At 68.4% G+C, this 55,492-nt stretch carries 55 protein-coding genes (2 of these 55 cut by a window edge); 35 read left to right on the top strand and 20 right to left on the bottom strand.

Features of this window, described 5'->3' with window-relative positions:
• Nucleotides 1-766 carry the 5' portion of an LLM class flavin-dependent oxidoreductase gene (locus tag NA8_RS04870; RefSeq protein ID WP_063049139.1) on the bottom strand. It extends 41 nt beyond the left edge of the window, so the window shows 766 of its 807 coding nt (coding positions 1-766); it begins with the start codon at nt 764-766; the stop codon falls past the left edge of the window.
• Nucleotides 767-971: 205 nt separating this feature from the next.
• Here NA8_RS04870 and NA8_RS04865 point away from each other — a divergent pair, with 205 nt between their 5' ends.
• The 3 genes from NA8_RS04865 to NA8_RS04855 all read left to right on the top strand — a co-directional run bounded on the left by NA8_RS04865 (nt 972) and on the right by NA8_RS04855 (nt 3,424).
• Nucleotides 972-1,916, top strand: a complete 945-nt coding sequence (locus NA8_RS04865; RefSeq protein WP_063049138.1) for an ATP-binding cassette domain-containing protein — start codon at nt 972-974, stop codon at nt 1,914-1,916.
• Entirely contained in the window at nt 1,913-2,674 is a 762-nt protein-coding gene (locus NA8_RS04860; protein WP_063049137.1) for an ABC transporter permease, read from the top strand. Before NA8_RS04865 ends, NA8_RS04860 begins: the two co-directional genes overlap by 4 nt.
• 105 nt (nt 2,675-2,779) lie before the next feature.
• Nucleotides 2,780-3,424, top strand: a complete 645-nt coding sequence (locus tag NA8_RS04855) for a DUF4097 family beta strand repeat-containing protein (protein ID WP_063049136.1) — start codon at nt 2,780-2,782, stop codon at nt 3,422-3,424.
• Nucleotides 3,425-3,501: 77 nt separating this feature from the next.
• On the opposite strand, the gene NA8_RS04850 is transcribed toward NA8_RS04855, so the two are convergent.
• Nucleotides 3,502-6,675 carry an ATP-binding protein gene (locus NA8_RS04850; RefSeq protein ID WP_063049135.1) on the bottom strand — a complete coding sequence of 1,058 codons (3,174 nt, stop codon included), beginning with the start codon at nt 6,673-6,675 and terminating at the stop codon, nt 3,502-3,504.
• 240 nt (nt 6,676-6,915) lie between these two features.
• On the opposite strand from NA8_RS04850, the gene NA8_RS04845 reads away from it, so the two are divergent.
• Nucleotides 6,916-7,158, top strand: coding sequence for a ferredoxin (locus NA8_RS04845; RefSeq protein WP_063049134.1), 243 nt, complete (start codon nt 6,916-6,918; stop codon nt 7,156-7,158).
• Complete coding sequence (locus NA8_RS04840) at nt 7,158-8,384, top strand: cytochrome P450 (RefSeq protein ID WP_063049133.1); 1,227 nt, start codon at nt 7,158-7,160, stop codon at nt 8,382-8,384. Before NA8_RS04845 ends, NA8_RS04840 begins: the two co-directional genes overlap by 1 nt.
• Nucleotides 8,385-8,434: 50 nt before the next feature.
• Here NA8_RS04840 and NA8_RS04835 read toward each other — a convergent pair whose 3' ends face one another.
• Nucleotides 8,435-9,034, bottom strand: coding sequence for a TetR/AcrR family transcriptional regulator (locus NA8_RS04835; protein ID WP_063049132.1), 600 nt, complete (start codon nt 9,032-9,034; stop codon nt 8,435-8,437).
• Between the two features lie 75 nt (nt 9,035-9,109).
• Here NA8_RS04835 and NA8_RS04830 point away from each other — a divergent pair, with 75 nt between their 5' ends.
• Entirely contained in the window at nt 9,110-10,015 is a 906-nt protein-coding gene (locus tag NA8_RS04830; protein ID WP_063049131.1) for a DAPG hydrolase family protein, read from the top strand.
• 178 nt (nt 10,016-10,193) lie between these two features.
• Nucleotides 10,194-10,706, top strand: a complete 513-nt coding sequence (locus NA8_RS04825) for an SRPBCC family protein (protein ID WP_369690244.1) — start codon at nt 10,194-10,196, stop codon at nt 10,704-10,706.
• Nucleotides 10,707-10,792: 86 nt separating this feature from the next.
• Here NA8_RS04825 and NA8_RS04820 read toward each other — a convergent pair whose 3' ends face one another.
• Together NA8_RS04820 and NA8_RS04815 are read right to left on the bottom strand one after the other, a co-directional pair.
• The gene (locus NA8_RS04820; RefSeq protein ID WP_174550042.1) at nt 10,793-11,251 is read right to left on the bottom strand and encodes a DUF5994 family protein; all 459 of its coding nucleotides are present in this window, start codon (nt 11,249-11,251) and stop codon (nt 10,793-10,795) included.
• A 15-nt stretch (nt 11,252-11,266) separates the two neighbouring features.
• The gene (locus NA8_RS04815) at nt 11,267-11,719 is read right to left on the bottom strand and encodes a DUF5994 family protein (protein WP_063049129.1); all 453 of its coding nucleotides are present in this window, start codon (nt 11,717-11,719) and stop codon (nt 11,267-11,269) included.
• Between the two features lie 274 nt (nt 11,720-11,993).
• Between NA8_RS04815 and NA8_RS35470 the strand changes: the two genes are divergently transcribed.
• Nucleotides 11,994-12,119 carry a hypothetical protein gene (locus NA8_RS35470; RefSeq protein WP_281198950.1) on the top strand — a complete coding sequence of 42 codons (126 nt, stop codon included), beginning with the start codon at nt 11,994-11,996 and terminating at the stop codon, nt 12,117-12,119.
• A 379-nt stretch (nt 12,120-12,498) separates the two neighbouring features.
• Nucleotides 12,499-13,704: a fatty acid desaturase family protein gene (locus NA8_RS04810; protein WP_063049128.1), complete on the top strand. Its 1,206-nt coding sequence runs from the start codon at nt 12,499-12,501 to the stop codon at nt 13,702-13,704.
• 42 nt (nt 13,705-13,746) lie between these two features.
• On the opposite strand, the gene NA8_RS04805 is transcribed toward NA8_RS04810, so the two are convergent.
• Both NA8_RS04805 and NA8_RS04800 read right to left on the bottom strand, forming a co-directional pair.
• Entirely contained in the window at nt 13,747-15,621 is a 1,875-nt protein-coding gene (locus NA8_RS04805) for a potassium transporter Kup (protein WP_439957364.1), read from the bottom strand.
• Between the two features lie 136 nt (nt 15,622-15,757).
• Nucleotides 15,758-16,762: a GlxA family transcriptional regulator gene (locus tag NA8_RS04800; protein WP_245663673.1), complete on the bottom strand. Its 1,005-nt coding sequence runs from the start codon at nt 16,760-16,762 to the stop codon at nt 15,758-15,760.
• 105 nt (nt 16,763-16,867) lie between these two features.
• On the opposite strand from NA8_RS04800, the gene NA8_RS04795 reads away from it, so the two are divergent.
• From NA8_RS04795 to NA8_RS04780, 4 genes are all read left to right on the top strand, one after another.
• On the top strand, nt 16,868-17,293 hold the full coding sequence (locus NA8_RS04795; RefSeq protein WP_063049252.1) for a VOC family protein: 426 nt from the start codon (nt 16,868-16,870) through the stop codon (nt 17,291-17,293).
• 109 nt (nt 17,294-17,402) lie between these two features.
• Nucleotides 17,403-17,891, top strand: coding sequence for a DUF4254 domain-containing protein (locus NA8_RS04790; RefSeq protein WP_063049126.1), 489 nt, complete (start codon nt 17,403-17,405; stop codon nt 17,889-17,891).
• Nucleotides 17,892-18,131: 240 nt separating this feature from the next.
• A complete protein-coding gene (locus NA8_RS04785) occupies nt 18,132-18,569 on the top strand; it encodes an ATP-binding protein (RefSeq protein ID WP_063049125.1) in 438 nt (145 codons plus the stop codon).
• On the top strand, nt 18,562-19,371 hold the full coding sequence (locus NA8_RS04780; protein ID WP_063049124.1) for an RNA polymerase sigma factor SigF: 810 nt from the start codon (nt 18,562-18,564) through the stop codon (nt 19,369-19,371). Before NA8_RS04785 ends, NA8_RS04780 begins: the two co-directional genes overlap by 8 nt.
• Nucleotides 19,372-19,383: 12 nt before the next feature.
• Here NA8_RS04780 and NA8_RS04775 read toward each other — a convergent pair whose 3' ends face one another.
• Nucleotides 19,384-19,878, bottom strand: coding sequence for a MarR family winged helix-turn-helix transcriptional regulator (locus NA8_RS04775; protein ID WP_063049251.1), 495 nt, complete (start codon nt 19,876-19,878; stop codon nt 19,384-19,386).
• Between the two features lie 86 nt (nt 19,879-19,964).
• Between NA8_RS04775 and NA8_RS04770 the strand changes: the two genes are divergently transcribed.
• Complete coding sequence (locus NA8_RS04770; RefSeq protein WP_157106531.1) at nt 19,965-22,070, top strand: MMPL family transporter; 2,106 nt, start codon at nt 19,965-19,967, stop codon at nt 22,068-22,070.
• Nucleotides 22,071-22,170: 100 nt separating this feature from the next.
• On the opposite strand, the gene NA8_RS04765 is transcribed toward NA8_RS04770, so the two are convergent.
• Both NA8_RS04765 and NA8_RS04760 read right to left on the bottom strand, forming a co-directional pair.
• Nucleotides 22,171-22,344: a CsbD family protein gene (locus NA8_RS04765; RefSeq protein ID WP_040865702.1), complete on the bottom strand. Its 174-nt coding sequence runs from the start codon at nt 22,342-22,344 to the stop codon at nt 22,171-22,173.
• A gap of 203 nt (nt 22,345-22,547) precedes the next feature.
• Entirely contained in the window at nt 22,548-23,366 is an 819-nt protein-coding gene (locus NA8_RS04760) for a hypothetical protein (RefSeq protein WP_157106530.1), read from the bottom strand.
• Nucleotides 23,367-23,731: 365 nt separating this feature from the next.
• Here NA8_RS04760 and cutA point away from each other — a divergent pair, with 365 nt between their 5' ends.
• The 4 genes from cutA to NA8_RS04740 all read left to right on the top strand — a co-directional run bounded on the left by cutA (nt 23,732) and on the right by NA8_RS04740 (nt 26,002).
• A complete protein-coding gene (cutA, locus tag NA8_RS04755; RefSeq protein WP_063049122.1) occupies nt 23,732-24,058 on the top strand; it encodes a divalent-cation tolerance protein CutA in 327 nt (108 codons plus the stop codon).
• A gap of 72 nt (nt 24,059-24,130) precedes the next feature.
• Complete coding sequence (locus tag NA8_RS04750; RefSeq protein WP_063049121.1) at nt 24,131-24,445, top strand: putative quinol monooxygenase; 315 nt, start codon at nt 24,131-24,133, stop codon at nt 24,443-24,445.
• 592 nt (nt 24,446-25,037) lie between these two features.
• Nucleotides 25,038-25,478, top strand: a complete 441-nt coding sequence (locus NA8_RS04745; protein WP_063049120.1) for a hypothetical protein — start codon at nt 25,038-25,040, stop codon at nt 25,476-25,478.
• A 23-nt stretch (nt 25,479-25,501) separates the two neighbouring features.
• Nucleotides 25,502-26,002 (top strand): hypothetical protein, encoded by a 501-nt coding sequence (locus NA8_RS04740; RefSeq protein ID WP_063049119.1) that lies wholly within the window; start codon nt 25,502-25,504, stop codon nt 26,000-26,002.
• A gap of 49 nt (nt 26,003-26,051) precedes the next feature.
• Here the strand turns inward: NA8_RS04740 and NA8_RS04735 are convergent, their stop codons facing one another.
• From NA8_RS04735 to NA8_RS04725, 3 genes are all read right to left on the bottom strand, one after another.
• Nucleotides 26,052-27,347, bottom strand: coding sequence for a bifunctional o-acetylhomoserine/o-acetylserine sulfhydrylase (locus NA8_RS04735; protein ID WP_063049118.1), 1,296 nt, complete (start codon nt 27,345-27,347; stop codon nt 26,052-26,054).
• 48 nt (nt 27,348-27,395) lie between these two features.
• Nucleotides 27,396-27,911 (bottom strand): OsmC family protein, encoded by a 516-nt coding sequence (locus NA8_RS04730; protein WP_063049117.1) that lies wholly within the window; start codon nt 27,909-27,911, stop codon nt 27,396-27,398.
• An 82-nt stretch (nt 27,912-27,993) separates the two neighbouring features.
• Entirely contained in the window at nt 27,994-29,127 is a 1,134-nt protein-coding gene (locus tag NA8_RS04725; RefSeq protein ID WP_063049116.1) for an AI-2E family transporter, read from the bottom strand.
• 137 nt (nt 29,128-29,264) lie between these two features.
• Between NA8_RS04725 and NA8_RS04720 the strand changes: the two genes are divergently transcribed.
• A complete protein-coding gene (locus tag NA8_RS04720; RefSeq protein ID WP_063049115.1) occupies nt 29,265-30,722 on the top strand; it encodes an SDR family oxidoreductase in 1,458 nt (485 codons plus the stop codon).
• Nucleotides 30,723-30,729: 7 nt separating this feature from the next.
• Here the strand turns inward: NA8_RS04720 and NA8_RS04715 are convergent, their stop codons facing one another.
• Nucleotides 30,730-31,794: an alpha/beta hydrolase gene (locus NA8_RS04715; RefSeq protein ID WP_439957361.1), complete on the bottom strand. Its 1,065-nt coding sequence runs from the start codon at nt 31,792-31,794 to the stop codon at nt 30,730-30,732.
• A 233-nt stretch (nt 31,795-32,027) separates the two neighbouring features.
• On the opposite strand from NA8_RS04715, the gene NA8_RS04710 reads away from it, so the two are divergent.
• The 4 genes from NA8_RS04710 (at nt 32,028) to NA8_RS04695 (ending at nt 37,450) form a co-directional block, all read left to right on the top strand.
• Nucleotides 32,028-33,449, top strand: coding sequence for a condensation domain-containing protein (locus tag NA8_RS04710; RefSeq protein WP_063049114.1), 1,422 nt, complete (start codon nt 32,028-32,030; stop codon nt 33,447-33,449).
• On the top strand, nt 33,446-35,086 hold the full coding sequence (locus NA8_RS04705) for an MFS transporter (protein WP_063049113.1): 1,641 nt from the start codon (nt 33,446-33,448) through the stop codon (nt 35,084-35,086). Before NA8_RS04710 ends, NA8_RS04705 begins: the two co-directional genes overlap by 4 nt.
• Before the next feature lie 77 nt (nt 35,087-35,163).
• Nucleotides 35,164-36,069, top strand: a complete 906-nt coding sequence (locus NA8_RS04700; RefSeq protein ID WP_063049112.1) for a glucosyl-3-phosphoglycerate synthase — start codon at nt 35,164-35,166, stop codon at nt 36,067-36,069.
• Nucleotides 36,070-36,154: 85 nt separating this feature from the next.
• Nucleotides 36,155-37,450 carry a vWA domain-containing protein gene (locus NA8_RS04695; protein ID WP_063049111.1) on the top strand — a complete coding sequence of 432 codons (1,296 nt, stop codon included), beginning with the start codon at nt 36,155-36,157 and terminating at the stop codon, nt 37,448-37,450.
• 110 nt (nt 37,451-37,560) lie between these two features.
• Here NA8_RS04695 and NA8_RS04690 read toward each other — a convergent pair whose 3' ends face one another.
• Nucleotides 37,561-37,836 (bottom strand): hypothetical protein, encoded by a 276-nt coding sequence (locus tag NA8_RS04690; protein ID WP_040865712.1) that lies wholly within the window; start codon nt 37,834-37,836, stop codon nt 37,561-37,563.
• Nucleotides 37,837-38,130: 294 nt separating this feature from the next.
• Between NA8_RS04690 and NA8_RS04685 the strand changes: the two genes are divergently transcribed.
• From NA8_RS04685 to NA8_RS04665, 5 genes are all read left to right on the top strand, one after another.
• The gene (locus NA8_RS04685) at nt 38,131-38,424 is read left to right on the top strand and encodes a hypothetical protein (protein WP_063049110.1); all 294 of its coding nucleotides are present in this window, start codon (nt 38,131-38,133) and stop codon (nt 38,422-38,424) included.
• Nucleotides 38,425-38,642: 218 nt separating this feature from the next.
• On the top strand, nt 38,643-40,052 hold the full coding sequence (locus NA8_RS04680; RefSeq protein ID WP_063049109.1) for a DUF1254 domain-containing protein: 1,410 nt from the start codon (nt 38,643-38,645) through the stop codon (nt 40,050-40,052).
• A 168-nt stretch (nt 40,053-40,220) separates the two neighbouring features.
• Nucleotides 40,221-41,627 carry a DUF1254 domain-containing protein gene (locus tag NA8_RS04675; protein WP_063049108.1) on the top strand — a complete coding sequence of 469 codons (1,407 nt, stop codon included), beginning with the start codon at nt 40,221-40,223 and terminating at the stop codon, nt 41,625-41,627.
• Between the two features lie 202 nt (nt 41,628-41,829).
• Nucleotides 41,830-43,059 (top strand): cytochrome P450, encoded by a 1,230-nt coding sequence (locus NA8_RS04670; RefSeq protein WP_063049248.1) that lies wholly within the window; start codon nt 41,830-41,832, stop codon nt 43,057-43,059.
• 8 nt (nt 43,060-43,067) lie between these two features.
• Entirely contained in the window at nt 43,068-43,793 is a 726-nt protein-coding gene (locus NA8_RS04665) for a TetR/AcrR family transcriptional regulator (protein WP_063049107.1), read from the top strand.
• A gap of 7 nt (nt 43,794-43,800) precedes the next feature.
• Here the strand turns inward: NA8_RS04665 and NA8_RS04660 are convergent, their stop codons facing one another.
• On the bottom strand, nt 43,801-45,828 hold the full coding sequence (locus NA8_RS04660) for a TerD family protein (protein ID WP_063049106.1): 2,028 nt from the start codon (nt 45,826-45,828) through the stop codon (nt 43,801-43,803).
• An 85-nt stretch (nt 45,829-45,913) separates the two neighbouring features.
• On the opposite strand from NA8_RS04660, the gene NA8_RS04655 reads away from it, so the two are divergent.
• The gene (locus NA8_RS04655) at nt 45,914-46,414 is read left to right on the top strand and encodes a hypothetical protein (protein ID WP_174550041.1); all 501 of its coding nucleotides are present in this window, start codon (nt 45,914-45,916) and stop codon (nt 46,412-46,414) included.
• Nucleotides 46,415-46,434: 20 nt separating this feature from the next.
• Here the strand turns inward: NA8_RS04655 and pabB are convergent, their stop codons facing one another.
• Nucleotides 46,435-48,651 (bottom strand): aminodeoxychorismate synthase component I, encoded by a 2,217-nt coding sequence (gene pabB / locus NA8_RS04650; RefSeq protein WP_063049105.1) that lies wholly within the window; start codon nt 48,649-48,651, stop codon nt 46,435-46,437.
• Between the two features lie 89 nt (nt 48,652-48,740).
• On the opposite strand from pabB, the gene NA8_RS04645 reads away from it, so the two are divergent.
• The 3 genes from NA8_RS04645 to NA8_RS04635 all read left to right on the top strand — a co-directional run bounded on the left by NA8_RS04645 (nt 48,741) and on the right by NA8_RS04635 (nt 51,674).
• Nucleotides 48,741-49,796, top strand: coding sequence for a phosphotransferase family protein (locus NA8_RS04645; protein WP_063049246.1), 1,056 nt, complete (start codon nt 48,741-48,743; stop codon nt 49,794-49,796).
• A 72-nt stretch (nt 49,797-49,868) separates the two neighbouring features.
• Nucleotides 49,869-50,399, top strand: coding sequence for a DinB family protein (locus tag NA8_RS04640; RefSeq protein ID WP_063049104.1), 531 nt, complete (start codon nt 49,869-49,871; stop codon nt 50,397-50,399).
• Between the two features lie 144 nt (nt 50,400-50,543).
• Nucleotides 50,544-51,674 (top strand): NDMA-dependent alcohol dehydrogenase, encoded by a 1,131-nt coding sequence (locus NA8_RS04635; RefSeq protein ID WP_063049103.1) that lies wholly within the window; start codon nt 50,544-50,546, stop codon nt 51,672-51,674.
• A 6-nt stretch (nt 51,675-51,680) separates the two neighbouring features.
• Here the strand turns inward: NA8_RS04635 and NA8_RS04630 are convergent, their stop codons facing one another.
• Together NA8_RS04630 and NA8_RS04625 are read right to left on the bottom strand one after the other, a co-directional pair.
• A complete protein-coding gene (locus NA8_RS04630; protein WP_063049245.1) occupies nt 51,681-52,028 on the bottom strand; it encodes an iron chaperone in 348 nt (115 codons plus the stop codon).
• 102 nt (nt 52,029-52,130) lie between these two features.
• Nucleotides 52,131-53,324 carry a serine hydrolase domain-containing protein gene (locus NA8_RS04625; RefSeq protein ID WP_063049102.1) on the bottom strand — a complete coding sequence of 398 codons (1,194 nt, stop codon included), beginning with the start codon at nt 53,322-53,324 and terminating at the stop codon, nt 52,131-52,133.
• A gap of 42 nt (nt 53,325-53,366) precedes the next feature.
• On the opposite strand from NA8_RS04625, the gene NA8_RS04620 reads away from it, so the two are divergent.
• The 3 genes from NA8_RS04620 (at nt 53,367) to NA8_RS04610 (ending at nt 55,151) form a co-directional block, all read left to right on the top strand.
• Entirely contained in the window at nt 53,367-54,200 is an 834-nt protein-coding gene (locus NA8_RS04620) for a serine hydrolase domain-containing protein (protein WP_063049101.1), read from the top strand.
• Between the two features lie 95 nt (nt 54,201-54,295).
• On the top strand, nt 54,296-54,829 hold the full coding sequence (locus NA8_RS04615) for a DUF3145 domain-containing protein (RefSeq protein ID WP_040865831.1): 534 nt from the start codon (nt 54,296-54,298) through the stop codon (nt 54,827-54,829).
• Nucleotides 54,830-54,941: 112 nt separating this feature from the next.
• Entirely contained in the window at nt 54,942-55,151 is a 210-nt protein-coding gene (locus NA8_RS04610) for a hypothetical protein (protein WP_157106529.1), read from the top strand.
• 47 nt (nt 55,152-55,198) lie between these two features.
• Here the strand turns inward: NA8_RS04610 and NA8_RS04605 are convergent, their stop codons facing one another.
• A protein-coding gene (locus tag NA8_RS04605) for a helix-turn-helix domain-containing protein (protein ID WP_245663672.1) crosses the window boundary here: on the bottom strand, nt 55,199-55,492 show its 3' end. It continues 909 nt past the right edge of the window; 294 of the gene's 1,203 nt are visible here — the last part of the coding sequence; the start codon falls outside the window, past its right edge; the stop codon is at nt 55,199-55,201.

The following is a 55,492-nucleotide window of genomic DNA, read 5'->3' as shown; positions in this document are numbered from 1 at the left end:
CGGCGAAGTCGGCGCCGAAGACGAAATAGGAGAAGCCGATTTCCTCCCGTCGCCGCTGGATTTCCTCGGCGGCTGCCGCCGGATCGTCCGGAAGTACGGTCAGCGCGTCCGCCGCGCGAAGTGCGGCGGGGTCGGTGTCGGGGGGCGCCATGTGCGGCGCGACAGTGTCACCGATAACCGGCACGGCGAGCGCGAGCTCGACGTCCCCGCTGGTGCGGAAGTCGCGTGCCAGCCGCTCGACTTCGCTCCGAGGCTGATCCCCCAGCGCGAAGGTGACCGTGTCCGCGACCTCGGCCGCCAACGCCCGGGCCTTAGGACCGTATACGGCCATCGCCACGGGCGTGTGACGGTTGGGCCCGTCGAGATCTCGCAGCCTCGTGACGGTCTCACGTACCTGTGCCAGCCGCTCGTTCGGCGGCGGTACGGCGGGCAGTCCCTTGTCGCGGAGCTCGTCCTCGATTCCAGGTCTGCCGGTGCCGATGCCCATCTCGAAGCGACCGTCGGTCAGTAGCGACAGCGAGTGCGCTTCCCACGCCGTCAACCAGGCCGGGCGTAGCGGAGAGGCGTACACCCACGTGCCCACGCGCAGGTCGGTCAGGGCCGCGACGGTGGCCAGCATGGGAGCGGGCGCCGGTTGCATCTGCGGGAAGTCGGGCACCAGCAGCGTCGAGTAGCCGCTGTCGGCGATGCGGCGCACGCGATCTCGCCACGTCGGCAGGTCGGTTCTGAGTGGGGCAACGACCCCGAATCTGAACGGTCTCGTCATGTCCGGACTCCTGTCCTTCGGTCTATCCAGAGGAATCGACGACGGATCCACCCGAAATTCATCGGTGCGGCCGAGCTTTTGCACCCGTACCTGCGAACGCCCTGAAGTCGGCATGTCCGAGCGTTGACCAGGGATAACACCGTGTCAGTGGACGTGTCAGGCCGGTATCAGGCGGGTGTCAGCCATCCTGGCGACAGTTGTCCACATGAACAGCACAGCGATCGCGGCTTCCGGGCTGCGGAAGGCATACGGGGACAAGACGATCCTCGATGGCATCGATTTGCATATCGGTGCAGGGACGATTTTCTCGCTGCTCGGTCCGAACGGTGCGGGTAAGACGACGGCGGTGAACGTGCTGACCACGCTGCTGAAGGCCGATGGCGGCACGGCGCGGGTGGCCGGGCACGATATCGCGACCGAGCCCAAAGCGGTGCGCGCGGCGATCGGGGTCACCGGTCAGTTCGCGGCGGTGGACGATCTGCTGACGGGGGAGGAGAACCTCTTGCTGATGGCGGATCTGCATCATCTGCGGGCCGCTGAGGGTAAGCGGGTGGTCGCCGAATTGCTGGAACGGTTCGATCTGGTGGAGTCGGCGCGAAAGCCGGCCTCGACCTATTCGGGGGGTATGCGCCGGAAATTGGACCTGGCGATGACGCTGGTCACCAAGCCGGACATCGTCTTCCTGGACGAGCCGACGACCGGACTGGATCCGCGCAGCCGTCGCATCATGTGGGAAATCGTCCGGGAGTTGACGGCCGGCGGTGTGACGATCTTCCTCACCACCCAGTACCTCGAGGAAGCCGATCAGCTGGCCGACCGGATCGCGGTGCTCGACCAGGGCCGCATCGTCGGCGAAGGCACTCCCGAGGAACTCAAGCGCCGCGTGCCCGGCAGCCACATCCGGCTCCGGTTCGCCGACGTCACCGCCCTCGACGCGGCGGCGCGGATCCTGCCCGGCGCCATCCGCGACGACGAGGCTCTGACCTTGCGGGTCCCGGGCGACGGCGGCACGAGATCACTGCGAGACCTGCTGGACCGGCTCGCCGAACATTCGATCGACGCCGACGAGGTCTCCGTCCACACCCCCGACCTCGACGACGTTTTCCTTTCCCTGACCGGTCACGCCACCACGGAGGCTGTCGCACAATGAGCACCATTTCCGCACCGCTGGCCGATTCGTCGATCATGTTGCGCCGCAACTTCAAGCACATCGCCCGGACTCCGGTCACCATATTCAACGCGGCTTTCATGCCGGTCGTGATGATGCTGATCTTCGTGTACGTGTTCGGCAACGCTTTCGACGTCGGCGAACAGTACATCAACTACGCGACACCGGGCATGATCCTGCTGGCCATCAGTTACGGGTTGTCGGGCACCGCGGTATCGGTGAGTTCCGATATGGCGAAGGGCATCATCAACCGTTTCAAGGTCATGGACGTCTCCCGAAGCGCCGTACTGACCGGCCACGTCGCGGCGACCATTCTGACCAATGTGGTAGCCATCGCGGCCGTCCTCGGTGTGGCATTCCTGCTGGGCTTCCGGTCGTCGGCGACCGCACTCCACTGGCTCGGCGCGATCGGCATCATGGCCGCCACATCATTCGCGGCCTCCTGGCTCACGGTCGCATTGGGCATGGCCGCGAAGACTCCGGAATCCGCGGGCATGACCGTGGTGCCGCTGATCATGCTGCCGTTCGTGAGCAGCGCGATCGTGCCCGCCGACCAGATGGGACAGGGCATCCGGCAGTTCGCGCAGTATCAGCCCTTCACACCGATCATCGAAGCATTGCGCGGGTTTCTCGCCGGCCATCCTTCCGGCGGCTACACGGCGGCGGCGCTCGCCTGGTGCGCCGGGTTCGCCCTGGTCGGATACCTGTGGTCGCGGGCCACGTTCAACAAGCGCGCATAGGTGCCCGGCTGACGGCGCTGATCGGGCGCGTCCGCGATGCGCCGCCATCGGCATACCGGCCGGTTCTGCCCATTTCACACACCTGACAATTCTGAGGAGACAGCCATGCCCACGTTCGAGACACCGAAGCCGATCGTCGTCACCGTCGACGTGCTCTCCGGCAACATCACCGTGATCGCCTCCGACCGTGCCGACACCGTCGTCGAGGTCCGGCCGGCCGATGGGTCCAAAAAGGGTGACGTGCGCGCCGCCGAGCAAACCCGGGTCGCTTTCGCCGCAGGCACCCTGACCGTGAAAACGCCGAAAGACTGGCGGACCTACACCCCGTTCGGCGGCAACCCATCGATCGAGGTGACCATCGAGGTGCCGACCGGCTCCCGGCTGAAGGGCACCGCCGCCGTGGGCCGACTACTGGGCACCGGCGATCTCGGTGAGTGCGATCTGGAGATATCCGCCGGCGACATCACCGTCGAGCGCCCGCGCGGTTCGGTGACCGCGAAAACCGCCAAGGGAGACATTCGCATCGGCGAAGCGGCGCGCGGCGTGCTCCGGCTGGAGACATCCATGGGCGAGCTGGAGGTGGGTATCCGCCCGGGCAGCGCGGCGCGGCTGGAAGCCAACGCCCGACACGGCGCCGTGCAGAACCTGATGCAACCGGTGAACCGGTCGCGGGGCAACGAGGACACCGTGGAGGTGTACGCGCGTAACTCCTACGGCAACATCATCGTCCGGCACGCCACCGCCGCCTAGCTCCCTCAACGCGAACAGCACCCTCGGTGCACGACGCCCCTGTCGTGCACCGAGGGTGCTGTCGGTTTCTGCCGCGTTCAAACAGCGAGTGTCGTCGCGACCAGCTCACGCCAGTTCGCCTGCGCACCCGCCCTCGTCGCCTCGGTGAACCGTGCTTCGCCGAGACGACGTCGTGCTGTCTGCTCGATCCGAGCCGCATCCGGTTGAGAACGATCGCGCAGTCCGCGTACTCCGGAACTCGCGGCGAGCAGCCGCACGGCCTGTTCGTTCTGGTCGTCGCGCAGCGCCAGATCCGCGATGCCGACGAGTATTTGGGCGATGAGGGGCGCGTAGCCCGCCGCGGACGCCGCCTGGAAGGCCGCGGCATGTTGTGCGCGGGCTTCGTCGAGATCGTCTGCGAGGTAACCGAGTAGGTCGTGGGTCACCGCCTTGACGTAAACCTGCTCCGCATCGCTGCCCAGCAAGGTCGTCGCGATGTCGATCTCCCGGTGCGCCCGCGCGGCGTCGCCGTTCCAACGGGCCAGTTGCGCCTTCGCGAAGGCGAGTTCGGCCAGTGCGTTCGGCCAGGCGGACCGGTCGGCGTACCGCTGGCCCTCGGCGATGGCGGCCGCGCTCGCCTCCGCATCACCCAGCAGCCAGTACAGCTGAGCCTGCCGGGCCCGCATCAGGAAAACGTCCTCGATCGCGCCGACCTCGGTGACCACCGCGATCGCCTGGTCGAGGTGTTCGCACGCAGGGGCGAACTCGCCGCGCATGGCGATTCGATTCGCCAGCTCGGTCAGCGCGAACGAAATTCCCCAGCGCTCGCCGATGGCCCGGAACTCGGCGAGCGCCGTCTCGAGATACGTGTCCGCTTCCCGGCCCTCCTGGCCGAGCGCGATCCGCGCCTTGCCCAGCTGGAGCCGGGCCAGCGCCCGCACCCAGGGATCGTCGTCTGCGAGCAGCGGTTCGAACGCGGGCAGCAACGCGTCGGGCCCCTGCACCATGCGTTCCATCGCGGCGACGAACCCCAGCAAGGGGTATCGGCTCTTGCTGCGCCGGCTGAATCGGTATGCCTGGTGGATCCATTCCTCCACTCGGTGTTCGTCGGTCGGCCCGGAATTCATGAAATGCACGACCAGTCCGTACACCCTGGCCCGGGTCTCGTCGTCCACCTCGCCGGGCAGCTCGGCGGCCGCGGTGATCAGCTCCATGCCTTCGGCCTTGTGCCCGCTGAGCCACCAGTACCAGCCCGCGGCCGCCGCAAGCCGCATCGCCTCGGCCGCGTCGCCCGCCGCGAGCGCGCCACGCATCGCGACGGCGATGTTGTCGTGCTCGGCTTCCAGCGTGGCGAGCCACTCCAACTGCTCGGCGCGGCGCAGGTGCGGCTCCGCGCTGTCGGCGAGTCCGGTGAAGTACGCGAGATGCGCCCGGCGCACCACCTCCGATTCCCCCGCCTCCACGAGCCGGTCGAGGGCGTACTGCTTGATCGTGTCGAGCATCCGATAGCGCGGTCCGCCATCCCCGGCGGTGAGCAGCGATTTCTCGGTCAACGCGGTCAGCAGCTCGAGCACCTCCCATTGCTCGACCACCACGTTCTTCGCGCCCCCCAGCCCTTCGGACCCGCCCTCCGTGCCCGCGCAAACCTGCTCGGCCGCTTGCAGGCTGGCGCCGCCGGAGAACACCGCGAGCCTGCGCAGGACCATCCGTTCGGCGTCGGTGAGCAACTCCCAGCTCCAGTCGACCACCGCGCGCAATGTCCGATGCTGCGGCAGCGCGGTACGGCTGCCGCCGGTCAGCAGGCGGAACCGATCGTCGAGGCGGTTGGCGAGCTGATCGAGGGACATGGTGCGCAGCCTGGCCGCGGCCAGTTCGATCGCCAGCGGTATTCCGTCGAGCGCCCGGCAGACGCGCGCCATGGTCGACAATGTGCGGGCATCGGCGGCGAGATCCTTGCGCACCGCGCCGGCCCGGTCTCGCAACAGCTGAACGGCAGGGGAGGACTCGATCTCGCCGGGGCCCGCGTTCTCGGTGGGCAACGCCAGCGGCTCGACCTGCCATAGCGCCTCACCCGTGATGCCCAGTGGTTCCCTGCTCGTCGCAAGAATCCGCAGCCGGTGACACTCGCCGAGCACCCGGTGCGCGAACACCGCCGCGGACTCGATCACGTGCTCACAGTTGTCCAGGATCAACAGCGTTTCGCGCTCGCGGATCGCCGCGACGAGCCGGTCCATCGGTTCCGCGTTCGGAGCGCCGCCCAGCAGTGCGTCGCGGAGCCCGAGCGCGGCGAGCGCCGACTGCGACACCTCACCATTCGCACCGACCGACGCCAGCTCCACCAGCCACGCCCCGTCCGGTAGGTCGTCGAGCATGGTCCGCGCGGTTTCCAGGGCCAGCCTGGTCTTGCCCGAACCGCCGGGCCCGGTCAACGTGGTGAGCCGATGGTCGGCGATGAGTTCGCGCACGACGGCGACGTCGGCGTATGTGCCGACGAACTTGGTCAATTCGGCCCGCAGGTTCGTCTTGCGGTCGTTTTCCCTCGCGCCCACTTCGCCGCGCAGCAGCGCGACGTGCAAAGCGGAGAGTTCCGGTGAGGGGTCCACGCCCAACTCGTCGGCGAGTGCCTCCCGTGCCCGCTGGTACACGACCAGTGCCTCGTTGCCACGGCCCGCGGCGCCGAGCGCACGCATCAGCGCGGCAGCGAGCCGTTCCCGCACCGGGTGCCGGGCCACCAGTTCGGTCAGTTCGGCGACCAGTTCCGGGGCCCGGCCGAGGCGGATCTCCGCTTCGTACAGATCCTCCATGGCGGCCAGGCGCAGTCCCTCGAGCCGGGTGATCACCGCGTCGAAAGCTTCACTGTCCTGTACACCGATGTCCTGCATCAGCGCCCCGCGCCACAGGTCGAGGGCCTCGCGCAGCAGCCGGGCCTGCCGCGCGTCGTCACCGCCGCGTGCCTGATCGAGAAGTTGTTCGAACCGCACGGCGTCGACAGCGCCGGGTTCCACCGTCAGCCGGTAGCCGCCCGCCTGCCCGTCGACCAACCCGTCCGGCAGCACCCGGCGCAGCCGGGAAGCCAGTGCCTGCAAGGCGTTCGCCGCGTCGGAGGGCGGCTGCGCACCCCAGATCCAGTCGACCAGCGTCGTTTTGGCGACGACGCGACCGGGTTCGAGCGCGAGGGCGATCAGCAGCGCCCGCAACCGAGCGCCCGGTACCTCGATCGATCCGCCGTCGTCTAGTCGGATCTCGAGCGGTCCAAGCATCCCGATCTGCACCGGCCCATTCTGCCGTGGACGATCGGCAGTCGGCGGGCCGCCCGTCCCCGGGGTGACAACCGCTCCGATGGCGTCGACCGACAACGACCATCCCAGCTTCCCGACCGTCGACACCGTGTCAGCGGACGTGTCAGGCCGGTGTCAGGGCGATATCAGCCCGGCTGGCGACAGTATCCCTGTGAATAGTTCAGCGATTGCAGGTGGCGGCATGCGCTCCCTGCCCCGCACCCGGGGTGACCAGTGGAACTGAGGGTCGACCGAGAGCGCTGCATCGGCGCAGGCATGTGCGTTCTGATCGCCCCCGGCGTGTTCGACCAGGACACCGAGGACGGCCGGGTGGTGCTGCTGAACCGCGCACCCGCGTCCGACCAGGGGTCTGTCGTGCGCGAGGCCGCGCAGATGTGCCCGTCCGGCGCGATCACCCTCGTCTCCGGCGACTGGTCCAAGGCTCCGGCACAACAACCGCAACGAAGGAAAACCTGATGACTCGAGCAGTTCCCATCCCGAACGGCCTCCCCATGGAGCGCGACGCGAGCCCTTTCGACCCGCCCCGTGAAATCGCTCGGCTGCGCGAGACCCGCCCGGTCTGCCCCTTGATCTTCCCCGACGGTCACGAGGGCTGGCTCGTCACCGGCTACGATGCGGTCCGCCGACTCATGGCCGACACCCGGTTCAGCTCCCGCCAGGACATCGGCATTCTCCACGTGCCGTACCAGACCCCTGGCATGCCCGCCGCTACCGAACCGTCCCCACAGGTGCCGGGCTTGTTCGTCGCCATGGACCCGCCGGACCACACCCGGCTGCGGCGCAAGCTGATCGGCGCCTTCACCGTCAAACGCATGAAGCAGCTCGAAGAGCGCATCATCGAGATCACCGAACGGCAACTGGACGAGATGGCGCGATCGACCCCGCCGGTCGACCTGGTCGAGGCGTTCGCGCTGCCGGTGCCCTCGCTGGTGATCTGCGAGCTGCTCGGTGTCCCCTACGCCGATCGGGAGACCTTCCAGGTCAACTCCGCCAAATTCCTGATCAAGGAACAGCCGCTCGAAGAGAAGATGGCCGCCTACGGCGCGATGACCACGTACCTGGCCGAACTGGTCACCCGCAAACGCGTCGAACCCGGCGAGGACATACTGTCCGATCTGGCCCGCCACGACGACCTCACCATCGAGGAGCTGACCGGCGTCGCTTTCCTGCTGCTGCTCGCGGGCCACGAGACCACCGCCAACATGCTGGCACTGGGGACTTTCGCGCTGCTGGAGCACCCCGAACAGCTGGCGCAACTGCGCGCCGACCCTGATCTGGTGCCCGGCGCCGTCGAGGAACTCCTGCGCTACCTGTCCGTCGCCGACATCTTCTACCGCTACGCCACCGACGACATCGAACTCGGCGGCGAGACGATCGGCAAGGGATCGACCGTCGTCGTCTCGTTGCTGGCCGCCAACCACGACCCCCAGCGCTTCGACAACCCCGACACCTTGGACATCCACCGCACGGCCCGCGGGCACCTGTCCTTCGGCCACGGCATCCATCAATGCCTCGGCCAGCAATTGGCCCGCATCGAGATGCGCGCCGGTTTCGCCGGACTGCTGCGCCGCTTCCCGACCCTCGAACTGGCCATCCCCGCCGGCGAGGTGAAACTCAGGACCGACATGAATATCTACGGCGTCCACGAATTGCCGGTCACCTGGACGGAAACGGCCCGGTAGAACGGAAGAACCTCGGGGCGGGATTCGGTGGATCCCGCCCCGAGGGCCGGTCAAGACAGTCGCGCCTCGATGGTGTGCGCGATGGCTTCGATGAGGGTGCGGAGGCGGGACTCGGACAGGGCGGAGTCGGGGAAGAAGACTTGCCGGTTGACCAGTCCATCTATCACGGTGACGCAGAGCTCGGCGGCGGTGTCCACGGTGTGGCCGGCTTCGGCGTAGCGGTCGCGGATCACCTGGACGAATGCGGCTCGTGCCGTCTCGAAGTGGCGGTGCAGCTCGGCGTCGACGCGCGCTTCCGCGAGCAGATGATGTCTGGCGAGCACCCGGTGCCGGGCGTGTGGCGCGGTCATGTCGAGGATGAACTTCACGGCGATGTCGGACAGGCTCGGTGCGGGGGAGTCCGGCGTATCGAAGTGGCGGGCGGCGACAGCCATGTCCTGGGCGAACAGTTCTTCGGAAGCCATTTGCAGCAGTCGTTGCCTGGTCGGAGCGTGGTAGTTGACCGAGCCGGGCGGTAGTCGCGCGGCCGCGTCGACCGCGCGATGGGTGAGGCCGCGCGGACCGTGTTCGCCGAGCACGCGAAGCGCGGCCTCGGCGATGACGGCGCGCCGCTGTGCTGAGTCCTGCCGCTGCCGCCTCGGTTGTGTCATGTCACGAAACCTACCCATCCCCGGCCGGGGCGCCGCGACCTCCACTAGTCTCAACATGTGTTGAGATTATCGAGGATGACCCGCCGTCGCGCGCTGTCGATCGCGGCGGCTGCCACGGGCGCGTTGGCTGTCGTGACGCCCACAGCTTTCGCTCGCGCCGAGAACCGCCAGGACAACAGTCGTTATGCCGGATACTCGCCCGGAGATCGGGCCGAGCCGTACGCGCGGTTCATGGCCGAGCGCACGGCTCCACCGCAACCTGAGGTCACCGCCGCCTATACGGCGCCGGCAACCCCGAGCGAGCGGATCCCGGCCTTCTCGTCCTTGGTGGCCGATCTCGCGCCCACGGGATATTCGCCGATCGAAACCGGTTACGGGCAGACCGATTCGGGGACAGTGTGGGTCGCGGTACGCACCGAGATGCCGCGCGTGACGGCGGCGATGTGGGATTGGTGGTTCGGCTGGCACACGGTCGAGTCCGCGCGGTACAAGCTGTGGCACCCGGATGCGCATCTGTACAGCGAGGTGGCCGCCGACCGGCTCGGCGCACCGATAGCCGATCGCGAACGATATGTCGGAAACATCTCGTACGTCGACGAATACATCGGCCCGAAGCTGCAACAGCTCGCCATCGCATTCCATGATCCGGTCGCCTACGGATTCACCGTTCCCGACGATCACACCGTGATTCTCGGCCGCGTCGGCAGCAGCGTGGCTCCGGTCGATCTGGGCTGGTTGGCACACCAAGTGCGGCCCATCCACGGAGGCTGCGAAATGCGCAGCCGTTTCTACCTGAGGCTCTACGGGCTGCACGCACCTGATCCGCTGCACACCGAGCGTGCGATCCAGCGCGGCGCCGCCGCCGATGTGCGAGATCTGTTTCCCGGCCTGGATCTGGCCCGGGACCTGATGATGCACTGCGGCCAGGAAATGAACCATCTCGCCCAGTTCCTGCCGGAGTTGTACCGCGAATTCAAGTAAGCATTTCTCCCGGATACGTCGCCGTCGCCGTCGGCGGATCCTACTTTGATACTCGCGGGTAACCATTCCAGCTCCAAATAGCCCATAGGTAGCTGATTGCTTATTTTCACCCCTGGGGAGCATCTGACATGGGCATTCGCCCATAGCCGGTGATTGCAGGGCGAGAACGTGTTGACGGATGCGAACCGCTCCGGGCAGAATCGGCCGGGTTGGAACAGGGGGTGGAGGAGTTATGCGCGTTAAAACGGATTTACATTTCGACATCGCTGTCGAACCCGCTCGGGTCTTCGATGCCCTCGCGGCGATCGAAATGCTCCCCGAATGGTCGACGTATTCGGATGCGCGTGTGGCGACCCGCGGCGAATCCGGTCGGCCACAACGGGTTTATGTGACCGCCGATACTCTGCTCGGCAGGTCCGATCTGCAGGTGCTGGAATACGAGTGGACCGATGACCGGGTGTCGTGGCAGGTCGTGGACAGCTGTGTCGGCCTCGGTGGCGGCGGATGGTTCGAAGTGTCCGAGGACCGCACGGGAACGCAGGTCTGGTATCACACCGAGTTGCAGTCCTCGCTGCTGTTGCCCGGACTCCTCCTCAAACGCAGCGTACGACGGGAGAGCGAGACCGTCGCGCGCAACTTCATCCAATTCGCCGAAGGATTCTCCGCGCCTCCGCAATCGCGCGCGGTATAGCTGTCAGGTATCGAATCGAGGTTGTTCGGTGTCGCAGAGGGAGCGTTCGGCGGCGGCCAAGCGCGCCGGCGCCGTCGCACGGCGTCTCAGGATTGCCCGGCCGCCCGCCGCAGCTGAGCCTCCGCTTCACCGGATGGCGTGCCGGCAGGGATCACGAGCAGCGTCGCCTCGGTGCCGTTCGTCCCGATCAGGTGCATGATGCCGGGTGGCTGACCGGTGTCGGGTCCGTGTACTTCGATGTCGTCCTGGCGGTCGATGCGGCGTTGGGTGATGCTGACGGCGTTCCATTCGAAGCTGACCCGTTCGGTGGGACCGAGCCGGGGGGTGAGGACGCTGATCAGGTCGTGCAGCTCGGCGGTGAGGTTGTCCGTCCACGGCCACCAGCCGCCGTCGAGCTGCTCGGGGCCGGTTCTGGATTCGCGCAGAAGCAACCGCGGGGTGCGGGTGGGAGTCCGGAAGGGTTGCCGTCCGGGCTGGGGCGGGCCGGTGCCGGCGGTCATGTCGAAGTGGTTCGTGATCGGGCGGCGGGTATTGATCCTGGGCATGGTCTGTTCCTCTGGTCAGCCGGTGAGGCTCGCGGATTCGGGTGCGACGGCGGCCATCAGGGCCGTGTGGGCGATGTCCTCGTCGGTGTCCGACGGGATGACGCGCAGCACGATCAGGTCGTTGTCGCGGCCGAAGACGTACATCGTGTTCCACAGTTCGAAGGCATAGGAGTCGAGCCGGACGGTGTGACCCCCGTGGATGGTGGTCTGCCGGGGCGCGGCCGCCCAGCACGTGGGGTCGTAGACGACGCGCCAGATGGGGCCGAGCCGCACTGCGAGAACTGCGAGCAGATCGGGCAGTTCGGCGATGAGGTCACCGGAGCGTGGCCACCACGCGCCGTCGATGTAATCGCCGCGGTGGGCTTTCGGCTTCAACCTCAGCCGGGGGGTGTAGTCGGGTGGAACGTCATGCCGGGCGTAGGGCGGCCGTTCGGATGTCGTGCTGGTAGCGATGCGGTGGAGTCGCATGTCGTGTCCTCTCGCGGGAGCGTCGCCGGCCGTGATGGCTTCTGAATGCCGGGCGATGCGGACGCCGGCCCGACGGCTTCGTAGACGGCCGGTGGTTGGACTCGGGCGGACGCGTTGGGAAGCGGCCGCGGCGGTCGTGATCTCCGGGAGGCGATCGACGAAATGACCGGGCTCGAATGCCGTTGTTCCTCCAGTACACGCCGATTATGTCCCGATGTCAACACTGTAGGTCTACAGCTTCAGTGAGCTGCAAGAGAACGAGCCGCAAGAGATCGTGGAACGTCCCGAGGAGATCGACGAGGCGCTCGCCGCCTGCGCCGGCAAAGCCGAACTCGAACGTGGCATCGACATCCTGCTCGCCGGGTTGAGCGTCACTCTGCTCCGGTCCGGTCGGAAGTGATGTTGTCAACGACGTACATCTACGTTGTAGACCCGAGTCGGTATAGACCGTAGACTGGTGACAACCGGTTCGCGCATCCGCTGTCGGCCGATCGAACAAGTCCGTCGCCGCGCATCCGGAAGGCGGGAACTTCGATGACCCTCGAGAACAAAATCGCGCACCAGGTTCGGTCGGGCCGCTCGCGTCTACGGACGCTGCCGGCGCCAAGACCGACGAAGACAGCCGTCGCAGGACGGACGTCGGAGGCAGACGTCCCGGCGGCACCATCGCACTGGCCGGGCGCAAGCTGAAGCGGGCGTTCACCCACTGACTCCGAACTCGATCGTCCGGAGATATCGGCTCGTCGCGGCGAAGTGCACCAGAGACGAGGTACTGACGAATGGCAATCACGCAGGTCGCGGCTTACGCGCATCTGAGCGAGACGGATATCGAAGCGATGGGGCGGGAGTTCGATGCGATTCGCCGGGACATCCTCGAACGACGCGGAGCCCGGGACGCCGCCTATATCCGCCGGACGATCGCGTTCCAGCGAATACTGGACGCCGCGTCCCGGCTGGTGATCGCCGGTACTCGAACGAAAGGCGGCTGGCTGCTGGGGACGACGGCGCTGGCGGTGGCAAAGAGCATCGAGAACATGGAGATCGGCCACAACGTGTGCCACGGCCAATGGGATTGGATGAACGACCCGGAAATTCATTCCACGACCTGGGAATGGGATATGGCCGGTCTGTCGTCTCAATGGCGCTACGCGCACAACTATCGCCATCACGTGTACACCAACGTGCTCGGCATGGACGACGACATCGGCTTCGGCGTGATGCGGGTGACCCGCGATCAACGGTGGCGGCCGCGGCTGCTGTTGCAACCGTTGCAGAATCTGTTCCTGGCGATGACGTTCGAATGGGGCATCGCCCTGCATGACTTGGCCTCCGAGCGTGCCCGCGCGCCTGGGCCGGCGGAGGAGGCCGACCAGGGCAGAGCACTGATCCGGAAGATCGCGCGGCAGGCGGGCAAGGACTATGTGCTGTTTCCGGCGCTGAGCGGGCGGCGCTGGCGACGCACGCTCACCGCGAACACCGCCGCCAACCTTCTGCGCAATCTCTGGGCATATGTGGTGATCTTCTGTGGTCATTTCCCGGACGGCGCGGAGAAATTCACCGCGGCCGTGGTAGAGCACGAGACGAAGGCCGAATGGTATCTGCGGCAGATGCTCGGCAGCGCGAACTTCGAGGCCGGACCGGTCCTGGCGTTCATGAGCGGGAATCTGTGCCACCAGATCGAGCACCACCTGTTTCCGGACCTGCCCAGCAACCGGTACGCCGAGATCGCCGTGCGGGTGCGCGCGATATGCGACAAATACGATCTGCCCTACACCACCGGGCCGCTGATCCGGCAGTACCTGCTCACCCTGCGTACCATCCACAAGCTGGCCCTCCCGGACAGCTTGCTGACCGCGACCTCCGACGACGCGCCCGAGACCGCCTCGGAACGCAAGTTCGACGCCCGCGCGGCGACCGGAGCCGACGCCTCTCCCCGGCGTGGCCTGCGCACCGCGCTCCTGCGCACCGGCCGGCTGCGGTCCTGAGCATCCGAGGCCCGCTGCGAGACGACGCCGCGGCCGGAGTGTTCAGATCTCGATGTGCGCGCCCATGATGACGGTGCGTTCGCGGGGCAGGCCGAACTGCTCGGCGGCGTCGGCGGTGATGTAGGAGGTGGCGATGAACAGACGCTTGCGCCATGCGGCCATCGTCGGCTCGGCGCCCGCGCGTAGCTCGATCTTCGACAGGAAGTAGGACGCCTGGTCCAGCTGCAGGGGCCCCTCGGTGACGTTGGGGTCGAGCAACGCCAGCGCGCTGGGCACGTCCTGGGCCTCCATGTAACCGAACCGGGCGCGGACGTGGATGATTCCGTCTTCGGTGTAGCCCAAGGGGTCGACGCTGATCCGCTGATCGGCCGGAACGCGGGGCACGGGCTCGGTCTCGATCGACATGATCACGACGTGCGCGTGGCGTACATGGTTGTGTTCGGCGTTGGCCCGCATGGCCAGCGGCGCGGTTCGTTTGCCGCGGTTGAGGAAGACGGCCGTGCCGGGGACCTGGCGTATCGACGGGTCGTCCCCGGCGTGCAGGTGATCGATGAATTCACGCAGCGATCCCTCGCGCCGTTCGCGTTCGGCGCTGACGATCTCGCGTCCGCGCTGCCAGGTGGTCATGACGGTGAACGCGGTCAGCGCGATCAGCAGCGGCAGCCACGCACCGTGCGCGAGCTTGGTCAGATTCGCCGCGACGAACAGCAGGTCCACCGACACCAGGGGGACGGCGCCCAAGGCGAGCAGCCACAGCGGGATGTGCCATCTGAGGCGGGCGATGTAGAAGAACAGCAGGGTGGTGATGGTGATCGTGCCGGTCACCGCCATGCCGAACGCGTAGGCCAGCGCCGCCGAACTGCGGAAGGCGAACACCAGGGTGAGCACCGAGACCATCAGCAGCCAGTTGATCCACGGGACGTAGATCTGGCCGACGGTGGCCTCGGAGGTGTGCGCGATCCGCAGCCGGGGCAGGTAGCCGAGCCGGGCGGCTTGGGAGGCCACCGAGTACGCGCCGGTGATCACCGCCTGCGAGGCGATCACCGTCGCCGCGGTGGCCAGCAGCACCAGCGGCAGCCGGCCCCATGCGGGCATGAGCAGGAAGAACGGGCTGCTGACGTGGCGGGTATCGCCGAGGATCAACGCGCCCTGGCCGAAATAGCTGAGAATGCACGCCGGGAACACCAGGATCAGCCAGGCCCGGGTGATCGAGCGGCGGCCGAAGTGACCCATGTCGGCGAACAGCGCCTCGGCTCCGGTTACCGCGAGGACGACCGCGGCCAAGGCGAAGAAGGCGGTGCCGAAATGACCGAACAGGAAACCCAGCGCGTAGGTCGGTGACAGGGCCCGCAGGATCTGCGGATGAGCGGCGATGCCCGCCACCCCGCACGCGCCGATGGTCAGGAACCACACGATCATCACGGGTCCGAACACCCGGCCCACCGCCGAGGTGCCCCGGCGCTGCACCAGGAACAGGGTCACGATGATCACCGCGGTGATCGGCACCACGAACTCCCGCAGCGACGGCTCCACGACCTCTATCCCCTCGATCGCGGACAGCACCGAGATCGCCGGAGTGATCATGCTGTCGCCGAAGAACAGCGAAGCGCCGAAAATGCCCAGCGCCGCCAGCACCGCGGTCTGGCGCCGCCCGTGTTGCGAGCCCCACCGCCGCAGCAGCGTGATCAGCGCCATGATGCCGCCCTCGCCGTCGTTGTCGGCGCGCAGGGCCAGCAGAATGTAGGTGACGGTGACGATGATGGTCACCGACCAGAAAATCAGCGAGACCACGCCGTACACGTTGTCCGTGGTGACGGGCACCGGATGCGGGTCGCGCGGGTTGAACACGGTCTGGATGGTGTAGATCGGGCTGGTCCCGATGTCACCGAATACCACGCCCAGGGCGGCGATCACCACGCTCAGGCGCGCGGTGTCGTGCGCGTTCGGCGCGGCGGACGCCGGGGATCGTGCCTCGTCGGATGTGGTCGTGTACTGCTGATCGGTCACGGGGATTCTCCTCGCGCGGGTTCCTCGGCCGCTTCGGGCGCTCGACTCAATACGACACGCGCGTCATGCGGATCTCGGAGATCGACATGCCCCGGCGGCGGCGGAACAATCCGCGCAGGGTTCCGGCGTTGAGATAGCCCACCTTGGCGGCCACCGCGTCCACCGTGAGCGCTGTGGTGCGCAGCAGGTGCACGGCCCGTTCGAGGCGGATGTCGTGCACGAACTCCGTGGGGGACATGCCGAGTTCGGCGTGCGTGGCCCGTTGCAGGCTGCGTTCGGTGACACCGATGGCGCGGGCGGCGTGGGCGATCCGGAAATTCTCGCCGAGATGTTCGCGAACCCAGCGTTCGAAGGCGGCGGTGACGGAATCGCCCCTGGCGATGATCTCGGGAACGATGAACTCGCGTTGCGGTCGTCCCGCGCCGACCGCGAGATAGCGCATCGCGCGCTCGGCCAGCGCCGGGCTCCTGGTGGCGATCAGCGACAGCGCCAGATCCATGTGCGACAGCGCCGCGCCCGCGGTGGTGACACCCTGGCCGCGGCACAGTGTCCGGCCCTCGTCCAGTTCGACGCGCGGATAACGGCGCCGGAAGCTGGGGCCGAGCCACCAGCTCGTGGTCGCGGCGGAACCGTCCAGCACGCCCGCCTCGGCCAGGAAGAACGTTCCGGTGCAGGCGGCGGCCAGATGAGCTCCCCGATCCCGGGCGGCGACGAGCCGGTCGAGCACGGGACGGCTGGCCGGTGCGGAGATGAGCTCGATCAGCGCCGCGGCCTCCAGCACGTTCACCGCGGGCACGATCATCAGCTCGAATTCGTCGCCGAGCTCGTCGAGCGGGATCGTCGGCACCGTGTTGCCGTTGCCCGACCGCACCGTGGCGCCGAACGATGCGCTGCGGATCCGCCACGGCTGCGGCGGGTCGGCGAGTTCGGAGCGCACGGCGTTGGCGGTGTTGAAGGTCTCCAGTAAGGCGGCGTATCCGAAATCGGCTACGCCGTCCACCACGAAGACGACGACATCCATGTCGGAAACGGTACCGAAGATGTCGTTCACGACACTCCGTTCGGCGGAAGTTCTGTCCTACTGTCATCGCGAGACGACTCGCCCGCGGAGTCGTTCGAGCCCGCAGTACCTCGACGCTTGGGAGTTCGCGTGACCATGATCGAAACCACCGGAACGCACCACATCCGGTTGACGGTGACCGATATCGAGCGGTCCCGCGCTTTCTACCGAGATGTGCTCGGCTTCCCGATCGCCGCCGAATCGCCTGGCAGCCCGGACGATCCGGCGGTGCGCGCCGACCCGATGCGCCTGTTCGGCGGGGTGGTGTTCCAGGCCAACGGGATGTTGCTCGGCCTGCGCCCGGTGGCCGCCGTGACGGATCGATTCGATTCCGAGCGTGTGGGATTGGACCACCTCAGCTTCGCCGTCCCCGCGCGGGACCATCTGGTGGCCGCGGCCGCGCGCCTCTCCGAGGCAGGCATCGAACACGGCGAGATCAAGGAAATGGCCGATTTCGGCATCGCGATCCTCTCGTTCTCCGATCCCGACGGCATACATCTCGAACTCACTGCGCCACTGTGAGTTTGCATGCGCCCAGCGCGGGCATGCCCGATCCGGAATGAACGCTGTCCTGATGAAGGCTTCGACGACCGGCCGCGGCATCGGTGTGGTCGTGCCGAGGAGGTAGCCGATGCTGGTCCAGCGTGCGCGACCACGAAAGCTGTCCGAGAGTTCGGCGTTGCCGAGCCCGAGCGCTTTGCTGTGCGCGCTGGGCGGTCAGCACGTGCAGGGCCCGGTGAGCCGGTGGGCACGCGAGCTGACCGAACTACACCGGCAGCGCCGTGAGCAAGCGCGAGACCTGGCCGAGCTGGAGCGGCGCCGTGCCGAGTTGGTCGATCGGATCGACACGTGGGCGACGTTGCAGCTGCCGTCCGCCGCGCCGGGCGTGCGGCTGCACGACGTCAGCCTGGGCGTGATGATCGACCGGATGGCCGCCGTGGCGGAAGAGGCGTTCCATCTGCTGATGAACGACGATCCGGGTGGCGAGCGCATGCACGCGGCCTGGACCCGGCTGGCGGAACTGGAGATCGCCTACACCGATCTGGTGCGTGCGGTCGGTGACGGACGTCGTCGTCTACCGGCCAAGCGGGGAGGGCCGTTGCCGGCCCCGGGAACCTGATGATCCGGGCGGGAGCGATCGAGCCACTGAACCCGAGGAGGCGGACCCGAGTCTGCTGCCCCCTGGGGGAAAGTGCTGGTCATCCGCATTGTCTACGGTGGTGGGGAGTCGGCGCGGGCCGTCGTGACCTGTCGCCGCGGGCGAAGACGCACGTGTTGTGCTGTGGCCGATCGAAGCGAGTGGACGAGAGGGCGTAGGCTGAGCGCTCCGACGGACGGCGCGACTTTCTGGGAGCGGTGCATGAGCAAGGGTGAGGGGACTCCTCCCGCTACGACGCGGACCGGCACGATCAGTGTGCGGGTGCCCGCGGTGTCCGAACAGCTGGCGATGCTGCGTGCCTTGGCCGAGACCGTCATGCTGATGGCCGATTTCGGCATCGATGAGGTGACCGATATCCGGCTGGCCCTCGACGAGGTGGCCAGCGCGCTGGTGCTGGACGCGGTGGACGGGGCGGAGCTCGAGTGCGGGTTCGGCTTCGAGGACGACGCGGTGGAGGTGCGCGTGTCCACCGTCACGGTGTCGGACAGCAGCCCGGACGAGTCCGGCTTCGGCTGGCACATCGTCGCGACGCTGACGGATTCGGTCTCGGCGACGCGAGGCGCACACGACTCCGCCGCAGGCGGCTACCCTACTGTCGTCGACTTCCGTTGGGTCCGCGGCGGCTCGAATAATGCGTAGCGAGTCGAATCAGGCCGGTGCCAAGCGCAAATCGCGCGGAGACAGCTACGACAATATCGAGCCGCTCTTCGCCGAACTGGCCGCGCTGGCCCCGGACGATCCGCGCCGGGAGGCCGTGCGCGCCGAGCTGATCGAGCGCTGCCTGCCGCTGGCCGAACACATCGCACGCAAGTTCAGCGGGCGCGGCGAGAGCTTCGAGGACCTGCTGCAGATCGCACGGGTGGGCATGCTCGCCGCCGTCGACCGCTTCGATCCGGGCCACGGCGCGACCTTCCTGTCGTTCGCGGTGCCGACGATCATGGGCGAAGTGCGCAGGCATTTCCGCGACTACGCCTGGTCGGTGCGAGTCCCGCGACGGCTCAAGGAGATCCAGTCCACCATCGGTCCCACGGTGGAGATCCTGTCGCAGCGGCTGGGCCGGATGCCGCGGGCACGGGAGATCGCCGAGGAACTGGGCGCCGACCTGAACGAGGTTACCCAGGCGCTCATCGCCCGCAACGCCTACCAGACGTCCTCGATCGATGCAACCTCCGACACCGACGATTCGGAATCCGGCGGCCCCTCGCTGCTGGACTCGCTCGGCGCCGAGGATCCGGACTTCGGCACCGTGGAGAACTATCTGGCGGTGAAGCCGCTGCTGGCGGCGTTGCCGGAGCGCGAGAAGCAGGTGCTGGTGATGCGCTTCTTCGACTCGATGTCCCAGGAGCAGATCGCCCAGCGGATCGGCTGTTCGCAGATGCAGGTCTCGCGAATTCTGTCGAAGACTTTGAAATCGCTGCGCGAGCAGGCTCTGCGCGACTGACGCGCGCGGCGTTCACTCGCCGGTCAGCTCGCCGTGGTACTCGCGCATCGCCTGGACCACGGCGAGCAGGACGCGGTGCGCGCCGGCCAGGTCCGCGTCGGGCAGTTCGGCCATCGCGGCGCGGGTCTGCCGCCCGAGCGGGGTGAAGAAGCCGCGGGCGACATCCATGCCGTGCTCGTCGTAGTGCAGGATGACTCGCCTGCGGTCGGTCGGGTCGGCGACGCGGCGCAGATGGCCGGAGTCGATCATGCGCTCGACCAGGTAGGTCACCGCTGATGAGGAGATTCCCATCAGCTTGCCGAGCCCGCCCGCGGTGAGCGGCGCGCCCTCGATCTCCGCGGTCGCGACGTGCATCAGTGCGCGAAAGTCGTTGGCGCGCAGTTGGTGTGTCCGCGCGAAGACCTGGCCGATCTGCTCGGAGATCGCGGTGAGGGCGCGGATGTCGGCGGCGATGCCGGCTTCCAATCCAGTACGGTCCGGCCGGTCCGCGTTCGGCTCAGGGGTCAACGGCGCATCCTTTTCCACACGGGGGTCAGCGTAGTTCAGCAGATGTCTCGATTGCTTAATATTTCAGTTTCTGAGAGAGTTGCGGGGTGAGCGCTTGGGATCGCTATGCGTCGGTGGTGACCGCCCGGACCTCGTGGGTGCTGCTCGTGGTGCTCGCCGCGGCATCGGTAGGCCTGATCGGCGCGGTGGGTGAGAACGAGTCCGCCGGGCAGGCCCCGACCGCGCTGCCGTCCTCGGCGGAGTCGGCGCACGTCGAACAGGCGCTGGCGGAGTTCCCGGACGCCGGGACGGCCGCGGCCATCGTCGTCGTCACACGTGCCGACGACGGCGAACTGACCGACGACGACCGCAACGCCACCGCCGCGGCGGTGACCCGCGCGTCGGGACGCCCGCCCGGTCCGGGCGACCTGCTCGCCGCGCCGGACCGGAAAGCGGCGATCGGGCAGGTTCCGGTGAACGCCGACCTGAACGGATTCGCGCTGACCGACCGCGTTCAAGAGATCCGTTCCGCCGCGCGGGACGGCTTGCCCGATGGGCTCGCTCTCCAGGTCACCGGTGGTCCGGCCTTCGGCGCCGACATCGCCGACTCGTTCTCCGGCGCGAACGTCACGCTGCTGGCGGTGACCGCGGTGGTCGTCGCGGTGCTGCTGATCGCGACGTATCGCTCCCCGGTGCTGTGGCTGCTGCCGCTCGCGGTGGTCGGTGCGGCCGACCGGGTGGCCACCGGCGCGGGAACCGCGCTGGCGCGCCTGACCGATCTGACCTTCGACGGTTCGACCTCCGGTGTGACGAGCGTGCTGGTGTTCGGCGCGGGCACCAACTACGCGCTGTTGCTGGTATCGCGCTATCGCGACGAACTGCACCGGGAATCCGACCACCGCGCGGCGTTGCGGCAGGCGGTGCGGCGCGCCGGGCCCGCGGTCCTGGCCAGCAACGTGACGGTCGTCGCCGCGCTGCTCGTGCTGCTGCTCGCCTCGGTGCCGAGCACACGCAGTCTCGGTGTGATGGCCGCGCTCGGATTGCTGGTGGCGGTGGTGTTCGTCCTGCTCGCGCTGCCCGCCGCGCTCGCGTTGTGCGGGCGCAAGGTGTTCTGGCCCTTCGTGCCGCAGGCAGACGACCGCGACACGGCGGAGGAGGGCGTCTGGCACGCGATCGCCGCGCGGGTGGTGCGCAGGCCCGCGCTGGTCGCGGGCAGTGCGATCGCGGTGCTCGCGGTCTGCGCGACGGGATTGCTGTCGACGCAGGTGGGGCTCTCGCAGATCGAGCAGTTCCGGGTCCGCGCGGAGTCGGTGGAGGGATTCGACGCCCTCGCGCGGCATTTCCCGTCCGGGGCTTCCGATCCCGCGATCGTCCTCGCGCGCAGCGATGCGGCGGAGCGGATCGATGAGGCGTTGCGCCGCACCGAGGGCGTGGTGTCGGCGTCGCGGACGGGGAACTCCCCGACCGGACTGACCCGGTGGTCGGTGGTGATCGACGCGCCACCGTCTTCCGCACGCGCCTTCGACACGATCGAGGCGCTGCGCGCGTCGGGCGCGCAGGTGCCCGGAGCCGACGCGCTGGTCGGCGGCACCGACGCGCAGGCGCTGGACGTGCAGACCGCCGCGAGCCGGGACCGCAAGGTGGTCATCCCGCTCATCCTCGTCGTCGTGCTCGTGGTGCTGCTCGCGCTGCTGCGCGCGGTGCCCGCCGCGCTGCTGCTGGTCGCGGTCACGGTGCTGAGCGCGCTGGCCGCGCTGGGTCTGGGCAGCTGGATGAGCGAGCACGTGTTCGGATTCCCGGCGCTGGACATCAGCGTGCCGCTGTTCGCGTTCCTGTTCCTCGTCGCCCTCGGCGTCGACTACACGATCTTCCTGGTGACCAGGGCGCGGGAGGAGACGCCGCGGTACGGCACCACGCGCGGCATGGTGCGGGCGGTGTCGGTGACCGGCGCGGTGATCACCAGTGCGGGCATCGTGCTTGCCGCGGTGTTCTGCGTGCTCGGCGTGCTCCCGCTGATCACGCTCACCCAGGTCGGCATCGTGGTGGGCCTCGGCATCCTGCTCGACACGTTCGTCGTGCGCACGGTGGTGATCCCGGCGCTGTTCGCCCTGATCGGGCGCAAGCTCTGGTGGCCGAGCGAACTGCGGCTCGTCGAGGGGGACGACGCTGCCGATTCGGCGCAGGACGCGGAAGGCACAGAGAAAAGCGGATGACCGCTCGTGCGGCCATCCGCTCGGGAAGGCGTATCTCTGCCGTCGCTCCGACCATGCGCGGCGCTGGGGACCACCTCCCGCAACGCCGTTCCCCCGGTGGTCAGTGCTTGAAGGCGTCCTTGACCTTTTCGCCTGCGTCCTTCAGGTCGGACTTGACCTTGTCGGTGCGGCCTTCGTCGCGCTTCCCCCGGTCGCCCGTCGCCTCGCCGACCTTTTCTTTGGCCTGACCAGCGACTTTATCGGCTTTGTTCTTCGCCTTGTCGACTGTGCTCATGTCACAACCTCCTTGTGAAGAGACCGGCCGACCATCTTCAGCCGGTCTTTTGCGCAGTAGCCCGATAGAGCGCGGCCAAACATCCGGAATTCCTCGCAAAGCAGAAGACCCGGTCGAAACCGGGTCTTCGCGAAAACGTTCGCAGTGGAAATCGACGAGTCCGCGCGGTGCGTTGCGGTGCGGGAGCCGCCGGCAAAGCGAATTTACGAGGCCGGAACCGTAGGCGGCGTGAGAAGCCCTTGAAGCACACCGACACCCGCGCCGACAGCCGCGCCGACGGCGATGGCCGGGGACGCGACGAACCCGTACCCGATGGCGGCGCCGAAGGCCATGACCGCTACCGTCCCGGTCGGGAACATCGGCAGGCCCGCGATGGCGCCGCAGACAGCCCCGATGACCGCGCCGATCGAGGCGACCGGCGAGGCCACCATGCTGCCCACCGAGGCGCCGATGGCGGTGGAACCGAGGATGTCGGCGGCGATGGCGTCGGAGCGCGACGGCTCGAAGCCTGCCGAATCCAGGGTTTGCGCGATGCTCGCTTCCGGGCCCGCGATCGCGTCGTTGAACATCTTGCCCTGCTCGGGAGTCAAGAAGTCCGGCCGGCCGATCACCACCGAACCGACGCGCAGTGTGCCGGGAGGCGCCTCGATCGGCGCGACCGCGGGAGCCGGAGCGGCGGGGTTGGGCAGGTGCAGCCGCTGCGGTTCGATGGGTGCGAGCACGTTGGGATCCGGCATCGGCCGGTTGACGCTCAGGTCGTTGCGGCCTGCCGAAACCGGAGGCGCGGGTGGAACAGCCTCGGCGGGAAGGGCTCCGGGGTCCGCGGGATCCGCCGCCGGGGTGACGACGCCGACGGCGGGCGCCGGAGCGAACGGGAGCTGGAGGGAGATCTCCGGCAGCAGCGGATCGGCGGTGGCGGTGGCGGCGCCGACCACGGACAACGGGATGGCGCCCGCGACGACCAGAGTGGCGGCGCGGCGTAAGAAGGGGTGTGCTGGAGTTTCGGGTACTGCTATGCCCATGGACTTACCCACCTCATTCTCAAGAGGACATATACCTACCTTTCTAGTTCGGTTCAGAAAGCCTTACGGATGCGCGAAAGTTGGATTTCTTTTCTGATAGCGAGGAACCGCGCACGCGCCGAATCGAATCCGTGCGACGGTATCGAATATCGGTGGCGCCGTACGGCAACCGTTGACGTTCGCGATTGCGGTCCAATTACTGACGGAAATCAGGAAAACCGGCGGGGAAACGGGTTCGCGCCCCGCTGCAAGGCTTCCGGTCCGCATCGCGGACAGCCGGAGTGCCCCGGGGGGCGATCGCTCCGGGACAACGCGTCAGGAGACTGCGGCCGGTCCGTGGCGCGCTTGTCCCCTAGTCTGTCGAAATGGCAACTCCGAGTGAGTGGACCGTAACGACCACTACCCCCACCGAAGACGCTGCCCAATCCATCGCTCGCGCCGCGGTAACGGAGAAGCTGGCGGCGGGTGCGTTCATCACCGGCCCGATCAAGTCGGTGTTCTGGCACCTCGGCGAATCCGGTGAAGGCCAGGAGTGGCGCGTCGAGCTGCGAACCTCCGACACCACCCGGGACAAGCTCGCCGCCAGGATCAGGGACCTGCACCCTTGGGACAACCCGGAGCTGACCGGCCGGCCCATCGCATGGTGCCCCGATGAGTACGCGGACTGGGTGGACCGCTCTACAGTTGCATAGCCGCATCTGCCTGTACGGTGGCCGTGTCCCGAATCCTCGTCCGGTCGGGGCGCACTGTGCGGAGGAGGGGTCATGTTCGCGCTCGTCGTGAGGTTCGACCTGCAAGATGCCGGGAAGGCGGCCGAGTTCGACAAGTTGGTGGCGGAAACCGTTCGAGCGATAACCGACTTCGAACCCGGGACGCTGGTGTACGCCACGCATACCGTCGAGGGTGAGCCGCTGTCGCGGATCTTCTACGAGGTGTACCGCGATCGTTCGGCCTTCGAGGAGCACGAGCGGCAACCACACACGCGCCACTTCCTGAGCCAGCGGGAGAACTACGTCGCTTCGTTCCGGGTGGAGTTCCTGTCGCCCGCCGATACGAAGGGCCTGCCCGCGGCGGGCTGACCGGGTCACAAGCGCGCGGCAATCCCGCACCATACGGCGAATCCGTGGACGGTGTCGACGCTGCGTGCTTCCGCACGAGCCAGCGCCCGCACCGTCTCGTGCACCATTGGATTCCAGCGAGTCTGCGCCGGGGCAATCGCTTTCGCGGTAAGCAGCGCATTCAAGGCGCGTGCGCGGTCCCCATGCAGGAGGTAGGCGCGCGACAGGTCGATGTAGTGATGACCCGCGCGCTCCTTCGGGGTGCCACATGCCCGGCCCGTGCACATGGGTGGGAGCGACGATTGTGGATGACCGCCACGACATCCCCCTCCGATACCTGATCAGCCTCGCTCCGGTGACCGGGGTAGACCGGATGCGGTGGCCCGGCGGTGACCGCGATGGCTAGGCAGACAACGGTTTTCGCGGACGCGCCCACGACAATCCTGGAGACTCCGGTGGCACGGTGTCGCTTCTACCGAAACGTCTGCGGGCATTGCGGGCCGGCCCGGATACGGAGGTAGCGCGGGTGGGCGAGCAGCGCGCAACGGAAGACACGACTAGACGATCTACAAACGCTTTCGAGAACCTGGACACCGCCGGAACGGGAGGAACCATGACCATTGCTGTCGCGATCCGCGTCACCGTGCTCACCAGCGCGTGGGTGCTCGGCACGGCAACCATCGCCGACGCCGAACCCGTACGCGCCGCGAACGACGAGATCGTATGCTTCTTCCACGCCATCGAGCCGTGGAAGACCGATCACGGGTCGATGGCCCCGATCAACTACGGGTTCAAGGTGCACTGCACCGGCCGGCCCGCGATGCGCAGCGTCACCACGAAGCTGTGGCGTTACGATGCTGCCGACGGGAAGTGGTACAAGCACGCCGAACGCATCGACACCAGCACCGACCCCGACATGCAAGCGTTGTACTCCGCGTCGTGCTCGTCGGCGGGAATTCTCTACGGGTTCCATACCCAGGTGGAGGTGACCGCGATCGCCGGTACGTGGGACGACGGCGGCGACAACAGCGCCACCATTTCCGCGATCTGCTGACACGAAAGGGAAGGGCACAGCCGATGGGCACACTGGACCATCCAGCGGTCAGCGTGGCGCTCGATGCCCTCGCGGCCGCTGACTCGAGCGTCGCCTCGATCAGTGTCATCGTCCGGGAGGAGATCGTCGCAGTCCTTGTCGACGGCGACCGGGGCCGCTATATCGTGTTCGTCCACCCCGACGGCGACCAGTGGGTGACGCGCGGAACGATGTTCGGCGTACCCCGTCCGGCCGGTCCTCGGCACGAGCACACCCCGGCCTGGGAGGCGCTGCAACGACTCGGCACCCGGTTCCGGTCGGCCACCGCCGACCAGTTCGGTGAGGGTTGGTTCGCGGTGATCGGCCGAGCCGCCCACGACGCGGTGTCCCTTTCGGTTACGTCCTCGTTCGAGGAATGCGTCGTGCCGATCGGCGCAGACGGTCTCGCGTTCGCGGTCATCCGCGCGACCGGCAGCGAGACACCACGGGTTACCGTGACCACCCGCGACGGGCGAGCGATCACGGTCGGGCCGCTCGCGGCCTGACCAAAGGTCACCCGACGCCCCGGGGCCGATCACCCCGGGGCGCACCGTGTCAGGAGGCTGCGGCGAATCCGGCGCGCAGGTCGGCGAGGATGTCGTCGATCCCCTCGATGCCGACCGCGAGCCGGACCAGACCGGGCGTGACGCCCGCGTTCAGCTGCTCTTCCGGCGTCAGCTGCGAGTGGGTGGTGGAGGCCGGGTGGATCACCAGCGAGCGCACGTCACCGATGTTGGCGACGTGACTGTGCAGCCGCAGCGCCTCGACGAACCGCTTGCCCGCGTCCACGCCGCCTGCCAGCTCGAAGCCGATCACTGCGCCGGTGCCCTTCGGCGCGAGGGCGCGGCCGCGCTCGTACCACGGGGAGGACGGCAGGCCCGCGTAGGACACCGAGGTGACTTCGGAACGTGTGGTGAGGAATTCGGCCACCGCCTGTGCGTTCTGCACGTGCCGCTCGATCCGCAGGCTCAGCGTCTCGAGACCCTGGCTGATCAGGAACGCGTTGAACGGCGAGACCGCCGCGCCGAGGTCGCGCAGCAGTTGCACGCGCGCCTTGAGCGCGTAGGCGGGCGCGCCGAGTTCGGCGTACACGACACCGTGGTAGCTCGGGTCGGGTTCGGTGAAGCCGGGGAACCGGCCACCGGTCCAGTCGAACTTGCCGCCGTCCACGATCACGCCCGCGATGGCCGCGCCGTGTCCGCCGAGGTACTTGGTGGCCGAGTGCACGACGATGTCGGCGCCGTGGGCCAGCGGCTGGATCAGGTACGGAGTGGCGACGGTGTTGTCCACGATCAGCGGGACGCCGTTGTCGTGAGCGATGCCCGCGATCCCCGGGATGTCGAGGATGTGATTCTGCGGGTTGGAGATCGTTTCGCCGTAGAGCGCCTTGGTATTCGGGCGGATGGCGGCCTTCCACTGCTCGAGGTCGTCGGGATCGTCGACGAAGGAGACCTCGATGCCGAGCTTGGGCAGCGAGTAGTGGAAGAGGTTGTAGGTGCCGCCGTAGAGCCGGGGACTGGACACGATGTGGTCGCCCGCTCCGGCGATGTTCAGGATCGCGAAGGTCTCCGCGGCCTGCCCGGAGGCCAGCAGCAGGGCGGCGACGCCGCCTTCCAGCGCGGCGATGCGCTGCTCCACCGCGTCCTGGGTGGGGTTCATGATCCGGGTGTAGATGTTGCCGGGCTCGGCCAGACCGAACAGCGCCGCCGCGTGCGCGGTGTCACGGAAGGTGTAGGAGGTGGTCTGGTAGATCGGCAGCGCGCGGGCGTTGGTCGTGCCGTCCGGAATCTGTCCGACGTGGATCTGCTTCGTCTCGAAGCTCCAGTTCTGGGACAGGTCGGGTTCGGTCATCGGGGAGGTCCTCCTTCTGATGGGTGGTCGATCGGGGTGGGGCGGCGGCTAATCGGTGATCAGGGTGGTGTCGACCGGAGTACGCCCGGTGGTGAGATCCAGCACAGGGCAGTGCGCGTCGACGGTCTGCTGGAGCTCGGCATAGCGCTGCTCGGTGTCGGGTCCACTGATGCGAACGGTCACCCGCACCGCGTGGAACCCGGCGCGGACGTTGTCATCCAAGCCGAAGAATCCGCGTACGTCGAGATCGCCTTCGGCGCTCACCGACAATTCATCGATCGTGATGCCGAGGCGCTGCGCCCAGAACCGGTAGGTCACCACTTGACAGGAGATGAGCGACGCCAGATACACCTCCACCGGATTGGGCGCGGTGTCCGCGCCGCCGAGCGCGGGCGGTTCGTCCACGCGCACGGTGTACTTGCCGAGGGTGATCGCGCTACCCACCGTCCCCTCCGGGGTTCCGGAGGCACGGAACACCACCAGCGCGTTCGCCGCGTCGTCCGCGACGGCCCTGGCCGTCGCGTCGGCGATGTCGTTGAGCGGGGTGCTCACATCAGTTGTCATGTCCACTGACGCTAGGAACCGCGGCGAGCGACGACGAGAGTTACATTCGGACTGAGTGCAATGATGGCGTTGTGCGACGCGGTCAGTCCGCGGTCTCGCTCTCCGGCTCCGGCGCGGTCGCCGCGTCGATCTGCTCGCCGACGTACCGCAGGACAACCGCGGCCATCGCGACCACGGGGACGGCCAGGAACGCGCCGACGATCCCGTACAGCGAGCCGCCCGCGGTGACCGCCAGCAGCACGATGACCGCGTGCAGCTGCATGCTGCGGCTCTGCAGCACCGGCTGCAGCACGTTGCCTTCCAGTTGCTGCACGGCGATGACGATGCCGAGCACGATCAGCGCGGTCACGAAACCGTTGCCCACCAACGCGACCAGCACCGCCAGCGCACCCGCGACGAACGCGCCGACCATCGGGACGAATCCGCCGAGGAAGGTGATCACCGCGAGGACCAGCGCCAGCGGCACTCCGAGGATGACCAGCCCGGCGCCGATACACACCGCGTCGACCAGGCTGACCAGCGCCTGCGTGCGGATGAACCCGCCGAGCACCACCCAGATCCGGCCGAGCACCTCCTCCAGGTGCTTGCCGCCGCGGCTGCCGGAAACGCCGTGCAACCAGGGCAGGAAACGCGGTCCGTCCTTGACGAAGAAGAACGCCAGCACCAGCACCAGGAACAGGGTGACCAGCACCGATGTAGCGGTGCTCACGCCGCTGAACACGCCGCTGGCGATCTGCTCCGAACTCGACTTGAGCCGGGAGACGATCGCGTCCACGGCCGAATCCAGTTGCTCGTCACGGATTCTCAGTGGCGGGCCTTGAAGCCAGTCGCGCACCTTTTCGACCCCCGCGCTCGACTTGTCGGCCAGTTCCGGCGCCTGATCCACGACCGACGGCACGATCAGCGCGATGATGCCGGCCAGCACGCCGACGAAACCGAGCACCGCGATCGAGGCGGCCGCAGCCGGCGGCAGGCCGCGGGCGGTGAGCCAGCGCACGGGCGGCCACAGCACGGTGGCGACGACGATCGCGAGCGCCACCGGCAGGATCACCACCCACAGCCGGGCGACCAACAATCCGAGCACCCACGCACCCGCCGCGATGGCGACGATGCACAGCGCCCACTTCGCCAGCCACACCAGGCCCGCACCGATGACGTCGCCGCGATCCCGCGGTGCGGGCCTGTCCGGTCCGTGGCTTTTGCTACGTTCGCTCACCGGCCCAGTCTGGCACGAGAGGAACCGATCGATCAGGGCTCGCGGCGGCCCACCGGAGCCGCACAGCCCGGAAGCGCGCTGTTTGACCCGGCCGCTGGGGGTCATCACCTGAGCAGGTCATCGGAAGGGTGGTTGCCGTGCGATGTGTGGTGTTCGGTGCGACCGGCTACATCGGCGGCCGCCTGGTGCCCGAGCTGCTGCGCGCCGGTCACACGGTACGGGTGCTGGCGCGCACACCGGGCAAGCTCGCCGATGCGCCCTGGCGCGATCGCGTCGAGGTGGTGGCCGGTGACGTGACCTTCGCCGCAGACGTGCGCGCCGCACTGGACGGACAGGACGTGCTGTATTACCTGATCCACTCGCTGACCCGGGCCGACTTCGCCACCGTGGACCGGGAGGCCGCCACGCTGATCGCGGCCGAGGCGGCGGGCGCAGGCCTGACCAGAATCGTTTACCTGGGCGGCATTGTCCCGGATGCGCAGCGGTTGTCGCGGCACCTGGCCTCCCGTGCCGAGGTGGGTGAGATCCTGCGGGCGGGCTCGGTGCCCGCCTTGGTGCTGCGGGCCGCGGTGATCATCGGTTCCGGCTCGGCCAGCTTCGAGATGCTGCGCTACCTGACCGAGCGTCTGCCGATAATGGTCACCCCGCGCTGGGTGCGCAACCGGATCCAGCCGATCGCGGTGCGCGACGTGCTGTATTACCTGACCGAGGCGGCGGCGCTGCCCGAAGGCGCCGGCGGCGCGTTCGACATCGGCGGTCCGGACGTGTTGACCTATCTGCAGATGATGCGCGGCTACGCCGAAGTGGCTCAGCTGCCGCGACGAGTGATCGTGCCGGTGCCGGTGCTGACACCGTGGTTGTCCGCGCAGTGGGTGAATCTGGTGACCCCGGTGCCCCGCGCGATCGCCGTGCCGTTGATGGAATCCCTGATCAACGAGGTGGTCTGTCACGACCGCGCGATCGCCGACCTCATCCCCGACCCGCCGGAAGGACTGACCGGTTACCGGCGGGCGGTGACGCTGGCGTTGCAGAAGGTTCGCGATCTGGACGTGCCGACCAGGTGGTCGGACGCCGATCCGCCGGGCGCGCCGTCGGATCCACTGCCCACCGACCCGGAGTGGTCGGGCGGTTCGCTCTACCGGGATGTGCGCGAACGGCACACCGACGCCGACCCGGCCACGCTGTGGCGGGTGATCGAGGCGATCGGGGGTGAACACGGCTGGTATTCGTTCCCGCTGGCCTGGTCGCTGCGCGGATGGATAGACCGGCTGGCGGGCGGCGCCGGTCTGGGCCGTGGCCGCCGCGACCCGCACCGGTTGCACGAGGGCGAGGCGCTGGATTGGTGGCGGGTGGAGCGGCTGGAGCGACCGCGGATGCTGCGTTTGCGCGCCGAGATGCGGGTGCCGGGCCGGGCGTGGCTCGAGCTCGCGGTCGAGCCGGACGGCCCGGGCGCCACCTATCACCAGTGCGCGTTGTTCGAACCGCACGGGCTTGCCGGGCACCTGTACTGGAAATCCATCGCGCCGTTCCACGCGGTCATCTTCGGCGGGATGGCGCGCAACATCACCGGCGCCGCGGAATCGTCCCGCCCGTGAGGACCCGCTATCCGGGAGCGGGGGAGTCCTCGAGCGCCAGCGCCGCGGCGATTACCGGCCAGGAGTGGTGCAGGTCCTGCTGCCAGTAACCCCAGGAGTGCGTGCCGAAGGGGCGGAAGTCGAAGGTGGCGGGGATGGCCAGTTCTCCCAACCGCTTGCTCAGGTCGTGCGCGCACTGGTTGATGACCGCCTCCAGAAATCCGCCGGTGACGAGCTGGCTGATCAGTTTCTCGCCGTTGCCGTCGATGCCCGGCCCGCCGGGGGTGTCGAGCGGTCCGGGCATGCCGGTGCCGGTGGAGACGTAGATGGCGGTGCCGCGCAGTTGGTCGGCATGCAGGTAAGGATCGCTGGCGGCCCATTGCGGGTCGGTGGGCGGTCCCCACATGTTGAGGGTGTTGCCGCGCCACCGGGTGACGACGGCGGTGACCATGGCCTGGCCTTGCGGGTCGCTGGTGCGGACGCACCCGCTGTAGGAGCCCAAGGCGCGGTAGAGCCCCGGTGCGGCCAGCGCGAGCTGGAATACCGAGGTGGCCGCCATGGAGATTCCGGCGATGGCGTTGGCCCTGTTGCCCGCGAAGGTGGCGTCGATCAGGGGCGGTAGTTCTCTGGTGAGAAATGTCGTCCAGCGTTGCCGTCCGAGCACCGGGTCGTCGACCCGCCAATCCGCGAAATAACTTCCCTCGCCGCCCATCGGCACGACGACGTTCACTTGTTTGTCGCGGAAGAAATCCTCGATATCGGTCTGCTTCGGCCAGTTGCTGCCTCCGGTGCCGCCGCTGGCTCCGTTGAGCAGATACAGCACGGGCGCCGGTCTCGAAATATCCGGCGCGCGGATTACTTTCACCGGGACCGTCGTGTTCATCGCGGCGGAATAGACCCGCACGTCGGTCAGGCGGCCGGTGTCCGGGCCTACTCCGAGCACCCGGGATCCGTCGGAGGGCGACAGCGCAGACGGATCCGTCTGCGCTGTCGCCACAGGCCAACTGGGCAACAGTGTCGTGGTGGCGAGCGCGAGCGCAACAGCGATCGAAGTGACGATCGCGCCCGGCCTACTTGTCTTCCGAGCCCGCACGCGTGACCTCCGAATTCAGTTCGTGCACTGTAATGCTGGCGAACGTAGGGCGCGATCACGCTGTCCGGCAAGCACTAGCGGGCATTCTTGGGAAACTCGACGAGGCGCCGGAGCCGCCCTCTGGTGGTGGTCACAAGATTCGGCGGCGACCATGGTAGTCCGATGATTTTTGTCGTTGACTTTCAAGGGGGTCACTCGAGGATTTTCCTCGCTCGCACGAATCGAGAACACCTGTGGTCAATTTCGGTTTCATCGACGAATGGCATCCCACGGCGGGAAAGCTCACCATTTGGCGGGCGGCGCCGGAATCGCTCGTCGCGGCGCGCCACGCCCCGGTGCATCCGGCGCCACCGTCCCATCAGCAGGAGGAGTATCTGCGCACCACGCACCGCAATGCGAACGCGGGCTTGCGCGTTTCGCGAGTGTGCATGATCGCGTTCACGATTCCCGGTGCGCCGGACCACGCCACGATGACTCGCACGGTCGAGGCCTTCGTGCGCAGGCACGACACGTTCTGGAGCTGGTTCGCCATCACCGCGGCGGATCGGGTGCAGCGCCGTGTGCTCGACCCGGGCGACATCCGGATGGTGCCCACCGAGCACGGCGTCTACGCCGACAGCGATGCCATCCGGGCGCACGTCCTCGCCGAGACGCCCGGTCCGCTGGACTGGGACTGCTTCGGTTTCGGGATCATCGAACACGCGGAGTCGTTCACGATGTACGCGGCGGTGGATCACTTGCATACCGATGGCGTGGCACAGGCGCTGTCGTGTGTGGACCTGTTGACGCTCTACGGCAGCCAATTGTCCGGCGGCAGCCCAGCTCTCGCGCCGGTGACCGGTCATATCGCCTACTGTGAGCGGGAACGCCGCCTCAGTGCCGAGCTGACCGCCGAGTCACCGCGGATCGCGGCCTGGCTGGAATTGTTGCGGCGCAACGGCGGCGACGTCCCCGGCTTCCCGGTGGACCTGTGGGTCGACGACGATGAGCACGTCCGCGGTGCGCAGGTGACCACCGTCCTGATCGATGAACCGGGTGCGCTGCGTTTCGAGGAGGTCTGCCGGGCGCATGACGGCCGGTTCACCGGCGGGCTGTTCGCCGCGGCCGCGCTCGCGGAGATCGAACTGGCGGGCGGCGACTGGTATTTCGGCCTCACACCGGTGAACACACGCCGCACCGAGGGGGAGGTCGCCTCGGTCGGGTGGTACACGAATCTGATCCCGGTTGCGTTTCCCGTGGACGCCGATCAGTCGTTCACACACGTGGTCGCCGCGGCCCAGGCTGCCTACGATCAGGGCAAGGATCTGACCGACGTCTCCCTGCACCGCGCGCTGCAACTCGCGCCGCCCGGACTCGGGATCCGCACCCGGCCCGGGTGGTCCGCCCGCATGCTGTCCTACCTGGACATCCGCAAGATGGCGGGTGTCGAGATGTTCGACAAGATCGACGGCGGCATGTTCGCCAACCGCGGCAGTTCGCGCGAGGTCTACATCTGGGTCAACCGGTTCAACGATGTCACCACGCTCAGTCTGCTGTTCCCCGATACCCCGCAGGCGCACGAGGTGATCGGTCGCTACGTCACCGCCATGCGGACGATCGTCGCCGACGTCGTGGCGAACGGCGACCGCGCGGTGCGGGTCGGCGCTCTTCCATGAGCACGGGGACGCGCATCGTCACCGGCCCGGTACCGGTGGTCGCCGGTTCGGCGGCGTGGGCAGCGCTGGGCGCCTGCCTGCTCGCGGTGTTCATGCAGATGCTGGACATGACGATCGTGAACACCGCTCTGCCCGGCATCGCGCGGGATCTGGCGGCGCCCGGTTCGGTCCAGGTGTTCGTGGTGGCCGGCTACAGCCTGGCTTTCGCGGGCACGCTGATGACCGCCGCGCGCATCGGGGAGTCGATCGGGCGGCGGCGCGTCTTCCTCGGCGCCATGGCGGGGTTCACCGCCGCCTCGGTGTGGTGCGGCCTGGCGCACCTGCCGGGCGAGCTGATCGCGGCGCGTGCCGTGCAGGGCCTGTTGGCGGCCGCGATGTCCGCGCAGGTGATCGCCATTATCAGCGCGGTGTTCCCGAAGGCCGAGCAGCCGTTGGCCTTCGGGCTCTACGGCGCGGCCGCAGGCCTCGCGGCGATCGCGGGCCCCCTGCTCGGCGGGGCGGTCATCGCCTCCGATCCGTTCGGTCTCGGCTGGCGCGCCATCTTCCTGCTGAACGTGCCGCCGTGTGTGCTCGGCTTGCTGCTGGCGCACCGGCATCTGCACGTGGGCAGGCCCGCGACCAGGGAACGGCTGGATGTCGTCGGCGCACTACTGGTGACCTGTGGGCTGGTGGCCCTGCTGTATCCACTCGCCGCCGGACGCGAACAGCGATGGCCGCCCTCGCTGTTCGGTCTGCTCGGCGCCGGGCTCGCGCTGCTCGCGGTGTTCGTCTGGCATCAGCGCAGGCGGCTGCGGTCCGGCGAGAGCCCGCTGTTGCGGCTCGACCTCTTCGCGGACCGCGGTTTCGCGGTCGGCTCCGTGCTGACGCTGCTGTTCTTCGGAATCTTCACCGCGTTCTTGTTCACCGTGTCGGTGACGGTGCAATCGGGGCTGGGGTTCACCGCCCTGCGGACCGGAATCCTGGTGCTGCCCTTCGCGATCGGCGGGGCGTGCGGCGCGCTGGCCTCACCGATTCTGGTGACGCGGCTGGGCAGCCGTGGGCTGACCCTCGGTGTGCTGCTGTTCGCGGCCGCCATCGCCGTCGTCGCGCTCACCGTCCACCCCGCCGACGCGTCGATCGATCTGCGGCGGCTCGCGGGCCCGGTGTTCGCCGCCGGAGCCGGGATGGGACTGTTCGCCGCGCCGCTGCCCGCGGCGATGATGACGGGCGTCGCCGAGCGGGCGACCGGCTCGGCGTCCGGAACGGTGCCGACCGTGCAGCAGATCGGCAGCTCGCTGGGGGTGGCGGCGCTCGGCGCGCTGTTCTTCCACCGGGTCGATGCCGACACCGACCTGGGCGTAGGGCACGCGAAAGCGGTTCTGGCCGCGTCGCTGACGGATACTCCGACGACGACCGCACAGCGTGACCGGGTAGTCACCTCGTTCTCCGATTGCGCCGACTCGGCCTTGCGTTCGCCGACTCCGCGGCTCGACGCGCACACCTGTCCGGGCGCGGGGGCGGATCTGGCCGGACAGATCGCCGCCGCGCACACCTTTCTCGCCGCCTGCGTCACCGTGCTGTGGGTGGTCGCGGGGACCGCGCTCGCGCTCGTCGTGCTCAGTCTGGCGCTGCCGCCGCGGAACGGGGAGTCGGGGTGACGGCGCCCGGCCAGGTGGGGGAGCACGGCGACCGCGAACAACACGACGGGCCACGGTCCGGGAAAGGACGCTCCCACATGAGCTCATCGGCATCCGGCGTCGTCCTCTACGACCGCACGTGGTCGCACGGCGAGCTACTCGACCGCAAGCGGCAGCGCAGTGTCTCGGTGGTCATCCCCGCCCTGAACGAGGAAGACACCGTGGCGGGCGTGGTCGCCTCGATCGGCGACCTGGTCGGCACGCTGGTCGACGAGTTGATCGTGCTCGACTCCGGTTCCACCGACCGGACCGCCGCCCGGGCGCGAGCGGCGGGCGCGACCGTCTATTCCCGCGAGCAGGCGCTACCCGCCGTGCCGCCGTGCCCGGGCAAGGGCGAGGTGCTCTGGCGGTCCCTGGCGGTGGCCTCGGGCGACTTCATCGTGTTCGTCGACGCCGATCTCGTCGCTCCCGACCCGCGGTTCGTGCCGTCGCTGCTCGCGCCGCTGCTGTCCGACGACGAACTGCGGTTGGTGAAGGGGTTCTATCGCCGCCCGCACGGTGACGCGCCGGACGGCGGAGGACGCGTCACCCAGCTGGTGGCCCGGCCGCTGCTCACCGCGCTCGCGCCGGAGCTCGCCGAGTTGCGCGAGCCACTCGGCGGCGAGTACGCGGCCACCCGGGAACTGCTGCGGGCGTTGCCGTTCGCGCCCGGCTACGGCGTCGAGATCGGTCTGCTGATCGACGCCTGGCGCAGGCACGGCGCAGGCGCCATCGGGCAGGTCGACCTCGGCACCCGCGTGCACCGCAATCGCCCGCTGCACGAGCTGGCCGAGATGAGCAGGCAGGTGATCGCGACGCTGCTCGGCAGGCTCGACATCTCCGACTCGGGAGCGGCGCTGACGCAGTACCTCCCGCACGGCTCGAGCTGGCGTATGGTCCCCGGCGCGGTGCCCGCGGCCGACCGGCCGCCGATGGCCACGCTGACCGCGACAGGTATTCGATGACGCGGTGAACGCCCCGCATCCTCCCGGTGGTGGACTTACGCTGATCCCGGTGGCGATTTCGGAGTGACGACGGCTGGGAGTCTCGGTGGGCGCGGCATTGGTCAAAGGTCAGAACGGGGCATTGGAGGTAGCGCGCGTGCTGGTGTCGGTGCGTACCGCGGCCGCGGTCGACGTGTCGGCGCTGCTGGTGACCGAAGCGGGGCGGGTGCGATCGGACGCGGATTTCGTGTTCTTCAATCAGCCGAGCGCACCGGGCGTGTCGCTGGGGCAGGGAACACCTGGCGCGCTATCGGTTTCGCTGAGCGACCTGCCTGTGGACATCGCGCAGGTACGCGCGGTGCTCACTCTCGACGATCCGGCGCAGACCTTCGGCGGGGTCGCGCCTCTGGTGGCCACGGTCGCCGACGCGGCGGGAAACATGCTCTACGAGTACCGCATCGAGGGCTTGGGCAGTGAATCCGTAGTGATCGCGCTCGAACTGTACCGCCGCCAGGGCGGATGGAAGGTTCGAGCGGTCGGGCAAGGTTATGCGGGCGGATTCGCCGCGCTGGTCACCGATCACGGCGTGAGCGTGGACGAGGAGCCGGTGGTGGAGGCCCCGTCCGCGAATCGGGCCGCGCCGGACCCGTCGGCCGGGCTCACCCCGGCGACGGACGTGTTCACCGTGCCCGGCGAGGCGAAGCTCTCCTTCGAGAAGCGCGCTAAGCTGGACCTGCGCAAGCGGGAGGTCGCGAAAGTCCTCATCGACAAGAACGCTTTCGGCATCCGCGCGCGCGTCGTTCTGGTCGTCGACAAGACCGGCAGCATGAACCGGCAGTATCGCGACCAGGTGGTGCATCGCGTCGTGCAGCGGATGATTCCGGTGGCCACCCAGCTCGACGACGACGGCACCCTGGAGGCGTACCTCTACGCCCGCTCCTTCGCCAAGCTGCCCGACATCACGGTCGAGCACGGTGACGAGTGGGCACGAACTTATCTGCACCTCACCGGCATCCACGGCGGTATCGACTACGACGCGCTCGGCGCCCGCAACGAGGAGCTGCCGATCATGCGCGACATCATCGACTCGTTGTGCCCCGGCGGCCGCCCCACCCTCGTGCTGTTCTTCACCGACGGCGGCTTCGCCAAGAAGCGCGAGATCGCCGCGCTCATGCGGGAGGCCTCGCTGCTGCCCGCGTTCTGGCAGTTCGTCGGCCTCGGGCGCGCCAACTACGGTCTGCTGCGCACCCTGGACGAATTGTCCGACCGAGCGGTCGACAACGCGGGGTTCTTCGCCCTCGACGACATCGATCAGGTCGACGACGCGCAGCTGTACACCCGCTTGCTCGGCGAGTTCCCGGACTGGCTGCGCGCCGCGCGAAACGCGAACATCCTGCGCTGAAAGCGCGTGGGCATCATCGCCGCGACGAGCCCGCGGCTTCCCTGCCCGCGAAGCATCGACCACCTGTAATAGCAATAAGCTATTTCAGGTGGTGATCGCCGCGCTGTGGCTCAGCCGATGACGGCGTTCATGATGGTGCCCGCGCTGGTGGCGATCACCCCGCCGATCATGGCTCCCGCCACCATCTTCGGCGACTCGAGCCCGCCGCCGGTCCACTTCTCCCAGGCGAAGCGTCCACCGGCGTAGATGATGCCGCAGATGCCCGACAGGAGTACGAACCACGTCAGGTAGCGGACCAGTTGGAGGAACTTGTCGGAGATCGGCGGCGCTTCTGGGGTGGGATTGCCGATCTGCGCCAAGGTGTCGAAAGCGGCGGCCATGATCATCGTCGTTCGCTCATTCTGGATTCGGGACAGGGGCAAGTGAATCGCTGAGAAGATCGTATCCGTTCGCTCGCCGCGATGCAGTCAGGTCGATGCAGCGCAGGGAAGTTCGTGTTTCCCGCGCCCTCACCCGGGTAGCCGAACTCGTGTCCGGCCGCGGAGGATCCGCACCGTGCGCACACCGCGGCGGGCCGCATGCCCGTATCCTGGGCATGGCCGAATTCATCGGTGGTCGAACAGTTTTCGTATAGCGGCTGGTCGACGCAGGGTTGCATTCGAGCGTAGAGGGAGTAGACGGTGAGCATCATTCTGGCGTCGGTCGGCGATTCGTTCACGACGTTGGCGCAGATCGGCAATCCGACCCCGGAGGCTCCGCCCCTGGCGGACAAGCTCTTACAGTTCGTGCGGTATCTGACCTGGTTCGCGCTCGCGTCAGGCATCGTCAGCATCATCTACGCGGGCGGCAGATTCGCCTGGGAGAAGTGGAGCGGCGGCGGATTGCAGTCGCCGAAGATGATCGCGGGGGCGATGCTCGGCGGGATTGTCGCCACCAGCGCGGGCACCATCATGAACACCGTTCTGGAGTTCTGACCGCAGGCGGTCGCGGCGATCCTGCGGCACGCCTTCGCCGGTGAGGACGAGCGTGCCGCGAAGGGATCGCCGCCGGTCGCACTCGCTCGGGGGACTCCCGCCGAACTCGGCCTCCCTCCTGTGATTGCCTCGCTGACCTGCGTTTTTCGCTGCGGAGTGCGGTTATACTCCGGTGCGGATCTCGCGGTGCCCGATAGGATCGGAGGCGGAGCAGGATCATGGACGACCAGACCGAGGGCGAACTCACGGTGTCGCGGCGCACGGCGCTGGGCATCGCGGCGACATCGATGGCCGCGTTCGGATTGGCGGCATGCGGCGACGCCGAGCGCAGGAATCCCGCCCCCCGTGACGCCGCCACGATCGCCAAGGACGCCTACGAATTCGGCTACCCGCTGGTGCTGATGGACGTCACCCGGATGGCGGCGGAAGCGTCCACGCCGGTCAACCGGTTCGAGCACGCGTCGTCGTTGCCCACCCCGGCGCAGCGCGAGGTGGTGCGGCTGGACCGGGACACCTTGCGGTCGACCGCGTGGCTCGATGTGGCGAACGAGCCGATGGTGCTGAGCGTCCCCGCGATGGACAGGGGCCGATTCTGGTTGGCGCAGGTGCTGGACGCCTGGACGAACAACGTGCACAACCCCAGCGGTCGCCGTCCACAGGCGCGGTCGGCGTTGCCGCCGTACACCTACGTGGTGACCGGCCCGGGCTGGTCGGGTGACCTGCCCGCTGGGCTGACCCCGTTGCCGATGCCGACGCCGACGGTGTGGCTGATCGTGCGGATCCAGGTCGACGGCGAGAGCGATCTGCCCGCTGTGCACTCCCTGCAGCAGCGGTTGCGGCTGGCTCCGTTGAGCGCGTGGGTGGCGGGCACCGAGCCGCCGGCCGCCCCACCCCGGGAGGGCATTGCGCAGCCGCCGCCGGAATGGGTCGACGAGATGGACCCGAAGGTGTTCTTCGATCGGATGTGCGCATTGCTGGCGGTCGATCCGCCCGCGCGTGCGGACGAGCCCGCCATGCGGCGCTTCGAGACGATCGGCATCCGGCCCGGAGGCGCGGTCGAAGGCCTCTCGGACATCGAACTCGCCGCCGCGGTGGATACCGCCCAGCAGCAAATCCCGGTTTATCTGGGTGCGCGGACGGTCAACGAGAACGGCTGGCTCATCGACCCCGACGTCGGCCGGTACGGCACCAACTACCTGCTGCGCGCCGCCATCGCCAGGGTGGCTCTCGGCGCAAGTACGCCCGAGAACGCCTTCTATCCGACGCTGTTCGCCTCGACCGGCACCGGCGATGGCGGCACGGGCCGATTCCGGCTGCACTTTGCGCCGGGCCAGCTACCGCCCGTCGACGACTTCTGGTCGCTGACCGCCTACGACGCCGACAGCTACCTGGTGCCCAACCCCGCGGAGATCTACGCGGTGGGCCATCCGGAGCCGGTAATGCTCAACCCCGATGGGTCCACCGACATCGCGTTGCAGTCCACCGACCCCGGCCCTGCTGTTCCGGCCGGGAACTGGCTGCCCATCCCCGAATCCGGTCAATTCTCGTTGACCCTGCGGATGTACGCGCCGAGGGACGAGGCCATCCACGGGCGCTGGCGTCCGCCGCCGCTGGTGCCGGTGCTGTGACCCGCCCTCCGCTCCGCCGCGCGTTCCCGGCCGCTCGCCGGTGCTCGGCGCGCTGCGGCGCGCGCGAGGACCGTCCAGGGCGCTGACCAGCAATTTTCCCTCCAGAGGTGGTTATACTCCGGAACGGACCCGGCGCGGCGACCGATCGGATCGGAGACGAACAGGATCATGGACGACCGGACCTACCGCGAATCCGCGCTGTCGCGGCGCACCGTGCTGGGGATGGCGGCGTCGGTGGCCGCGCTCGGCGTGGCGTCGTGCGGCGGATCGGACGAGGACGACTCGGCCCACCCCACGGCGACCAGTGAGGCCGGAACGATCGCCAAGGACGCCTATGTGTTCGGCTTTCCGCTGGTGCTGATGGATGTCGCCCGGAGGGCGGCGGAGGCGGCCACGCCCGTCAACCGGTTCGAGCACGCGACCTCGTTGCCGACCCACGCGCAACGGAACGTGGCGCGGCCGGACCCGGACACGCTGCACTCGACCGCGTGGCTCGATGTGACGAACGAGCCGATGGTGCTGAGCGTCCCCGCGATGGAAGGGGGCCGGTTCTGGCTGGCGCAGGTGCTGGACGCCTGGACGAACAACGTGCACAACCCGAGCAGTATCCGGCCGCAGGCGCGCTCGGCGTCCGCGCCGTTCACCTACGTGGTGACCGGCCCGGGCTGGTCGGGTGCACTGCCCGAAGGTCTCACGCCCTTGCCGATGCCCACACCGACGGTGTGGCTGATCGTGCGGATCCAGGTCGACGGCGAGAAAGACCTCGCTGTCGTGCGCTCGGTGCAGGAGAGGTTGCGGCTGGTTCCGTTGAGTGCGTGGACGGCGGGCGCCGAGTCGCCCGCGAGTGGGCCGCCCAGCGGGCGATCGGAGACGTCACGCCCGGTCGATCAGGTCATGGGAATGGACGCGCGCGATTTCTTCGATCGGATGTGCGCGGTGCTGGCGGTCGATCCGCCCGCTCCCGCGGACGAGCCCGCCATGCGCCGATTCGCGGCGATCGGCATCCGGCCGGGCGGCGCGGTCGAAGGCATCTCCGAAAACGCACTGACCGCCGCGGCTGACACCGTGAAGCGGCAGCTCCCGGTGACGCTGGGAACGAATACGGTCAACGACAACGGCTGGGTCTCCGATCTCGGGGCGGGCCGGTACGGCACCGACTATCTGCTGCGAGCGGTCACCGCGTTCGGCGCGCTCGGCATCCCGCTGCCCGAGGACGCGCACTACCTCTTCACGGCGGTCCCCGCCGGCTCCGGTCCTTTCCGGCTGCACTTCGCCTCGGGCGAGCTGCCGCCGGTGGACGCGTTCTGGTCGCTAGCCGTCTACGATGCCGCGGATTACCTGGCGTCCAATCCGGCCGGGATCTACTCGATCGGTCACCATGTACCTGTCGTGCTCAACCCGGACGGCTCCCTCGACCTCACGCTCCAGCACGATGATCCGGGTTCCGGCGTCCCCGCGGGCAACTGGCTGCCCATCCCGGATTCGGACCCGTTCTCGGCGACCCTGGCGTTGTTCGCACCGAAAGTGGCTGTCCTGCAGCGGCGTTGGCAGCCGCCGCCGCTGATTACGCTCTGAAGAGCCGGTCTGCGCGTCCGTCCCGGGTAGGCGTTGCCGCTGCTCGTCGGCGATGCCGGGCCGAGGGCGCGCGGATAAAAGTAAACTGGTTTTACTAAACACTGTTCACAAAGCCTGGTTCTGTGGTTGCATCTCCCTTGACCGTGTTTCCCGCATCGTTGTCAGGTCTGCGCCCAGACCGCCGTAGGAGTTAGCCGTGACCGTGACCACGCCCTCGATCCCGACGGGATTCGACTTCACCGACCCCGACCTGCTGGCCACCCGCCTGCCCATCGAGGAGTTCGCCGAACTGCGCCGCACCGCCCCCGTGTGGTGGTGCGCGCAGCCCGATCGGGCCAGCGGGTTCGACGACGGTGGCTACTGGGTCGTCTCCAAGCTCGCGCACATCAAGGAGATCTCGAAGAACCCCGAGGTGTTCTCCTCGCACGAGAACACCGCCATCATCCGGTTCAATGAGGAGACCACGCGCGAGCAGATCGACATGCTCGGCGACATGCTGCTGCTCAACCTCGACCCGCCCAAGCACACCAAGACCCGCCGCATCATCTCCAAGGGCTTCACCCCGCGCGCGGTGGAGAGCCTGCGCGCCGCGCTGACCGAACGTGCCGCGCGGATCGTGCACGAGGCGAAGAAGTCCGGCAGCGGCGACTTCGTCGAACAGGTCGCCTGTGAACTGCCGTTGCAGGCCATCGCCGAGCTGCTCGGCATCCCGCAGGAGGACCGGAAGAAGATCTTCGACTGGTCCAACCAGATGATCTCCTACGACGACCCGGAGTTCGAGGGCGACCACCACGCCGCCACCGCCGAGGTGATGGGCTATGCCTGGAACATGGCCGAGCAGCGGCGCGCCTGCCCGGCCGAGGACATTGTCACCCAGCTGGTCAACGCCGACATCGACGGCGAGCACCTCGGCTCCGACGAGTTCGCGTTCTTCGTCATCCTGCTGTCGGTCGCGGGCAACGAGACCACGCGCAATTCGATCACCCACGGCATGAAGGCGTTCGTGGACCACCCCGAGCAGTGGGAGATCTACCGGCAGCAGCGTCCGCGCACCGCGCCCGACGAGATCGTCCGGTGGGCTACGCCGGTCACCGCGTTCCAGCGCACCGCGACCCAGGACACCGTGCTCGGCGGCCAGGAGATCAAGAAGGGGCAGCGGCTCGGATTGTTCTACAGCTCGGCCAATTTCGACGAGGAAGCCTTCGCGGATCCGTTCACCTTCGACGTGTTGCGCGATCCCAACCCGCACGTTGGTTTCGGCGGCACCGGCACGCACTACTGCGTCGGCGCGAATCTGGCCAGGCTGCAAATCGATCTGATGTTCAACGCCATCGCCGATGTGATGCCCAACCTGCGGCAGGTCGCCGAGCCGGTGCGGTTGCGGTCGGGCTGGCTGAACGGAATCAAGCGCTGGGAAGTCGAATACGCTTGAATCGATCGGTGCAACAGTCCAAACCACGGGGTCGCGCGCCGGTGGTGACCGACATCGACATCCGGCGGGTGGCCAGCGCGCTGCTGGTCGAACGCGGGCCCGATGCGGTCACCCTGCGCGCCATCGCGCGCGAACTCGGTGTCACCGCGCCCGCGCTGTACCGGTACTACAACTCGCTGGAAGACCTGCTGGAGCGACTGCGGCTGGACTTCTGCGCCGACCTGGCGGCAGAGCTGACCGCCGAGATCGCCACCCTGCCCGACGACGGCGTTGTGCAGTTCTTCGCCATCTGCCGTGGCTTCCGGCGCTGGGCGCTGACGCATACCAGGGAGTTCACCCTGGTGTTCGCCTCGCCCGGCGCCGGGCAGGCCCGCGCGTTGCGCCGCTTCGACGAGCCCTTCGGCCGAGTCTTCCTTGCCACGGCGGGCAGGCTGCTGGCCACCTACGACATCGTCACGCCGTCCACCGACGTCATCCCGCCGGAGCTGCGCGAGGATCTGGTGCACTTCCAGACCGAACTGCTGGCCGCACTGTCGGAGTCGGGCCAGAAATTCCCCGCCGAGAAACTGGATCTCGGGGTGACGTATCTGATGATCCAGATCTGGGCGCGGCTCTACGGGCACGTCACACTCGAAGTGTTCGGGAATTACCCGATCCCGCTGGACAATCCCGAGATCCTGTTCGACGCGATGCTCGCCGATCTGGGCCGCACGGCGGGCTTGCTCGCCGAGTGAGACCGGGCTAGATGCGGGCGCCTTTGGCCCGGTTGCACGCGCGGCACAGGATCTGGAGGTTCGCCGCGCTGGTCGCGCCGCCGCGGCTGAGCGGGATGATGTGGTCGAACTCCAGGTAGTGCCCGTCGCCGCATTCGACGCACCGGCCGCCGTCGCGCTGCCATACCTGCGCCTTCACCTCCTGCGAGATGCTGCGGGTATCGCGCTGGCCGGGAGTGAGGACGAGACGTTTGGCCACGCGCAGCGCGCCTTCCAGCGCGGCCGAGACGTAGTCGGGATCGTCGACGGCGAACGTCGCGCCGCCGCGTGCCGAGGTGGCCGCGATCACCACCGCGCCTTGTTCCGTGTGCACGGAAACCACCCGTGACCAGAGCATCTCGATGCCGGTGTCGGCGCCGACGAAACGCAGCTTCTTGTTGCTGCCGATCAGCCTGCCCTCGGTGAGCTTCGGGCCGCGCGCGAGCTGGCGTACGTGCGTCGCGGGTAGGTCGAGGTGCACCTTCTCCTCCGGGTCCAGGTGCAGCCCGGGCGTGCGCACCACCGGCAGGTCGCCGGTGCGCAACCGATAGAGGGTGTTGCCGCGATGCATCCGTCTGCGCAGGTCATCGATCAGCGGTCCGCCGAGGCCGAGCTCGCTGACCGCCTGCTCGAACAGCTCCAGCTCCGCGTCCCTGACCTCACCGTCGGCGAAGGCGAAGGTGACCAGCCGCTCCACATAGCTGAGCGCCGCGTCGCGCAGCGCCGCGCGTCCGGCTTCGGCGTCGATCCGCTGATACCGCAACGACGCCCACAGCGCCGCCCACTCGGGGCCACGCGGACCGTGTCCGGTGAGCACTCGCCAGGCCCGGCTGTGCCAATGGATGAGGTATTCCTCGATCTCCTGGGCACACCTCTGGCACGGTGCGAACCCGCCGAAGAACTTGCGGCGCAGCGGGCTTGCGCAGCGAACGCAGTGGCGGTCGCCCGGCGGAGGGGGCAGATAGCGGTCCTCGGTCCATCCCGCGCCGTCCCACCAGCGCATACGCTGCGCGTTCTCCGGATCCGGGTGCCAGTCGGCGCGTTCGGGATCCGGGGGTGGTGGGGGAGGTGCGCTTTCCGGGGTGTAGCGGTTGAGGTCGACCGGACGGTGGGTGTGCGGGAGGGGAGCGGTGTCCGCGCGGCCGAGTACTTCGGTGCGTGGCCATGCGGGTGTGCCGGGGCGTGGCGCTTCGGGGCCTTCGGCTCGCCCGGGTGGGTTCGCGGCCCGGTGGTCATGCTCGCGGACGCGTTGCACCGGAGCATGTCCGGCGGCGACGTTCGGTGCGTCCGTTCGCTCGGCCGCGGCGGATTCGCCGTTCCTGCGCGATTGGCCGGAGGAGATCGACCCATGCGGGACGTGCCGGGTCTGGGCGAAGTCGTGGCGATCGACCCGTTCGGCCGAGCCGAGGCCGGAGTCGGCGGCGGCCTGAAGTCGTTCTCGAGCCGGTGCCGCCGTGGCTGATCGGCGCACCTGGAACGGGTTGGTGGGATGGGTGGTGCGGGCGGGCGCCGACGGGTCGTCGACCTGCACGCCGAACTCGCCGACCAACCCGGCCAGCCCGCTGGACCAGCCCTGGCCGATCGCGCGGAACCGCCACTGCCCGTCGCGGCGGTAGAACTCGCCGAACATCAGCGCCGAGACCGCGGCCGCGTCATCGATCTCGAACGCCGCGACCACCCCGTCGACCGAGTGCACGGCGACGGTCAGCTCCCGGATGTCGCCGAAGGTGCTTCCCTCCACCGATCCGGAGACGACGATGCGCTCGACGTCCGCTTCGGTGCGCGGCAGCGAGACGCTCAGCCGCGCGGTGCCCGGCGCGGGTTCCTGATCGAGCGTGACCGCCTGGGAGACGTGCCGCGGCGCGTTGTAGAACACCAGATCCCGATCCGAGCGGACGGTGCCGTTCGCGTCCAGCAGCAAGGCGTGCGCGTCCACCGCGTGCTCCGATCGCCATGAAACAACCACGGCTAGAAGGGATGTCGGTACCGCTGCGTTCGCGCCCTTGCTGAGTTTCATTGTGCTCGAACTATGCCACGCCCCTCCGACACGCCGAACGCGCGAGGGGAGGTCCTTCGGCGGGGCGTGCGGCACAGTGTTCCCCATGACGAACCCGAAACGCCCGGGTCGTAAGCCGCCGACCCCGAAGCTGCCCAGCGGACGCGTGCCCGGCCCCGCCGACGTCCTCGCCGCCGCCCAGGCGGCGGTCGAAGCCGCGCAGACGGCCGCGGGCCAGGCGCTGGAAGCCGCCCAGCTCACCGCGACCTCGGCGTTCGACACGGCGGTGCGGCTGCCGCCCGCGTCCGCGCAGTTGGCCGCGCAACTGCCCGGCCTCATCGAGAGCCTCTCGACCGCGATCGAGCGGCTCAACTCCACCATCGATCGGCTCGACCGCACCCTGGCCCTGGCCGATCCGGCCTTCGCGGCCTACGACCGGCTGCTGCCCCGGCTGGAGGCGATGATCTCGCTCGGTGAGGATGTGCTCGGGCGTCTGGCGAAATTGCCCGGCATCGCCTTGCTCGGCAAGCTGGCCGGCCTGGGCGCAGCCGAACCACAAGCCGCCGAGGAGCCCACCCGGCGAAAGCCGACGAAGCGGCGCAAATAGTCGAGAAGTGCGCCCCGCGTTCAGCGGTGCGCGTGGTCGGCCGCCGCGCGCAACGTGGCGGCCGCCTTGAGCAGGACCTCGTGGTACTCGTCGGCCGGGTCGGAGTCGAGCACGATGGCGCCGCCCGCCCCGATCCGCCAGCGCCCGCCGTAGCGCACGGCCGTGCGGATCACGATGTTGAGGTCCGCGGTGCCACCGAGCCCGAGGAAACCGATCGTGCCCGAATAGACCCCGCGCGCTTCGGTTTCCAGCGCGTCGATGATCTCCATGGTGCGCAGCTTCGGCGCGCCGGTCATCGAGCCGCCGGGAAAACAGGCGCGCAGGCAATCGACCACGCCGACCTCCGGGCGCAGCCTGCCGCGCACCGTCGAGACCAGTTGGTGCACGGTCGCGTACTGCTCGGTGGCCATCAGCTTCGGGACATAAACACTGCCGATCTCGCAGACCCGGCCCAGATCGTTGCGCAGCAGATCGACGATCATGAGATTCTCCGCCCTGGTCTTCGGGCTGTCGGCCAGCTCGCGGCGCAGGCGCTCGTCCTGCTCGGGTGTCGCGCCGCGCGGCGCGGTCCCCTTGATCGGCTTGCTCTCCACGATGCGGCGCCGGTCGACCTTCAAGAAGCGCTCCGGCGACGAGCAGGCGATGTCGAGGTCGTCGAAGCGCAGGTAGGCGGCGTACGGGGCGGGGTTGCACCGGCGCAGCGTGCGGTAGAGATCGAGGCCGTCGGCCGCGGAGGCGGGGATCGTGGCGCTGTCGGTCAGGTTGATCTCGTAGGACTCCCCGGCGTGCAGCCGCTCCTGGCAGACCGCGATGTCGGCGAGATAGCGCTCCCGGCCGCGGGTGAGCAGTGGCTCGACGGCGTCATCGTCCGGCGGCACCTCCAGCGGCGGCGGATTGGTCCAGGTCAGGAGGGTGTTCAGGGTTTCGCGGGTGTCGCGCAGCCAGTCGGCGGCGGATCGGGCGGTCTCCACGTCGTCGCTCAGCGCCAGCAGGTGCGTGCGCCCGCCGACGTGGTCGACCACCACCATCCGGTCGGCGAAGATCCACTGGGCGTCCGGGGTCGGGGCGCGGTGAACCGCGTTCCCGCCGCAGTCGGCTTTCACCTCGTAACCGAGATAACCGACGTAGCCGCCGACGAAATCGAAGGGCAGATCGGGCAATTCGAGTCGACGCGTGCGCATCTCGGCGGCCAGGAAATCGAGGATGCCGCCGGGTGCGGTGCGCCGATGCCCGTCGGAGGACTCGACGGTCACCTCGCCGTCGCCCACGCGATAGCGCAGCACCTCGGCCAGCGGACCGCTCGCGTCGCCCAGGAAGGAGAACCGGTCGGCGCCGGGCTCAACATGCTCGCTGTCCAGCCAGAACGCCGTCGAAGAGTTGCCGTACAACTGCACGAACGCGAGCTCGGTATCGATCGGCCGTTCGAGCACGGCCCGCTGGAGCCGGTAGGTCCGCGGCACGGAGCGGATCGGACCGGTGCGCCCAGCGGATGACGCGCGATCGAGTTCGACGGCCGCGGCGGGGAACTGCTCGGCCGCGAGCGGCACGGGCGAGGCCGTGTCGGGAAGGGGGGGCCGTGCCGGGACCGGCTCCGCCACGCGATCACGCGCCGGGGCGATCGACGGGTTCCCCACCGCGGCGCCACGCCTGCTTCGATGCGCGGCGGTGAGCTTCGCGAAGTTGCGCAGCAGCGCCGCGCCGAACTCGCTCGCGATCGATTCCGGATGGAACTGCACGCCCCACTGCGGTCGCGCGCGGTGCCGCACACCCATCACGACGCCGTCACCGGACAGCGCGGTGACCTCCAGATCGTCCGGCAGCGGTCGCAGCGCGCACAAAGAGTGATAGCGCACCGCGGTGAAGCCCTGCGGAATCCCGGCGAACAGGTCGCGGTCGTCGTGCTCGATGCGGTCGAGATACCCGTGCCTGGCGGCGGGCGCCTCGGCGACAACGCCGCCCGCCGCCACCACGATGCCCTGGTGGCCCAGGCACACCCCGAGCAACGGCAGGTCGCTCTCGCCGATCACCGCGGCGGAGATTCCCATGTCGCGTGCCACGTCCGGCCGTCCCGGTCCGGGCGAGACCACCACATTGTCGAAGCGGCCCAGATCGAGTTCGGCGACCGTGCGCGCCTCGTCGTTGCGCACGACCGCCGGCTCGACGCCGTTCACCTCGCTGATCAGCTGGTACAGGTTGTAGGTGAACGAGTCGTAGTTGTCGATCAACAGCGTGTGCATGGTTCTGGAAACCCTACGCCGCACCGGTCGGAGCTAACTGTTGTCGTCTGCCTTCAGTTCGGGTCGGCGGGTGGTGCACAATGTGGGACATGTCTGTTGCGCAACCGGTCGATGTGGATCCCGCGGTCGTCGACTTCGCCGTCGTCGGAAAGTGGATGGATGAGCAGGGTCTGTCCGGGGGTGAGTTCGAGGATGTGATCGCGCTCGGCGGCGGAACGCAGAACATCATGCTCCGCTTCACGCGTGGCGGCCGCACCTACGTGCTGCGCCGTGGCCCGAAGCATCTGCGCGCCAAGAGCAACGACGTGATCCGGCGCGAGGCCCGGCTGCTGGGCGCGCTGGGCAGCACCGAGGTCCGCGCTCCCCGGGTGATCGCGGCCTGTGCCGACGAGTCGGTGCTCGGCGCGGTCTTCTACCTGATGGAGCCGATCCACGGTTTCAATCCACAGAACGAACTGCCCGAGTTGCACGCGGGCGATCCGGAAGTTCGCAGGCAGATGGGCCTGTCCGCGGTCGAAGCCATCGCACGGCTCGGTGCGCTGGACTACCAGGCGCTCGGCTTGACCGACTACGGCAAGCCGGAGGGCTTCCTGGAGCGCCAGGTGCCGCGCTGGCTCGGTGAGCTGGAGTCGTATTCGGCCAACGAGGGCTACCCCGGTCCGGACATTCCCGGCGTGGCGGCGGTGGGTGAGTGGCTGGATCGCAATCGCCCCGCTCAGTGGACCCCCGGCATCCTGCACGGTGACTGCCACCTGGCGAACATGATGTTCGAGTTCGACGGCCCGCAGGTGGCGGCGATGGTCGACTGGGAGATGTCCACCATCGGCGACCCGCTGCTGGACCTGGGCTGGCAGATCGCCACCCGCCCGGAGCCCGGCACCACCGGCGCGGCGCTGGTGGGCAAGCTCGGCGCGGTCGGCGGTCTGCCTACGGCCGAGGAGATGATCGCGCACTACGGGCAGTTCTCCGATCGCGACCTGAGTGCGATGCCCTGGTACACCGTGCTGGCCTGCTTCAAGCTCGGCATCGTCCTGGAGGGCACCCACGCCCGCGCCTTCGCGGGCAAGGCCCCCAAGCAGGTCGGTGACTTCCTGCACGCGATCACGCTGGAACTCTTCGAGCGGGCGCAGCGGCTGATGGAATGACTGTCGGGATGTGCCCGATAGTTGACCGGATATCGGTGGAAGGCGCTGTCCGGCCGCGCCTAGGTTGAGCGCATGCCGATCGTTCCCGATGTCAAGGACTGGACCTGGGTGTTGAGCCGCCCCTGTCCCGAGTGCGGTTTCGACGCCGCCGCGACCGCCTATGAAGCCGTGCCCGCGCTGATCAGGGAGACGGCCGTCCGCTTCGCCGCGGTGCTCGACCGGCCCGGCGTGCGCGTGCGGCCGGACGAATCCACCTGGTCGGCGTTGGAATACGGCGCCCATGTGCGCGACGTGTGCCGCATGTCGGGCACTCGCCTCGGCCTGATGCTGGCCGATGACCCCGAGGGGGAGCCGCCGCGCTTCCCGAACTGGGATCAGGACGCGGCCGCGGTCACCGACCGCTACAACGAGCAGGATCCGGCCATGGTGGCCGAGGAGTTGGCCGAGGCCGCCGAGCGGGCGGCGCGGTCTTTCGAATCGGTGCCGCCCGAGCGGCGGGGTCTGCGCGGTGCCCGCAGTGACGGGGCGGAGTTCACGGTGGCGTCGTTCGCCCGCTACATCCTGCACGATCTGTTGCACCACGTGCACGACGTTCGTGGGTGAACGCATCGCGGAACTGTAACGCGTTCGGCCGGTAGGTCACGCTCTACCGACGAATTTTCCGACCGGTACTAGAACGCGTTACATTTTTCTCGTACTGTGGGTGCAGTCACATATAAGCACGTGCATGCGAGAGGGTCGACAGGAATGAAGACGAAGGGCGCGATCCTGTGGGGGATCGACCAGCCGTGGTCGGTGGAGGAGATCGAGGTCGGTGACCCGGTCGCCGGCGAGGTGCAGATTCGGATGGAAACCGCCGGTATGTGCCACTCCGACCATCACATCGTGACCGGCGCGACCCCGATGCCGTCCTTCCCCGTCATGGGCGGGCACGAGGGCGCGGGCGTGATCACCAAGTTGGGTCCGAACTGCCCGGCCGATCTGCAGGTCGGCGACCACGTGATCCTGTCGTTCATCCCCGCCTGCGGCCGCTGTCCGGCGTGCGTGGCAGGACACATGGCGCTGTGCGACCTGGGCGCGGGCTTGCTGATGGGACAGGCGATCAGCGATGGCACCTACCGCATCCAGGCCCGCGGCGAGAACGTTATCCCGATGTGCCTGCTGGGCACCTTCGCGCCGTACATGACGGTGCACCACACCTCCGTGGTGAAGATCGATCCGAGCATTCCGTTCGAGGTGGCCTGCTTGGTCGGCTGCGGCGTCCCGACCGGTTTCGGTTCCTCCACCCACGTGGCGCAGGTGGCGCCGGGCGAGACCGTGGTGATCGCGGGCATCGGCGGTGTCGGCATGAGCGCGTTGCAGGGCGCGGTGCTGTCGGGCGCGTCGAAGGTGGTGGCCATCGACCCGAATCCGTGGAAGCGTGAGCAGGCGCAGAAGTTCGGCGCCACGCACACCTACGAGAGCATGGCCGCCGCGATCATGCCGCTGATGGAGGCCACCGAGGGCCGGATGGCGGAGAAGGTCATCCTGACCATGGGCGAGATGCACGGCGAGTACATCGAGGAGGGCCTGATCCTCACCTCGAAGGCGGGCACCCTGGTGGTCACCTCGATGGGCCGGATGGACGAGAACGACGTCAAGCTGAACAGCTTCCTGCTGTCGATGTTGCAGAAGACGGTGAAGGGCTGCATCTTCGGTGGTGGCAACGCCCGCCAGGACGCGCCGCGCCTGCTGTCGCTGTACAAGGCAGGCCAGCTCAACCTGGACGACATGGTCACCCGCAGCTACTCCCTGGAAGAGATCAACCAGGGCTACCAGGACATGCTGGACGGCAGGAACATCCGCGGGATCATCAAGTACAGCGAAGCCGACTGGTAGAGCGCCTCACCGCCGCTCGGCGAGCGCGGTGACGATCCGTGCGATCAGGTCGTACGGCACCGGTTCGCCGAGCCGGAACCGCAGCGTTCCCTTGCCCGCCCGGTACGGCTCGAGTTCGCGTGCCAACGCGGGATCGCCGTCCGGGATCGGGTAGAGGCTGACGTGCTGCTTCCACCCCGCGAAGTGCACGACGTTGCGGCCGTGCAGCCGGAAGGTGGGAATGTCGTAGCTGATCGCCTCGGTGGCCTCCGGCAGGGCGTCCTGGATGGTGCGCCGGATCGTGTCGAGGACGCAGCGCGCGTCGTCGGGGAACGCGGCGAGATACGCGTCTACGGTGGCCGGTCGGTTCGCCACGAGATCCCTCGATTCCACCGGTCGGTAACTGGTCGGCCCGTGCCTGCTGAGTGTAGGCAGCCCGGACAGCGGATCGCGAGAGGCCCGGCGTGCCGCCGTGGTTCAGATCCGGCAGCGCAGCAGGGCTTCGCGCAGGTTGCGGCTGCGGACGTCGTCGAGGACGGCAAGGCCAAGCCGGTTCATCGTGTAACCGAAGCCCAGACCGGTGGCCGGGTCCGCGAACCCGAACGAACCGCCGAGTCCCGTGGTGCCGTAGGCGCGTTTGTCGGAGCCGAAGCGGAAGCTCCCGCGCGACTTGCGGAAGCCGAGGTGGTAGCGGCTTTTGGTGTGCAGCACCAAGTCCGCGGCGGGGACGTCGTCGGCGGTCCGGTCGGTGGCGAGCCGGTCCAGCAGCGCGTCGTCGATCGGGAGCGCGCCGGTGCGACCGGCGGCCGCGCCGTAGACCTTGGCCAGCGCGCGGGCATTGCCCACCCCGTTGGACCCGGGCAGTTCCACCTCGAGGAACTCGCGCCGGGTCGCCCGCGCCGGAGCCCCGCAGCGCGGGTTGGTCAGCGCCGCGTGCGACAGCCCGCGTCCGGCGGAGATCTCCGCCCCGATCCGCAGCGGGATATCGCGCTCGTAGCGCAACACGTCCAGGCCGCGGGTGGCCGACATCGCGGCGATGCGGTCCATGCTCTGCTCGGCGGGCAGGCCGATGCAGAAATCCACGCCGAGCGGTGCGGCGATGTCCTCGGCGAAGATCCGTCCGAGCGTGCGGCGGTGCGGGTCGACGCGCCGCAGCAGCTCGCCCTGGTAGAGGCCGAGGGTGATCGCGTGATAGCCATGCCTGGTGCTGGGCCGCCAGGCCGGTTTCTGCGCCGCGAGAATGCGTGCGAGGCCGTCCAGGTCGGCGATCTGGGGCAGCCGCACGATCTCGCTGAGGCCGGACAGCCCGGCCTGGTGGTCGATCAACTGGCGCACCGTGATCGCGTCCTTGCCGTGGACGGCGAACTCCGGCCAGTACTTCGCCACCGGCTGCTCGTAGTCGAGCAGACCCTTGGCTACCACGGTGGCGACGGTGAACGCCGCCATGCCCTTGGTCGAGGAGAACACCGGAACGATCGTGTCCCGCTCCCAGGGCAGCGTGCGCCGGCGATCACGAAAGCCGGCCCACAGGTCCACCACGGGGCGCTCACCGGCGTAGACCGCTACGGCGGCGCCGATTTCACCGTGGTGCTCGAAGTTGCGGCGGAAGGCGTCGGCGACCGGTTCGAAACCTGATGCGACCTCGCCGTGAACAGTGGGCTTTTCACTCATGGCGAGTCGATGGTAGCTACCCGGTTCTCGTAGGCTCGCAGGGTGCGTTCACTCGAGCAAATTCGGGAATGGCCGGTTCGGCACGCGGCGGCCGCGGTGGTCACCGCCGACGGCGGCGTCGCGAGCGAAGGCGATGTCGAGCGGGTGTTCCCGCTCGCGTCGGTGACCAAGCCGCTGGTCGCCTATGCCGTGCTCGTCGCCGTGGAGGAGGGCGCGGTCGACCTCGGCCAGCCCGCCGGACCGCCCGGCGCCACGGTGCGTCATCTGCTGGCGCACGCGTCCGGACTCGCGTTCGACACCACCGACATCCAGGCGTCGCCAGGGTCGCGGCGGATCTACTCCAGCGCGGGTTTCGAAGTGCTCGCCGAATTCCTCACCGAGCAAACCGGGATAGCGTTCGACGAGTACCTGCGCGACGCCGTGTTCGAGCCGCTGGGCATGACCGCGTCGGTCCTGGCGGGTCCGGCCGGGCACGCGGGACGGTCCAGCGCGACGGACTTGGCCCGCTTCGCCGCCGAATTGCTGAACCCTCGGTTGATCTCGGCGCAGACGCACGCGGAGGCCACCTCCGTCCAGTTCCCCGGCCTGAACGGCGTGCTGCCCGGCTACGGTTCGCAGCGCCCCAACGACTGGGGACTCGGCTTCGAAATCCGCGACGGCAAGTCTCCGCACTGGACCGGTGGCACGAATTCGCCACAAACCTATGGACATTTCGGCCAATCCGGGACATTTTTATGGGTTGACCCGAAAACGGGGTTGGCGTGTCTCGCCCTGAGCGACGAGAATTTCGGCGACTGGGCGCGGGCGGCCTGGCCACCACTGAGCGACGCCGTGATCGCGGAGGCGACAGCCGGTCGCAACACGGTCGCGAAGTAACACGTGTAACTTCGGGCACTCCAGTACACTCAGGCAACGCCAGTCCGACGAATCGTTGGGGAAGACGGTCCTCGTCGAAGCTGGAGGTATTGGTGGTGCGCGCATCGAGTCAGTTCGCGGACGCGACGGCGGGTGTGGTCTACATCCACTCGTCGCCTGCCGCGCTGTGCCCGCATGTCGAGTGGGCACTCACCTCGGCCCTGGGCGCCCCGGCGAAACTGCGCTGGACCGCCCAACCGGCCGACGGCCAACTGCGCGCCACCAGTGAGTGGATCGGTCCGGTCGGCACCGCCTCGAAGATCGCCCAATCGTTGCGCTCCTGGCCCGTTCTGCGCTTCGAGGTGACCGAGGACCCCAGCGACGGCGTGGACGGCGAACGCTACAGCTTCGTCCCCGGCCTCGGTCTGTGGCACGGCTCCACGAGCGCCAACGGCGACGTCATGGTCGGTGAGATGCGCCTGCGCGCCATGCTCCAGGCCACCCGCGAACTCGGCAAGTACTCCGCCTACGACCTGGCCGCCGAAATCGACCGCGCCCTCGGCACCGCATGGGACGAGGACCTCGAAATCTACCGCTACGGAACGGAAACCGGCGCCGAGGTCACTTGGCTGCGCCGGGACGTGGGGTAGGTATCACCGCTGTAGCCACCGGAATTGACGTCTGCCCCGGTTTCGCCGACGGGGATAGGCTCGTCACACGGTCGGGGCCGAGCACGAGGAGTCGACCATGAAGCATGCCGGTATGCGCATCATCGCCGCAGCGGCGATCGCCCTGACCGCCGCGACCGCCGCACCTGCGACGGCGACCGCCGAACCGGTCGCGGCGGCCGTGGAAGTGCCACCGGGCGTCGTCGATGCGGTACGAGGCGCGATCGCGAGCGTCCTGTTCTTCGGCATCGTCGGCCTGTGCGTGGTGCGCGTCCTGCCGCCCGACCAGTGTCATTTTTTCTGAGGGGAGCAATGGCGGCACCGCTACCGGCTGAGGACGAGTGGCTCACTTCAGCGTGCTGCGACGCCGACCCGGTCACACAGAGCTCGAACGTCCTCGCCCATCCCGGACGGCGGTCGCCTCCGTAGCGCGTGCAGCATGTCGCGCGCGTAGCCGTTGTATCGGATCGTCTCGGGTGCGGTGCGTTCGGACTTGTCGAGCATCGCGAGGGCGGCTACGAGTTCGTCACGCTGGTAGTGGGCGCGGGCCACCTCGATGAAATGACGGCTGCGGCGTGGGACGGAAGCTATCCGGTCGGCGTCCAGCGCGTGGGCCGCACGGAGCCCTTCACCCGTTCGTCGCAG

Source organism: Nocardia arthritidis NBRC 100137 (assembly GCF_001612765.1).
GTDB classification, from domain to species: Bacteria; Actinomycetota; Actinomycetes; order Mycobacteriales; family Mycobacteriaceae; genus Nocardia; species Nocardia arthritidis.
The sequence above is the reverse complement of the archived record's forward strand: the minus strand, read 5'-3'. Positions and strand labels throughout refer to the sequence as shown.

What these genes read in the sequence shown, in the direction of transcription:
- NA8_RS04865 (WP_063049138.1), top strand. Translation starts at nt 972, where the DNA reads ATGAACAGCACAGCGATCGCGGCTTCCGGGCTGCGGAAGGCATACGGG.
- NA8_RS04860 (WP_063049137.1), top strand. Translation starts at nt 1,913, where the DNA reads ATGAGCACCATTTCCGCACCGCTGGCCGATTCGTCGATCATGTTGCGC.
- NA8_RS04855 (WP_063049136.1), top strand. Translation starts at nt 2,780, where the DNA reads ATGCCCACGTTCGAGACACCGAAGCCGATCGTCGTCACCGTCGACGTG.
- NA8_RS04840 (WP_063049133.1), top strand. Translation starts at nt 7,158, where the DNA reads ATGACTCGAGCAGTTCCCATCCCGAACGGCCTCCCCATGGAGCGCGAC.
- NA8_RS04835 (WP_063049132.1), bottom strand. Translation starts at nt 9,034, where the DNA reads ATGACACAACCGAGGCGGCAGCGGCAGGACTCAGCACAGCGGCGCGCC.
- NA8_RS04830 (WP_063049131.1), top strand. Translation starts at nt 9,110, where the DNA reads ATGACCCGCCGTCGCGCGCTGTCGATCGCGGCGGCTGCCACGGGCGCG.
- NA8_RS04825 (WP_369690244.1), top strand. Translation starts at nt 10,194, where the DNA reads ATGCGAACCGCTCCGGGCAGAATCGGCCGGGTTGGAACAGGGGGTGGA.
- NA8_RS04820 (WP_174550042.1), bottom strand. Translation starts at nt 11,251, where the DNA reads ATGCCCAGGATCAATACCCGCCGCCCGATCACGAACCACTTCGACATG.
- NA8_RS04815 (WP_063049129.1), bottom strand. Translation starts at nt 11,719, where the DNA reads ATGCGACTCCACCGCATCGCTACCAGCACGACATCCGAACGGCCGCCC.
- NA8_RS04810 (WP_063049128.1), top strand. Translation starts at nt 12,499, where the DNA reads ATGGCAATCACGCAGGTCGCGGCTTACGCGCATCTGAGCGAGACGGAT.
- NA8_RS04795 (WP_063049252.1), top strand. Translation starts at nt 16,868, where the DNA reads ATGATCGAAACCACCGGAACGCACCACATCCGGTTGACGGTGACCGAT.
- NA8_RS04790 (WP_063049126.1), top strand. Translation starts at nt 17,403, where the DNA reads ATGCTGGTCCAGCGTGCGCGACCACGAAAGCTGTCCGAGAGTTCGGCG.
- NA8_RS04785 (WP_063049125.1), top strand. Translation starts at nt 18,132, where the DNA reads ATGAGCAAGGGTGAGGGGACTCCTCCCGCTACGACGCGGACCGGCACG.
- NA8_RS04780 (WP_063049124.1), top strand. Translation starts at nt 18,562, where the DNA reads ATGCGTAGCGAGTCGAATCAGGCCGGTGCCAAGCGCAAATCGCGCGGA.
- NA8_RS04765 (WP_040865702.1), bottom strand. Translation starts at nt 22,344, where the DNA reads ATGAGCACAGTCGACAAGGCGAAGAACAAAGCCGATAAAGTCGCTGGT.
- NA8_RS04760 (WP_157106530.1), bottom strand. Translation starts at nt 23,366, where the DNA reads ATGGGCATAGCAGTACCCGAAACTCCAGCACACCCCTTCTTACGCCGC.
- cutA (WP_063049122.1), top strand. Translation starts at nt 23,732, where the DNA reads ATGGCAACTCCGAGTGAGTGGACCGTAACGACCACTACCCCCACCGAA.
- NA8_RS04750 (WP_063049121.1), top strand. Translation starts at nt 24,131, where the DNA reads ATGTTCGCGCTCGTCGTGAGGTTCGACCTGCAAGATGCCGGGAAGGCG.
- NA8_RS04745 (WP_063049120.1), top strand. Translation starts at nt 25,038, where the DNA reads ATGACCATTGCTGTCGCGATCCGCGTCACCGTGCTCACCAGCGCGTGG.
- NA8_RS04740 (WP_063049119.1), top strand. Translation starts at nt 25,502, where the DNA reads ATGGGCACACTGGACCATCCAGCGGTCAGCGTGGCGCTCGATGCCCTC.
- NA8_RS04735 (WP_063049118.1), bottom strand. Translation starts at nt 27,347, where the DNA reads ATGACCGAACCCGACCTGTCCCAGAACTGGAGCTTCGAGACGAAGCAG.
- NA8_RS04730 (WP_063049117.1), bottom strand. Translation starts at nt 27,911, where the DNA reads ATGACAACTGATGTGAGCACCCCGCTCAACGACATCGCCGACGCGACG.
- NA8_RS04705 (WP_063049113.1), top strand. Translation starts at nt 33,446, where the DNA reads ATGAGCACGGGGACGCGCATCGTCACCGGCCCGGTACCGGTGGTCGCC.
- NA8_RS04700 (WP_063049112.1), top strand. Translation starts at nt 35,164, where the DNA reads ATGAGCTCATCGGCATCCGGCGTCGTCCTCTACGACCGCACGTGGTCG.
- NA8_RS04690 (WP_040865712.1), bottom strand. Translation starts at nt 37,836, where the DNA reads ATGATCATGGCCGCCGCTTTCGACACCTTGGCGCAGATCGGCAATCCC.
- NA8_RS04680 (WP_063049109.1), top strand. Translation starts at nt 38,643, where the DNA reads ATGGACGACCAGACCGAGGGCGAACTCACGGTGTCGCGGCGCACGGCG.
- NA8_RS04675 (WP_063049108.1), top strand. Translation starts at nt 40,221, where the DNA reads ATGGACGACCGGACCTACCGCGAATCCGCGCTGTCGCGGCGCACCGTG.
- NA8_RS04660 (WP_063049106.1), bottom strand. Translation starts at nt 45,828, where the DNA reads ATGAAACTCAGCAAGGGCGCGAACGCAGCGGTACCGACATCCCTTCTA.
- NA8_RS04655 (WP_174550041.1), top strand. Translation starts at nt 45,914, where the DNA reads ATGACGAACCCGAAACGCCCGGGTCGTAAGCCGCCGACCCCGAAGCTG.
- pabB (WP_063049105.1), bottom strand. Translation starts at nt 48,651, where the DNA reads ATGCACACGCTGTTGATCGACAACTACGACTCGTTCACCTACAACCTG.
- NA8_RS04645 (WP_063049246.1), top strand. Translation starts at nt 48,741, where the DNA reads ATGTCTGTTGCGCAACCGGTCGATGTGGATCCCGCGGTCGTCGACTTC.
- NA8_RS04640 (WP_063049104.1), top strand. Translation starts at nt 49,869, where the DNA reads ATGCCGATCGTTCCCGATGTCAAGGACTGGACCTGGGTGTTGAGCCGC.
- NA8_RS04635 (WP_063049103.1), top strand. Translation starts at nt 50,544, where the DNA reads ATGAAGACGAAGGGCGCGATCCTGTGGGGGATCGACCAGCCGTGGTCG.
- NA8_RS04625 (WP_063049102.1), bottom strand. Translation starts at nt 53,324, where the DNA reads ATGAGTGAAAAGCCCACTGTTCACGGCGAGGTCGCATCAGGTTTCGAA.
- NA8_RS04610 (WP_157106529.1), top strand. Translation starts at nt 54,942, where the DNA reads ATGCGCATCATCGCCGCAGCGGCGATCGCCCTGACCGCCGCGACCGCC.